General features: G+C 43.1%; 47 protein-coding genes and 2 riboswitches (1 of these 49 cut by a window edge). Of the genes, 25 read left to right on the forward strand and 22 right to left on the reverse strand.

What is annotated here, in order from left to right; translation table 11 throughout:
• A protein-coding gene (locus FW759_RS05355; protein ID WP_446442390.1) for a hypothetical protein crosses the window boundary here: on the reverse strand, window positions 1–366 show its start. It extends 609 nt beyond the left edge of the window; only the first 366 of its 975 coding nucleotides appear in the window; its start codon is at window positions 364–366; the stop codon falls past the left edge of the window.
• A gap of 452 nt (window positions 367–818) precedes the next feature.
• Here FW759_RS05355 and FW759_RS05360 point away from each other — a divergent pair, with 452 nt between their 5' ends.
• The 3 genes from FW759_RS05360 to FW759_RS05370 all read left to right on the forward strand — a co-directional run bounded on the left by FW759_RS05360 (window position 819) and on the right by FW759_RS05370 (window position 3,283).
• Window positions 819–2,054 carry a lipoprotein-releasing ABC transporter permease subunit gene (locus tag FW759_RS05360; RefSeq protein ID WP_062844982.1) on the forward strand — a complete coding sequence of 412 codons (1,236 nt, stop codon included), beginning with the start codon at window positions 819–821 and terminating at the stop codon, window positions 2,052–2,054.
• 137 nt (window positions 2,055–2,191) lie between these two features.
• On the forward strand, window positions 2,192–2,872 hold the full coding sequence (gene lolD / locus FW759_RS05365; RefSeq protein WP_062844981.1) for a lipoprotein-releasing ABC transporter ATP-binding protein LolD: 681 nt from the start codon (window positions 2,192–2,194) through the stop codon (window positions 2,870–2,872).
• A 102-nt stretch (window positions 2,873–2,974) separates the two neighbouring features.
• On the forward strand, window positions 2,975–3,283 hold the full coding sequence (locus FW759_RS05370) for a hypothetical protein (RefSeq protein WP_095570249.1): 309 nt from the start codon (window positions 2,975–2,977) through the stop codon (window positions 3,281–3,283).
• A gap of 132 nt (window positions 3,284–3,415) precedes the next feature.
• Here the strand turns inward: FW759_RS05370 and FW759_RS05375 are convergent, their stop codons facing one another.
• Window positions 3,416–3,991: a DUF2062 domain-containing protein gene (locus tag FW759_RS05375; protein ID WP_228139850.1), complete on the reverse strand. Its 576-nt coding sequence runs from the start codon at window positions 3,989–3,991 to the stop codon at window positions 3,416–3,418.
• A gap of 286 nt (window positions 3,992–4,277) precedes the next feature.
• Here FW759_RS05375 and FW759_RS05380 point away from each other — a divergent pair, with 286 nt between their 5' ends.
• The 4 genes from FW759_RS05380 to FW759_RS05395 all read left to right on the forward strand — a co-directional run bounded on the left by FW759_RS05380 (window position 4,278) and on the right by FW759_RS05395 (window position 10,391).
• Entirely contained in the window at window positions 4,278–7,193 is a 2,916-nt protein-coding gene (locus tag FW759_RS05380) for a ComEC/Rec2 family competence protein (protein ID WP_446442391.1), read from the forward strand.
• Between the two features lie 205 nt (window positions 7,194–7,398).
• Window positions 7,399–8,454, forward strand: coding sequence for a signal peptide peptidase SppA (sppA, locus tag FW759_RS05385; RefSeq protein ID WP_062844947.1), 1,056 nt, complete (start codon window positions 7,399–7,401; stop codon window positions 8,452–8,454).
• A gap of 187 nt (window positions 8,455–8,641) precedes the next feature.
• On the forward strand, window positions 8,642–9,532 hold the full coding sequence (locus tag FW759_RS05390) for an alpha/beta hydrolase (RefSeq protein WP_446442392.1): 891 nt from the start codon (window positions 8,642–8,644) through the stop codon (window positions 9,530–9,532).
• A 73-nt stretch (window positions 9,533–9,605) separates the two neighbouring features.
• Window positions 9,606–10,391 (forward strand): CPBP family intramembrane glutamic endopeptidase, encoded by a 786-nt coding sequence (locus FW759_RS05395; protein ID WP_446442393.1) that lies wholly within the window; start codon window positions 9,606–9,608, stop codon window positions 10,389–10,391.
• A gap of 53 nt (window positions 10,392–10,444) precedes the next feature.
• Here the strand turns inward: FW759_RS05395 and dusA are convergent, their stop codons facing one another.
• The 3 genes from dusA to FW759_RS05410 all read right to left on the reverse strand — a co-directional run bounded on the left by dusA (window position 10,445) and on the right by FW759_RS05410 (window position 14,761).
• Window positions 10,445–11,416 (reverse strand): tRNA dihydrouridine(20/20a) synthase DusA, encoded by a 972-nt coding sequence (dusA, locus tag FW759_RS05400; protein ID WP_062844944.1) that lies wholly within the window; start codon window positions 11,414–11,416, stop codon window positions 10,445–10,447.
• Between the two features lie 159 nt (window positions 11,417–11,575).
• Window positions 11,576–12,877, reverse strand: coding sequence for an MFS transporter (locus FW759_RS05405; RefSeq protein WP_062844943.1), 1,302 nt, complete (start codon window positions 12,875–12,877; stop codon window positions 11,576–11,578).
• Between the two features lie 249 nt (window positions 12,878–13,126).
• Complete coding sequence (locus FW759_RS05410) at window positions 13,127–14,761, reverse strand: phospholipase D family protein (RefSeq protein ID WP_062844942.1); 1,635 nt, start codon at window positions 14,759–14,761, stop codon at window positions 13,127–13,129.
• 338 nt (window positions 14,762–15,099) lie between these two features.
• On the opposite strand from FW759_RS05410, the gene FW759_RS05415 reads away from it, so the two are divergent.
• The 4 genes from FW759_RS05415 to FW759_RS05430 all read left to right on the forward strand — a co-directional run bounded on the left by FW759_RS05415 (window position 15,100) and on the right by FW759_RS05430 (window position 19,065).
• Window positions 15,100–16,374, forward strand: a complete 1,275-nt coding sequence (locus FW759_RS05415) for an O-succinylhomoserine sulfhydrylase (protein ID WP_062844941.1) — start codon at window positions 15,100–15,102, stop codon at window positions 16,372–16,374.
• A 233-nt stretch (window positions 16,375–16,607) separates the two neighbouring features.
• A complete protein-coding gene (locus FW759_RS05420; RefSeq protein ID WP_025651278.1) occupies window positions 16,608–16,937 on the forward strand; it encodes a YbaB/EbfC family nucleoid-associated protein in 330 nt (109 codons plus the stop codon).
• A 96-nt stretch (window positions 16,938–17,033) separates the two neighbouring features.
• Entirely contained in the window at window positions 17,034–17,627 is a 594-nt protein-coding gene (gene recR, locus FW759_RS05425; RefSeq protein ID WP_062844940.1) for a recombination mediator RecR, read from the forward strand.
• Window positions 17,628–17,766: 139 nt separating this feature from the next.
• Entirely contained in the window at window positions 17,767–19,065 is a 1,299-nt protein-coding gene (locus FW759_RS05430) for a ribonuclease D (RefSeq protein ID WP_084387318.1), read from the forward strand.
• Between the two features lie 15 nt (window positions 19,066–19,080).
• Here FW759_RS05430 and FW759_RS05435 read toward each other — a convergent pair whose 3' ends face one another.
• From FW759_RS05435 to gcvT, 5 genes are all read right to left on the reverse strand, one after another.
• Window positions 19,081–19,770 (reverse strand): lipase family alpha/beta hydrolase, encoded by a 690-nt coding sequence (locus FW759_RS05435; protein ID WP_062844939.1) that lies wholly within the window; start codon window positions 19,768–19,770, stop codon window positions 19,081–19,083.
• A gap of 179 nt (window positions 19,771–19,949) precedes the next feature.
• Entirely contained in the window at window positions 19,950–22,847 is a 2,898-nt protein-coding gene (gene gcvP, locus FW759_RS05440) for an aminomethyl-transferring glycine dehydrogenase (protein ID WP_062844938.1), read from the reverse strand.
• A 58-nt stretch (window positions 22,848–22,905) separates the two neighbouring features.
• Window positions 22,906–23,664: a nitroreductase family protein gene (locus tag FW759_RS05445; RefSeq protein WP_208855344.1), complete on the reverse strand. Its 759-nt coding sequence runs from the start codon at window positions 23,662–23,664 to the stop codon at window positions 22,906–22,908.
• A gap of 288 nt (window positions 23,665–23,952) precedes the next feature.
• A complete protein-coding gene (gcvH, locus tag FW759_RS05450; protein ID WP_062844936.1) occupies window positions 23,953–24,333 on the reverse strand; it encodes a glycine cleavage system protein GcvH in 381 nt (126 codons plus the stop codon).
• A gap of 83 nt (window positions 24,334–24,416) precedes the next feature.
• Window positions 24,417–25,604, reverse strand: a complete 1,188-nt coding sequence (gene gcvT / locus FW759_RS05455; RefSeq protein WP_062844935.1) for a glycine cleavage system aminomethyltransferase GcvT — start codon at window positions 25,602–25,604, stop codon at window positions 24,417–24,419.
• Between the two features lie 172 nt (window positions 25,605–25,776).
• Window positions 25,777–25,934, reverse strand: a riboswitch (glycine riboswitch).
• 56 nt (window positions 25,935–25,990) lie between these two features.
• A riboswitch (glycine riboswitch) is annotated at window positions 25,991–26,128 on the reverse strand.
• Window positions 26,129–26,378: 250 nt separating this feature from the next.
• Here gcvT and FW759_RS05460 point away from each other — a divergent pair.
• From FW759_RS05460 to FW759_RS05475, 4 genes are all read left to right on the forward strand, one after another.
• Window positions 26,379–26,699 (forward strand): YcgL domain-containing protein, encoded by a 321-nt coding sequence (locus FW759_RS05460; protein WP_062844934.1) that lies wholly within the window; start codon window positions 26,379–26,381, stop codon window positions 26,697–26,699.
• 259 nt (window positions 26,700–26,958) lie between these two features.
• Window positions 26,959–27,591, forward strand: a complete 633-nt coding sequence (locus tag FW759_RS05465) for a hypothetical protein (protein ID WP_228139848.1) — start codon at window positions 26,959–26,961, stop codon at window positions 27,589–27,591.
• 289 nt (window positions 27,592–27,880) lie between these two features.
• A complete protein-coding gene (locus tag FW759_RS05470; RefSeq protein ID WP_084387317.1) occupies window positions 27,881–28,729 on the forward strand; it encodes an AAA family ATPase in 849 nt (282 codons plus the stop codon).
• 57 nt (window positions 28,730–28,786) lie between these two features.
• On the forward strand, window positions 28,787–30,010 hold the full coding sequence (locus tag FW759_RS05475; protein WP_062844932.1) for a vWA domain-containing protein: 1,224 nt from the start codon (window positions 28,787–28,789) through the stop codon (window positions 30,008–30,010).
• A gap of 83 nt (window positions 30,011–30,093) precedes the next feature.
• Here FW759_RS05475 and FW759_RS05480 read toward each other — a convergent pair whose 3' ends face one another.
• From FW759_RS05480 to FW759_RS05505, 6 genes are all read right to left on the reverse strand, one after another.
• Window positions 30,094–30,924 carry a phosphodiester glycosidase family protein gene (locus FW759_RS05480; protein WP_446442394.1) on the reverse strand — a complete coding sequence of 277 codons (831 nt, stop codon included), beginning with the start codon at window positions 30,922–30,924 and terminating at the stop codon, window positions 30,094–30,096.
• A gap of 103 nt (window positions 30,925–31,027) precedes the next feature.
• Window positions 31,028–32,836, reverse strand: coding sequence for an FMN-binding glutamate synthase family protein (locus FW759_RS05485; protein ID WP_062845962.1), 1,809 nt, complete (start codon window positions 32,834–32,836; stop codon window positions 31,028–31,030).
• 209 nt (window positions 32,837–33,045) lie between these two features.
• On the reverse strand, window positions 33,046–34,146 hold the full coding sequence (rtcA, locus tag FW759_RS05490; RefSeq protein WP_443530767.1) for an RNA 3'-terminal phosphate cyclase: 1,101 nt from the start codon (window positions 34,144–34,146) through the stop codon (window positions 33,046–33,048).
• Between the two features lie 343 nt (window positions 34,147–34,489).
• A complete protein-coding gene (locus FW759_RS05495; RefSeq protein ID WP_062844929.1) occupies window positions 34,490–34,948 on the reverse strand; it encodes a DIP1984 family protein in 459 nt (152 codons plus the stop codon).
• A gap of 57 nt (window positions 34,949–35,005) precedes the next feature.
• Window positions 35,006–35,713 (reverse strand): DUF4145 domain-containing protein, encoded by a 708-nt coding sequence (locus FW759_RS05500; RefSeq protein WP_446442395.1) that lies wholly within the window; start codon window positions 35,711–35,713, stop codon window positions 35,006–35,008.
• Window positions 35,714–35,921: 208 nt separating this feature from the next.
• Window positions 35,922–37,154 carry an RtcB family protein gene (locus FW759_RS05505; protein WP_062844927.1) on the reverse strand — a complete coding sequence of 411 codons (1,233 nt, stop codon included), beginning with the start codon at window positions 37,152–37,154 and terminating at the stop codon, window positions 35,922–35,924.
• 244 nt (window positions 37,155–37,398) lie between these two features.
• On the opposite strand from FW759_RS05505, the gene FW759_RS05510 reads away from it, so the two are divergent.
• The 4 genes from FW759_RS05510 to FW759_RS05525 all read left to right on the forward strand — a co-directional run bounded on the left by FW759_RS05510 (window position 37,399) and on the right by FW759_RS05525 (window position 42,179).
• Entirely contained in the window at window positions 37,399–38,400 is a 1,002-nt protein-coding gene (locus tag FW759_RS05510; protein ID WP_062844926.1) for a DUF4062 domain-containing protein, read from the forward strand.
• The gene (gene rtcR, locus FW759_RS05515) at window positions 38,390–40,054 is read left to right on the forward strand and encodes an RNA repair transcriptional activator RtcR (protein ID WP_062845961.1); all 1,665 of its coding nucleotides are present in this window, start codon (window positions 38,390–38,392) and stop codon (window positions 40,052–40,054) included. The genes FW759_RS05510 and rtcR overlap by 11 nt, the downstream gene beginning before the upstream one ends.
• Window positions 40,055–40,405: 351 nt before the next feature.
• On the forward strand, window positions 40,406–41,170 hold the full coding sequence (locus tag FW759_RS05520; protein ID WP_446442396.1) for a hypothetical protein: 765 nt from the start codon (window positions 40,406–40,408) through the stop codon (window positions 41,168–41,170).
• 139 nt (window positions 41,171–41,309) lie between these two features.
• Complete coding sequence (locus FW759_RS05525) at window positions 41,310–42,179, forward strand: hypothetical protein (RefSeq protein WP_446442397.1); 870 nt, start codon at window positions 41,310–41,312, stop codon at window positions 42,177–42,179.
• A gap of 182 nt (window positions 42,180–42,361) precedes the next feature.
• On the opposite strand, the gene FW759_RS05530 is transcribed toward FW759_RS05525, so the two are convergent.
• Entirely contained in the window at window positions 42,362–43,189 is an 828-nt protein-coding gene (locus tag FW759_RS05530) for an IclR family transcriptional regulator (protein WP_062844923.1), read from the reverse strand.
• A 176-nt stretch (window positions 43,190–43,365) separates the two neighbouring features.
• Between FW759_RS05530 and FW759_RS05535 the strand changes: the two genes are divergently transcribed.
• Both FW759_RS05535 and FW759_RS05540 read left to right on the forward strand, forming a co-directional pair.
• Window positions 43,366–44,550: an acyl-CoA dehydrogenase gene (locus FW759_RS05535; RefSeq protein WP_062844922.1), complete on the forward strand. Its 1,185-nt coding sequence runs from the start codon at window positions 43,366–43,368 to the stop codon at window positions 44,548–44,550.
• A 175-nt stretch (window positions 44,551–44,725) separates the two neighbouring features.
• Window positions 44,726–46,015, forward strand: a complete 1,290-nt coding sequence (locus FW759_RS05540) for a CaiB/BaiF CoA transferase family protein (RefSeq protein WP_062845960.1) — start codon at window positions 44,726–44,728, stop codon at window positions 46,013–46,015.
• 79 nt (window positions 46,016–46,094) lie between these two features.
• On the opposite strand, the gene FW759_RS05545 is transcribed toward FW759_RS05540, so the two are convergent.
• Complete coding sequence (locus FW759_RS05545) at window positions 46,095–46,865, reverse strand: IclR family transcriptional regulator (protein ID WP_062844921.1); 771 nt, start codon at window positions 46,863–46,865, stop codon at window positions 46,095–46,097.
• Between the two features lie 248 nt (window positions 46,866–47,113).
• Here FW759_RS05545 and FW759_RS05550 point away from each other — a divergent pair, with 248 nt between their 5' ends.
• The 4 genes from FW759_RS05550 (at window position 47,114) to FW759_RS05565 (ending at window position 52,294) form a co-directional block, all read left to right on the forward strand.
• Window positions 47,114–48,580, forward strand: coding sequence for an NAD-dependent succinate-semialdehyde dehydrogenase (locus tag FW759_RS05550; RefSeq protein WP_062844920.1), 1,467 nt, complete (start codon window positions 47,114–47,116; stop codon window positions 48,578–48,580).
• Between the two features lie 111 nt (window positions 48,581–48,691).
• The gene (gene gabT / locus FW759_RS05555; protein WP_062844919.1) at window positions 48,692–49,954 is read left to right on the forward strand and encodes a 4-aminobutyrate--2-oxoglutarate transaminase; all 1,263 of its coding nucleotides are present in this window, start codon (window positions 48,692–48,694) and stop codon (window positions 49,952–49,954) included.
• Window positions 49,955–50,281: 327 nt separating this feature from the next.
• A complete protein-coding gene (locus FW759_RS05560) occupies window positions 50,282–51,724 on the forward strand; it encodes an APC family permease (protein WP_062844918.1) in 1,443 nt (480 codons plus the stop codon).
• 348 nt (window positions 51,725–52,072) lie between these two features.
• Window positions 52,073–52,294, forward strand: a complete 222-nt coding sequence (locus FW759_RS05565; protein WP_062844917.1) for a hypothetical protein — start codon at window positions 52,073–52,075, stop codon at window positions 52,292–52,294.
• A gap of 236 nt (window positions 52,295–52,530) precedes the next feature.
• Here the strand turns inward: FW759_RS05565 and FW759_RS05570 are convergent, their stop codons facing one another.
• The 4 genes from FW759_RS05570 to FW759_RS05585 all read right to left on the reverse strand — a co-directional run bounded on the left by FW759_RS05570 (window position 52,531) and on the right by FW759_RS05585 (window position 57,544).
• A complete protein-coding gene (locus FW759_RS05570) occupies window positions 52,531–53,892 on the reverse strand; it encodes a glycosyltransferase (protein ID WP_062844916.1) in 1,362 nt (453 codons plus the stop codon).
• 144 nt (window positions 53,893–54,036) lie between these two features.
• On the reverse strand, window positions 54,037–54,909 hold the full coding sequence (locus FW759_RS05575; RefSeq protein ID WP_062844915.1) for a TIGR03915 family putative DNA repair protein: 873 nt from the start codon (window positions 54,907–54,909) through the stop codon (window positions 54,037–54,039).
• 202 nt (window positions 54,910–55,111) lie between these two features.
• The gene (locus FW759_RS05580; protein ID WP_062844914.1) at window positions 55,112–56,380 is read right to left on the reverse strand and encodes a putative DNA modification/repair radical SAM protein; all 1,269 of its coding nucleotides are present in this window, start codon (window positions 56,378–56,380) and stop codon (window positions 55,112–55,114) included.
• Between the two features lie 306 nt (window positions 56,381–56,686).
• Complete coding sequence (locus FW759_RS05585) at window positions 56,687–57,544, reverse strand: hypothetical protein (RefSeq protein WP_062844913.1); 858 nt, start codon at window positions 57,542–57,544, stop codon at window positions 56,687–56,689.
• Window positions 57,545–57,671: the final 127 nt, after the last annotated feature.

Genomic DNA, 57,671 nt, shown 5'->3' on the forward strand with positions numbered 1-57,671 from the left:
GGCATCGTGCGAGCTGTCATTGGCAATGACGCGCTCAATTTTACAGTTCAGCCCATAAGGGCTGTCGACACAAGGGTAGGCATTGATAAAGCATTCAGGCTTACCATTTTTCATGGCCAGTACCTGGTTGATATGGCAAGGTTGGTTTTCAGATAGCAGCAAGCAGCTGTCTTGAGCGCTCACATTGCTATTGAGACCTTTAGGCATTGCCGCTTTTTCAATCATCTTTTGTAGCCATTCTGGCACGTCATGACTCATGTCATCGGTTAAGATACGCCAATGATCAGCGTGACCTGCAGATTGCTCATCGGTTAAGGTGATTTTGGTAGGGGTTTGGATATTTTTATATTGGTAATTAATAGTCATGAAAATACTCAAAATTAAGTCAGCGTGAAGTTTGAACCCAAAACTGCTGTTGCGTATGTACCATACAATACTTAACGATATTGGTTTATGATAGTCAGCAATGTGATCATCAGCATAGAGTCAACAAACAGCAATAAATGGTTAATGACAATTGTCCTTAGCATACAATATATAGGTATTGACGCAAGTAATAGCAAGTCCTTCATTAAAAATAGTAACAAAACCCAAATTTTTATCAGAAAATATACTCAATTTTCTCTAATGAGTGGCACATATCCGACAAATTGTGTCAAACTAGCTCCCTTTTGACAGCTGTCCTTGAGCTGCCTTAAACCCTGTTTTTGTGTTCGATTTGTATGTGAGTATGACAAATGCAAGCGCATGGTGCATTTGATATAGCTCATTTTATAACATATATAAAGTCGCACGTAGATAAGATAAAGAGTTTGAATATGTTTCGTCCTTTAGCGTTATTTATCGGCTTACGATACACCCGAGCAGAACGCAGTAACCGTTTTATCTCCTTTATATCACTCATCTCGATGATTGGTTTGACGCTGGGAGTGGCTGTATTAATAACGGTGCTGTCGGTCATGAATGGTTTTGATCGTGAACTCAAAACCCGTATCTTGGGTATGGTGCCGCAAGCAACTGTCGTCTCAACCGAAATCATCGGTGATTGGCAGCAATTGGCTGATAAAATCAAAGAAGATCCAGAAGTGGCAGCCGTAGCTCCCTTTATTCAGTTGCAAGGCATGCTGACCTCAAATGGGCAGGTTGCCGGAATCATGGTCACAGGTGTCGATCCTGAGTATGAAAAAAAGGTTTCAATCATCAATGATCATATGATTGAAGGCAGTATCGATACCCTACAAAGTGGCGATTTTAGCATTGTGCTGGGTGAAGAGATGGTACAGTCATTAGGGCTACGTCTTGGTGATAAAGTCACACTGGTACTGCCAGAAGCTTCGCCTTCGCCTGCAGGCGTTATACCGCGCTTCAAACGGTTTACCTTAACAGGTATTTATACGATCAGTCCTGAAGTTGATAGTTTGATGGCGTTCATTCCAATGAATGATGCTGCAAAACTACTGCGCCTTCCTGATGGAGCACAAGGTGTGCGTATGAAGCTCAATGATATCTTCAATGCGCCAATGGCATCAGAAAAAGCAGCAGCGATCGCGCCTGAACGTTTATATCCTAATAATTGGACGCAAACTCACGGCAATCTATTTGGCGCTATTCAAATGGAAAAAGCCATGGTAGGCCTGCTGTTATTCTTAATTATTTTGGTTGCAGCCTTCAATATCGTGTCAAGTCTAGTCATGCTCGTCACTGATAAAAAAGCAGACATTGCGATTTTAAAAACTTTTGGCGCATCTCCTCGTTTGATTACGCAGGTCTTTATGGTGCAAGGGGTTGTTATTGGTGTTATTGGTACGATTGCTGGCACGATATTGGGCGTAATATTTGCGCTCACTGTTAGCGATATTTTAGGCTTCATTAATCAGACTTTTGGTCTGAATTTATTTGATGCTTATTTCGTTAACTATTTGCCATCGCAGTTACGTTTGTTAGATGTTGTATTGATCACAGGCGCTTCGTTCATCTTAAGCTTCTTAGCAACCATCTATCCAGCACGCCGAGCAGCTAGAATCCAGCCAGCACAAACCCTACGTTATGAATAATTAGAAACATTAGTAGCCCAAGATATGAATAATGTCCCTTAAAGTATAAGCATGTTTTAAGGGAGGCTTGGGTTTCTAGAGGCTAATTAAACTTGATGAGGCATCAACCTCAGTATGAATAGAATAAAGGAAGCGTCATGTCTGCCATTTTAGAGGCAAAAGATATCAACAAGATATACGATGAAGGGGCAGTTAGTACGCAAGTATTGACTGGTCTTGATTTGACTGTTCACCCTGGCGAACGCATTGCTATCGTTGGTACCAGTGGTTCGGGTAAAAGTACTTTACTACACTTACTTGGTGGTCTTGATACACCAACCAGCGGCGAAGTCTGGCTTCATGGTCAATTGCTAAATAGTATGAATGAAACTGAACGTGGTGCCATGCGTAACAAGTATTTAGGATTCATCTATCAGTTTCACCATCTACTGGCGGAATTTACAGCCGTTGAAAACGTTGCTATGCCTTTACTGATGCGTCCAAAAGTATCGATAAATGAAGCGCGTCAACAGGCAATTGATATCCTAGAGAGTGTTGGCCTTGAGCATCGACTGGCACATCGACCAGGTGAGCTGTCGGGGGGCGAACGTCAGCGTGTTGCCATTGCCCGTGCGCTTGTGACCAAGCCCTCGCTTATTTTGGCAGATGAGCCGACAGGTAACTTAGATTATGATAACGCACAGAGTGTTTTTGGGCTGTTATCAGAATTGCAAAATACCATGCAAACGGCATTACTCATGGTGACCCATGACCGTAATCTGGCGGCATTGGCAGATCGCCAGCTTTTGCTACGTAATGGTCATTGGGAACAATATTAAACCTGCCACGCAGCAATGTGAAATCAGCAAGACAAGAAAAAGACATCATAAAAGAATGATAAGTCACTCGCCATTTCTGATAACGAGATAAGGATGAATACAATGAACGCAAACGACGATCCAATTGAAGCTTTCGGCAGCGCTGAAGAAGGCAACGAGCCATTAAAGCCTTATATGGATGTAACGCTATTTGATACGTTTGATAGACACGCACAGGTAGAGATTTTAACGCCTGTGTTTGATGCCATTACTCTGGCTGGTGCTGATTTTGATCTAAAAGCGCAAGACAGTGCAACGGGCAAACGCTACACACTACTCAAGAATGACGAGGTGATTGACGTTTTTGTTATGAATGCAAATCTTGCCGATGAGATTCAAGTGGCAATGGAAAACAGCAAAGACGAAGAGTGATTGAAACAAAAAGCGGCTCTACTGTTTAGAGTGAGTGATACTTGATCACATATCAGTATCGCTCACAACAGATAGGCTTTAATTATCATTAGTTGTGTGGGCTTCTACTAATTTGATATTAATGAGATGCCATCAATCTTTGGGTGACTTATCCGTTGGTTCCTGCTGCCGTTTTTGCCAGCTAATAACAGTTTTGTAACGCCAAATTGCTTTAAATGCCAATCCGCAAATAAGACTTGTGATAATCGCTAAAACGATGACCCCGATACAAAAAGCCGCAAGTGAGACGGTGCCACGATAGGTCACAAAAGGATTGTCACCATTCGATAGTATCCATAAGCTAAAATCAGCAATCATCCGCCCGATCAGTCGTAGACTAATCATCGGCACATCAAGAATCTTGGCCCCCACATAGTAACTTGCATAAAAAACGGGTAGGGTCGTGAGCGGATTGGTAATCCAAGTCAAGCCTAGCGCCATAGGTACATTGGCACGGAAAATCAATGAGCCAATCAGTGCCAATAGCATCTGTCCTGGCAATGGAAAAAAGGCACTGAGTACACCAATATAGACGGCCTTATTCAAACTATGGCGATTAAATTGCCACAATCTTGGGTCTGCCAAATGGGGTGCGAATAATTTTAGAGTGCGACTTTCTAGGATTTTCTCCGGTGTAGGCAGCAAGTCTTTTAGACGTTTTTGGGGCACGGGATCGCCTTTAATCATTAAAGACAGTCCGATCAATCTTATCGATGGACTGATATAAAGTAATGTCATTAGTAAAAAGTGAGGACAAGAACATATTGGATGATAGTGTCAGATGGGTATTATCGCAATATGTATAATCAGTATAGGGCAATATAAATAGAAATGCTATTACATGAGGTAGCAGTTGTGGCTGTTTGAGTCTATATCGTATTGACGCATTTTTTTTGATAACACATCTCTATATGTGATTGCATCGTTTACCCTTATTATCAAGCAAGGAGCACGGGTGTATTGGTTAATTGTTGGTCTGATTCTTGTGGCGATGATAGGTGTGTTGGCAGTCGCAGACAGTATACCAATGTCGCTCGATTCATTTTTGTCAGGTCTTACTAGTCCTTCTAGCTTATTTTTATTATTAACGATGTTATCCATCATTTTGGTGGCTGTTCTTCAATTTACGACACCGTCAGCAAGTAATCTAGCATCTTCTCAGACGCCTTCCAATATTCTACCTCATCGCTTTTTCCGTATTATTACTTACATTTTAGTCGCTGTTTTGGCAACCGGGCTGATAGTTGGCAGTGCCTTGCAAGCGATAAATAGCTATCAGCAGGCAAGAACCACAGAAGTTATTGAACCTATGCGTGTGCAAGCATTGGTAACGATTGAGGGGATAAGTGATAGTGTTTATGATGACTCTATGGAGAGCGGCTATCGACAAGTTGCCATCGTTAGTCAAATCTCACCATTGGTTTCTGATTTAAGCACTCAAGATTTAAATAAAATAACAGACAAGTATGCAGTTAATAATAGCCTAAGCGGTGATAATTCACTTAAAAGTTTTGCTCACAAATTTGATAGTGAAGGCGCTACATATCGAATATTGCTCAATGCGTATCCAAAGAACCCATCCAAATCCTCACTTGGCAAACCCTCTAATGACAGTCAACTAAGAAGGTTGAACCATTTAAAGCCAGGTGATCAGATATTTATGAGTCTGGCACTAGCACCAATTGCGACTTCCGAGCAAACCATCAATAATCCCTCTGGCTTCGATAGTTATCGCTGGCTAAAAGCTCGACATGTTGATGGAGTAGCGAACGTATTAGCGACTAGCACTGTGACTGTGCCTGACGCTAACTCAACATCAGTATTTTCTGATCATTCCTATATCCACAACTTTCGCACTCGAATTGACCAAGGACGGTGGCAATTACGCCAGCATTTTTATGAGGATTGGTTAGAACTGACGGCGATTGATCAGCAAGCGAGAGCGGTTACTTTGAGTTTGTTAACTGGTGATCGTAGTTTAATCAGTCGAGATACCAAAGATTTGTATCAGCTGGCTGGTATCTCGCATTTGCTGGCCATATCTGGCACACATATTTTGTTTTTGGCCATTATGTTGTCAGCAGGAGTGGTCTTTATCTTTGATCGACTATACCCGACGGTATATCGCTCTGTCCCGCGCTGGCAATTGCGCTGGGGAGTGATGGTGGGTGCAGCTTTTGTGTATGCGTTATTTACAGGTTTTGATGTGCCAGCTGCGCGTACTGCTTGGATGCTATTGGCATTGGGGTTGATACGTTTGACATTGCTACCTATCAGTACGATACGTGTCTTATTTGCGTTGGCCGTGCTGATAGCATGGCATGACCCTTATGTATTATGGCAAGCAGGCTATTGGTTGTCTTTTATTGCTGTGGCACTACTACTCAAATACGATGATACCTCAAACAGAGATGCACAATCTGATACAGTCCATAACGTCGGTTTAGTGAATGGTTTTTCTAAGCGTATTTGGGAGACAAGTAAACGTCTATTTAAACTACAGTTTTGGTTATTTATTACTTTATTACCCATCACTTTGCTCTTATTTGGTAAAGCGTCGCTGTGGGGGCTTATCATAAATTTATTTGCAATTGGACTGTTTGGATGGGTGATTGTACCGCTCAATTTATTAGCAGGGCTTTGCTATCTATTATCACCTGCTATAGCAGACAGTATTTGGACGCTCGTCAGTACCATCGTGGCTCATTTGCATGAGCTTATTATTTGGCTAACGTCACTACCATCGTTGTCAAAAGCGTGGTTATACACACCTATAAATACAGCGATAATGCTCATGGTGATATTAAGTATGGTGCCTTGGCTATTACCACGAGGGTTTGTTAGTCGCTGGCTGGCGCTTCCGCCTTTGACATTATTAATGATGACAGTATATGCCAATCAGCAATCATTAAAAACGATACCGACGTTATATATTTTGCCAACGGGCGACCGTTATGTAAGCGCTGTCTTGTTGCAGTATCCTAATGGGAATAATGAGCACACAAGTAAGAATAAAAATATAAATTGGCTATTTTTAGCAGATCATAGACCTACCACCATACGAACAATGCCAAGCAGATTAACGTCTGATAAGCTATTTACGGCATTGGAGCAACAATTAGGTAGTCTATCTGTCGATGCGCTAGAAGGCATTATAGTGCAGAGTGGCTATGCTGGATTAACGACCACACTCAATAATAATGACACGTTTGCTACGCCTGATATCAGGCAATCTGAGATATTGCCCATGACAGTCGCCCAGTTGGCTGCGCGTATTCCTATTGGTCAATATTGGCAAGCCGGTCGCTCTGATCGCTGGGGCAATTTGCAGCAAGCGTATCAGACCATTAATCATTCTGAAGGTAGGTTAGGTGTGAGTACTCAACCCTGCGAACAAGGTACGACATGGCAACTACCGAATGGAGCGTTAACCATTCAAGCACTAACGGGTTGGAGTAAGGTAGGGGATGCCAGTGTTTGGGATTGTACGATAGCGCTTGATACCAGCTTGCCCATCCAAATATTAAAGTATGATGCAGCTCATCCCCTCAAATCATTGCCTTCTACTATTCAAACGCGCATATCGAGCGATCACTCAACTGTTCAGCAAGTAAATGACCCATTATCGCGCCTTATCTTAAATACTGATACTCACCAGCGGGTCTGGCAAATGTGGTCGTTACTGTGTTCCGCTGATGCTTTTAACAATCAAACCTCATCCCATACCACTTGGCTTGGACATAGCGAATCACAGATCACGACCGAGGTACTGAGGTATCAAAAAATAGATGCAATCATGACTTATGATGATAAAGGGTTAGAGGTGGCATTATCGCTAGGTGAAATTGGCAACGTGTCACCTCAAAAATAGTACTTATAAGACGGGCGTTACAATATCGTGATATTTCACAGTTATACTATTGAACCATAAATGAAATACCACCATACTTAGCAGCTTGTTAATACAGATGACTGTGACAAGTTAAAAGTATAGAGTGTGAGAATTCACTCTCGTTCTAGATTTTTCTACGTTATCTTTTTTATTGTTTTAGATTGTTTCTGACTTAGGAAGTTATATGCCCAACTGGCCACCAGACCCTAACAAACGTCCTGATAATTCGGCAAACCAGCCCGTATCAATGCAGCAGCAAAGCCCGCCGAGTGGTCAAGAGTGGCGAGTGCTAGAAAACACCTTATTGGCTAGCGTGGTTGAGCAACGCCGTGCTCGTCGCTGGAGTATCTTTTTTAAACTATTGACCTTTGGTTATCTATTGCTGATATTTTTAATGCTGGGTCGTAGTTGTAGCACACCGACTACGGGTATAGATGGGGTCGATACGAGTCAGCCGCATTTAGCGGTGGTTGAGCTTCAAGGTGTGATCAGTAATGATGACGTGGCCAATGCCTACGATGTCAATGAGGCATTGAGAGACGCTTTTGAAAACAGTAACTCTAAAGCGGTGGCGTTAGACATTAACTCACCGGGCGGTTCACCAGTACAGTCTGATGAGATTTGGCAGACCATGATGGATCTGCGTAAAGAGTACCCAGACAAAAAGCTTTATGCCGTTATCGGTGATATTGGTGCGTCAGGTGCTTATTATATTGCCTCTGCCGCAGATGAGATCTATGTCAATCCATCGAGCTTGGTTGGTTCTATCGGTGTCATTATGCCAAGCTACAATGTCAAAGGTTTAATGGATAAGGTTGGCGTAGAAGATCGTACCATCACAGCTGGTGAGTACAAAGACATCTTAAGTCTGTCGCGTCCATTGACTGACTACGAAGAAAAACATGTCGAAGGTGTGCTTGCCAATACGCACAAGCATTTTATCAATGCCGTTAAAGAAGGCCGCGGCGATCGTCTAAAAAATCCTGAACAAAACAAACTGTTTTCAGGGTTGTTCTGGACAGGTGAGCAGTCTATAGAGCTAGGTTTGGCAGACAAAACAGGTAGTATCACAAGTCTTAGCAAAAAATTGGATCTTGATACTATCATTAATTACAGTCCAACCGATCCGTTCCAAATGTTTATGGATCGTTTTGCCGTACAACTGGGCGCAGGTATTGGTTCTAGCATGAGTTTGGATGGTTTTTTGCCGCAAGAAGAAGGTAATGCGAAGATGCGTTAAGCATTTAATATTTCAGATTTACTGTGTATGATTGTTAAGGCTGAGCATAGAACTATGCTCAGCCTTAATTGTAGGTAAAAACAAACACAAAAATTGATAACCTTGTCAGATCTTGGGCAAAGAATGAAAGAGGTCAATCATGATAAAAACGTTTAACCTGTTCATAATGATCTAATGAGTGCCTATTATGAGTGATAAAATTGATGTAAATGCCTTTGAGGCGTTACCTGTATCTAAAATAACGAACAAGCCAGTTATCCATTTTGCTCACGCCAATGGCATGCCAAGTGCTGTCTACGCACCGTTTTTTGAACCATTGACTGAGTTTTTTACGATTGAGTATATTGCGATGTTGGGCGCTACCCCTGATTATCCAGTCGATGACCATTGGCGTAGTCTGACGCAGCAGATTATCGATAGTGTGAAAAATACCTGTGAGAAGCATGGCGTTACGCAAGTCGTTGGGGTGGGTCACTCACTTGGTGCTATGTGTACTTTACAAGCATTATATAAATCGCCTGCGCGCTTTAGCCAAGCGGTACTTATGGATCCGCCTTGGATTTATGGCAAAGTCAGTTTGCTATGGCATTTGGCAAAGACGGCTGATAGATTGCCACTCATGAATAACCGTTTGATGGATAAACTGTCGCCAGCAGGCGTGTCCAAGCATCGCCGCGATGTGTGGGATAGTCGGCAAGACGCTTATGAAAAAATGCGCCACAAAGGATTTTTTAAAGATTTTGATGAGCGTAGTTTTCAAGGATACATCGATCACGGTTTGCATGAGCGCGCCGATGGCAAAGTGACCTTGGCCATCCCGAAAGCCAGTGAAGTAGCTGTATTTCGCACCAATCCCTCTTGGTATTGGCTTGCACCAAATCGTGCTCCCAAACCGCCGGTTATCTTAATCATTGGTGAGGACAGTCTTTTTTTAAAACGTCGCTTTCCACAGCAAGTCAAATCACGATTGGGCATTCCTTATGAAACCCATGCGGGTGGTCACATGTTCCCGCTTGAGCATCCAAGATCAGTAGCATTGCAGGTACTAGTGTTGATTCAGAAACAGCTGGCAGAGTAAAGATTAATTACCGACTACTATTCACTTCATTATAGATTTGGACTGATAGACTGTCCTTTTGAGTAACGACTTTATGCCAAAAAATGCTATTGATTCAGACAATCCTACACCCCTATCTAAGCAGTCTCCTTTATTTTCTCGCTTAGGAGCTTGTCTGTTGACCATAGGTATGGTGCTCGCTTTTTTTATAAGCCAATTGCTGGGGGTGTACTTTGCAGGCAAGTTGGTATTGCCTTCTACTAAAAATACAACCGTCGCTGATATATTCTTTTTTGGTGGTAACGATGGCACAGTGATCAGTTATTCAATCATCATTGGCTGTGTATTATTAGTAGCGATTAGCGTCTTAATTATTCGCTTGCGGGGCGGTAACAGCCGCCAGTATTTGGCATTGAAGCCATTTGCTTTTTCGACAGGCATGAAGATGCTTGGGTTGTTGATACTCTTTATGATTGGTAGTCAAGTATTGACGTATTTTTTGGATGAAACACCATTGGTATTTGTCGACCCTTTATACCAATCAGTCAGCTCGGTCTGGTTATTGGTCTTTGCCATGGTGATCGTTGCGCCATTATATGAGGAATTGGTATTTCGCGGCATACTATGGTCTGCTATCTCAGAGCAATTCGTGACATCTCAATGGAGACATCATGGAGCAATTGTGGCAAGTTTAGTGACCAGCTTGATATTTGCGGTGATTCACGTGCAGTATGGTATCTACGAAATCAGTACCATCGTGGTGCTAGCACTTCTCTTTTGCTATGCTCGTGTCAAATCAGGCTCATTGCTGTTGCCTATGTTAATGCACATGATCAACAACGGCGTGGCAATGGGACAGTATATTGCTCAAACAGCATGAACAATATAGGTATTACAATCACTAGAAACGTAACTATTGAGCCATTCTTTTAATTAGGCGTCAGGATTCAACAGTAAAACCTCATCAGCTGCTCGTTTAACCTCATCAAGCGTTAGTTGCGGTTTACCACTTAGGGATTGTCGCCATTTACGAGCACCTGTTAACCCTTGAAACAGTCCCAGATAGTGCCGAGTCATCGTTGGTAGAGCCTCACCTTTGGCAATCTGTTGTTCTAAATAGGGGTAGAGCTGCTCTAAAATCTGTGAGCGTTTAGGAACAGCATGTCCCCACAAGCTATTGGCTTCTGCCAGTAAGTAAGGGTTATGATAAAAAGCGCGTCCAATCATAACGCCGTCTAGATGCTGTAAATGCATGTCAATATCGCTGATTGTCTCGATACCACCGTTGATTTCGATATCCAATTCAGCAAAATCTTGTTTGAGGCGATAGACGTCATCGTAACGCAGTGGCGGTATCTCGCGATTTTGTTTTGGGCTAAGACCTTGTAACCAAGCGGTTCTCGCATGCACGATAAAACGTGTACAGCCAGCATCAGCGACTTTTTGGACAAAATTTGCCATAAACTCATAACTATCAAAATCATCAATACCAATGCGATGCTTCACGGTCACAGGGATATCAACAGCGGCCTGCATGTGTTTGACCAAGTCTGCGACAGTATGAGGCTCCGCCATAAGACATGCCCCAATTTTGTTGTACTGTACACGGTCAGAGGGGCAACCAACGTTGATATTGACTTCATCATAACCATATTGCTGAGCAAACACTGCGCACTGAGTCATCTCAGTCGTATCTGCTCCACCAAGTTGTAGCACTAAAGGATGCTCAAGCGCATCAAAACGTAGGTGCCGCGCCCGATTGCCATGTATCAATGCACCTGTACTGATCATCTCGGTATACAGATACGTATGAGGGTTAAAAAGTCGTGCAAAGTACCGATAATCTGTCGTTGTCCAATCGATCATGGGTGCAACGGAGAGTCGCTTGTTGGTCATATCAACCATGGTTGTACAGCCTTTAATAATGAAATGTTTGAGTCTTACGGTTTACGTTTTTATCGCTAATAAATGAATAAGAGGTATGTAATAAACAACCCCTTATACTAAATCGATATATAAAATACTGTACGTTCACGAGCTAAGAGTATGTAACTCAGCTATTTATCAGATAACTTCATCGATTTTTTTGAATTCAGGTAAGTTATAAAAATAAATACCCATAATAATGCCAATAAAACCGACGAACGCAATATAAAGCGCTGGTGAGAAGCTCACATATAACGTTGCGTAGCCAAGTCCGAACGGAACCAGTACACCGACAATACCGTAAGCCATATTATAACAAAAAGCCATTCCAGTTAGTCGTACGTTGGTTGGAAACAAACGCACAAGAATTGCTGGAACCATACCGACAATACCAGCAGAAAAACCTAAGAGAGAATACATAATGAGAATGTAGTCACCACTTGCTTGCAAATGATAAAAGAATAAAAGCATCTGAATGATCAATAAAGTAGAACCAATGGCCAAAACTTTACCAAAGTTTTGTTGGTTCGATATCAGACCATAAAAGATACAACCAAGAACCATAAAGACAATTCCCAGGCTGTGTGAGAATCCAAACAAATCACTGTCTAAAGCAAAGCGTAATTCAATCAAATCAGGCAGTAAGAGTACAATGACCGTGGTTATACTAGAAAGAATAATCGTAAGAACCATGCCAATAAATATGGAGTGTTTACAATGTTTAAAAAGAAGACGGAATGGTTTAGCAATATAGTTATCAGGCTTTGATTTTTTCATTTCGACAAAGAATGGCGATTCATCTATCCAGCGCCATGCCAGCAGAGGTACAAGACTTAAAATAGCGCCAGTTAAGAAAGGCAAACGCCAACCGTAATCGGCCAATTGGTCAGGTGTCATACTATTGGTTAGCCAAAGAAAAAAAGCATTGGAAAATAAAACCCCCACATAAAAACTGGCGGTGACATAGCTACAGGCTACTGATGAGTACTGGCGAGGTACATGTTCTGCCACAAAAACCCAAGCAAGAGGGACATAAAGCCCAAAAGCAATACCTTGTATCAGTCGTAATATAATGAATAAGGCTGGTGCCACTAATCCCCATTGGGCGTAAGTTGGCAGCATTGCCATTGCAGCCAGACTGATTACCGTTACTAACATACTGATCAGTAGTACGGGCTTTCGACCCTTGATGTCACCATAACGCCCAAAAATAAGACCGCCAATAGGTCGAGCCAAATAACCAATGGCAAAGAGTCCAAGCCCTTGAATTTTTGTAATAGTAGGGTTGACACTGACAGGGAAAAAATTTGTCGCTACAACATCAGCGATATACAAATAAATCAAAAAATCGAAAAACGCGACTGCGCTGCTAAAACATACTAATAGGACAATGTTTTTGTCTTTAGCAGACATAAGGGCATATTGAGAACGAGAAGGCATAGTAAGTCGCGTATCCACATATAAAAGTGCTCATCAAGCCAGTTACTGTCAAAATAACTGACCATAATAAAAAACGGCAAATCAGTATAAAAAATAATGATTGGTCGAAAAGATGAAGTGTTGAGCAAAAAATAATTGAAAAGTAAGTAATCTGATTACACGTGTATGAGTCAAAAATGCCCAATTCCATGAGCTATTTCATTACTAAGAAGTAGGTTTTCCGATTACTTTTACTTTTTAGTATGACAGCTATAGCAGCCAATCAATAGGCAACCATGACATAATGGTCAGCCAAACATGGTCACTCACATCGACGCGTGGTTCTGAGTCGTAAACCACTTTTTTGTCATCTTCCATCGTATGCCATTGCAGTTTGCCGTTATCGAGTAATTTAACCTCATAAGCCTGGTTCAACAAATCATCACTTAGCGCACCATGCAATTGTTTTGCCAGTTGGTCGTCATTGATGATTACGCCCATTTCGGTATTGATATTGGCAGAGCGCGGATCAACATTGTAAGAACCAATGAAAACTTGGTAGTCGTCAACCGCAAACGTTTTTGCATGTAAGCTGGTTGAGGACTGGCTGCGCGCTTTCCACAATTTGTTTTCGCGCTTTTCTTCAGAAGCGGTTGATTTTAGCTCATAAATTCTAACGCCTGCCTTTAAAAGAACAGGGCGCCATTGTATGTAACCAGAATGAACCGCAGTCACATCAGTAGCATCAAATGAGTTGGTCAAAATTTTAATATCAATCCCAGACTCAGCCAGTTTTACCAATGTATTGACCCCATCTTTGGTTGGAACAAAGTAGGAAGAAATAATGGTTAATTGTTTAGTAGGGCTACCAAGCAAAGTGCGCAATTGATGCACCAAGTTGGTTTCAGATGAGACGGTTTTTGATAGTTTGCCTACATCATCACTCAAAAACTGCATGTCTGTCCAACGAAAGGGCACACGCTTATTAAGCAAGTCTTCATCGATGGTAGATTCTTCGATGGCCGTCTTATAGACAGTCACATCACTACGATTATCATCCTTATCTTCTGGCCCAAGCTTGTCTAGTGCTTCTAAGAAACCAGATGGGACATCATTATCAGGCGTGACTAACGTTTCGATATCGAACGACAGCGGTGAAGACCAGTAACTGGCAAAGCTATTGTCAATATCGCCAACTACCTTGCCAATCAGCAATACATCTAAGTCTGCAAACTGACTGTTTTGATCATTACTCAGATATTCATTGCCGATATTGCGTCCCCCAATAATAGTAATTTGCTTATCAAAGGTCATACTTTTATTATGCATGCGGCGATTGATACGTGGTAAACCCGTGACATAATTCAATGTCTGAAGCTTACGATGCACCAAAGGATTAATGATACGTACCGCAATATTGGGATGACTGGCAAAACGCAAAAGATGCTGATCAAATTCTGCATTGTTATTAAAATCATCCAATAGCAAGCGTACAATTACCCCACGCTCGGCAGCTCTCCACAGATCTTTTAACAATAACTGACCCGATTGATCGTTATGCCAAATATAATACTGTGCATCGATATTACGTGTGGCCATTTCAGTTAAGATACTGCGAGATGCAAAAGCGTTCGCACCTGTTACGATGGGATGATAGCCTGACAGCTCAGGATGGATATTGTTCTGCTCACTAATAGCCGCAACCAAATTGGTATTGTCAGCGGTATCTTGTGCACTAACTTGATCGCCTTCCTGCTGATATAAAGCGTCAACACGTGCTGATAGTGCAACGCTTTCGGGCAAATGCGGTTGCTTTGGCAAAACTTGGCATCCACTAAGGCTTAAGCTAAGTCCAAGTGTGAGACTCAGAGCTAGGTTGTTAGGTTCTATACTAAACATGGACATAAATGAATTACCTTAGTGAACCTTTATATAGTGAAGCATTTTTTAAGGAAATGGGCTTGCATTTGCTATGTGTTTTTATAGATGATAGCACTGAATATGAGGCGTATGATAATATCACCCAAGGCAAAATTCAAATCGCTGCTAAGCTTACCAGCTGTCGTTATCTCTGCCTATTATAAATACGTTATTTTTATAAGATTCATCCACTCATTTACGAGCTTGCTATTTAGAATAAGTCAACATGATATGATAATGCTGGTACGTTGGCCAATAATCAAAAAATAAACAGTCTTTTTAATATTAATCAAATCAATACCAATCAAAGCAATGGAATATTTATGAGTCAGTCGCAAACCTATGATGAGAGCAATGTGAACCCATTAGATCCAAACTGGCGCAATGATGCCTTAGATTTAGGGCTTGATTATGGCATGCAAACCATTGCTGTACGAGCAGGGCAACATCGCACGGATGAAGGCGAACACTCAGAACCTATTTTTACCACCAGCTCTTATGTCTATCAATCCGCGGCTGATGCAGCAGCACACTTTGATGGTACCAAAACGGGCAACGTCTATTCACGCCACACCAATCCAAGCGTTCGTACCTTTGAGCGGCGTTTGGCTGCGCTCGAAAATGGTGAGCGAGCCGTAGCGACCGCATCGGGCATGGGTGCAATTTTGACCATGTGCTTAGCCTACCTAAAAGCGGGCGATCATTTGTTGGCCGCCAATCAGCTCTTTGGCTCATCTATCGGGCTGTTTAACAACTATATGGTCAAATACGGGGTTGAGGTCAGCTATGTCGATTGTTTCGATAATGACGCGTGGGCAAAAGCACTCCAGCCAAATACCAAAGTGATCTATTGTGAAAGCCCAAGTAATCCGCTGGCGCAAATTTGTGATCTTGGTTATTTGAGCGAGCTATGCAAAGCCAATGACATATTATTGGTCGTGGATAACTGCTTTGCCACACCAGCATTGCAGCGTCCTCTAGATTTGGGTGCTGATGTGGTCATTCACTCTGCAACTAAATACTTAGATGGTCAGGGTCGAGTATTGGGTGGTGCTTTGGTCGGTAGCGACAAGCTAATGCAAGAAGCCTTTACAGTGGTACGCTCAGGCGGTATTAGCATGAGTCCATTTAATGCTTGGGTCTTTACCAAAGGTCTTGAGACACTAAAATTGCGTATGCAGGCACATTGTCACAATGCCAATCAAGTAGCAGCGTTTTTGGTCGATCATCCCAATGTCAGTAAAGTGCATTTTTCTGGCCTTAGCGATCATCCAGCACATGAGCTGGCAACCCATCAACATCATATGAAAGATGGCTATGGGGCTATCATGGGCTTTGAAGTTAAAGCGTCAGATGACCGCGATGCGAAAGCCGCTGCTTGGCATGTGATTGATTCCACACAAATGGTTTCTATCACCAATAACTTGGGCGATGCCAAAACTACAATCACACATCCGGCGACGACCACGCATTTTCGTCTCACGGCGCAAGAGCGTGCAGAGGCTGGCGTCAACGATGGCTTGATTCGTCTGTCAGTCGGTTTAGAAGATGTAGAAGATATTATCAAAGATTTGGCGCGCGGTTTAGACAGTTTATAAAGATAACGGTATAATCACTGTCAGCGCATGCACGTTACGTTATAGTCAATATTAAACAGAATACATACTAAGCATTATAGTGCGTGACTGCGACAATTTTTTGCTTGCTGTGTTTTTACTGACAGAGACGACAAATAAAGGCTACAAAAAATTTGCGCTAGTCTCACTGTATGTTTTTATATTGAATCGACTATATTAATCATTACTTATTACTATAAAAGAAAGAGGCAACTATGAATATTCAAGCATTAATGCAACAAGCGCAAACCATGCAAAAGAAAGTGGAAGCAAACGTTGAGAATGCCAAAAAAGAGCTGGCCAACAAAGAAGTACAAGCAGAAGCAGGCAGTGGTCTGGTAAAAGTGACCATGACCGGTCGTCATGTGGTCAAGCGCTTGACCATTGATCCAAGCTTGCTAGAAGATGAGCCAGACATGATCGAAGATTTGATCGCGGCTGCTATCAATGACGCAGTTCGTCAAGCGGATGAGCTATACGAAGAAACCATGGCAGGCGCGACCTCAGGTATGGGTCTACCACCAGGGATGCAAGGCATGTTTTAAGCGTTAAATACTTCATGCTAAAGACAAAATGGGGTTGTTATCGATACGATACGACCCCATTTTTATAGCTATGGTTTACAAATAAAGGAAGTAACTTTGCTGACAGCCAAATTTGATTTGCTGGTCAAACAGCTACGTGTGTTGCCGGGTGTGGGCCAAAAGAGTGCCCAACGTATGGCGCTGCATTTGCTCACCAAAAAACGCCCCCAAGGCATGGCACTGGCTCAGGCCTTAGACGAAGCAATGCGTGATATCGTTGAATGCCAGCGTTGTCATAGTTTTAGCGATGAAGCGGTGTGTCCACTCTGCCAAGACCCTAGGCGTGATGATGGTCTGCTGTGCGTGGTCGAAACGGCAGCCGATGTCATGGCAATTGAGCAAACCGCAGGCTATCGTGGTCGCTATTTTGTGTTGGGCGGTCATTTATCACCCATCGACGGTATCAGTGCGGATGACTTAAATATTGATCAACTGGTTTGGCGGGTTAAGCAAGAGCCAGTTGAAGAGCTGATTTTGGCCACAGGCACCACTGTTGAAGGACAAACCACGGCGCATTTCATCAGTGAAGCGGTCGGACGCCACGTCAATAAAATTACCCGCTTAGCACAAGGTGTACCGATGGGCGGGGAGCTTGAGTATCTTGATAGTATGACGCTTGGTCAAGCCATGCAGAACCGCTCCTTTTTATAAAATCTAAGTTTGCTATAAAATAAATCTGGCTTATTTTATAGCAAACTACAGTTATAATGACGTTATCCTTTATTCTATTTTCTTAAAATGCTATTAAGTTAAGTGTTTTATTTTCTTCTATTTATGCAGGTATCTGCCCGTGTCCAATCATGCTGTGAACGTTTCAAACCCTCAACAAAATGCTACCGATGATCTCGTGACTGAGGATGTCTTAGCGAACCATTCAGTATCTTCATCCTCAGGCATAGACATCGATGCATTGTTAGAGACTGCTAACGATGCTGCCGTAACTTGGGTACGTGAGCAGCATCAACTTGATGAGGTTATTAAAGCATTGGCGATTTGTGGTCGCGTAGCATTAGATACAGAGTTTATTAAGCGCGATACCTATTATCCACGTTTGGCACTGGTGCAATTAAATACGGGCGATCATATCTACTTATTGGATGCGCCGCAGCTGCAATTGGCTGAGCTTTGGCAAGCACTAAGTGACGTTGACGTTGCCATTTGGCATGCGTGCGGGGAAGACTTGGGTATTTTTTATCTCTTGTCTGGTTGTCCGCCATTGACCAACATTTTTGATACGCAGATTGCACTGTCTTATTTGACGGGTCAATTGCAAATGGGCTATCAGCAAGCGTTGGCGGATCAGTTAGAGATACACATTGATAAAGAACAAAGTCAATCGGATTGGTTGCAGCGTCCGTTATCCGATGAGCAAGAAAAGTATGCGATTGATGATGTGCGGTTTTTACCAGCCTTGTACTTGCAGATCGAGGACAAGCTAAAAGCGCAAGGTCTTTATGACTATGTGTGGGCTGACTGTCAGCTTTATGCCAGTGACCTATATGAGGCTCAGCATGTCGAAGATGATGCCATGTATCTATCGATGGCAGACTATCGCTATACCTCAGAGCAAATGGCCATCCTAAAAGCGATTGCCACTTGGCGAGAGGGGTTGGCACGTTCGACCAATCAGCCACGTACTTTTGTCATAAAAAAACAAGCAGTACGTGAGATCGTCACGGAAAAGCCGAATAGTATGCGAGAGCTTGCGCATAAAACCACGATGCACCGCAGTATGCTGCGACTATATGGCGAAGAGTTGCTCAAGATAGTAAGAGAGGCGAGAAGTCTACCACCTGCTGAGCATCCAGCTTGTTTATTGCCACCTTATCGCTCAAAGAACAAAGCCCTTTCAAAAGCCGTGCAACACGCCATTGATGAACATGCCAAATCCCTTAAAATTCCTGCGAATGTATTGATGCGTAAAAAGTGGCTCAGTCAGTTGTATGAAGTGATTGCTTTTGACCAAGACATAAGCGAGTTGCCGCAAGGGTTAAAGGGCTGGCGTCATGATTGGGTAGTGAATACGTTGATTCCGGTTATTGAAAAGCATAAGACTGAGTTGCAGCAAGGCATGGGTATTCGAGTTTAAAGAGTTGTATGATATTTATACATTAAGCAATTCATGGTTGAATTGGCCATGCTCTAAAAAACAGCAGGTCTGTTCAGCCACTTGCTGGTTAACCAGCATACCAGTATGTGACACTGGTAAGACGATATGATCGCTTGCGCCTTCAACTTTGGTTTCAGAGACATAGACGGTGCCGTCATGAGCGCAAGCATCAGATAGCAAGGATGTGCCTTGTTTACGTAGTTTACGATTGTGATAGTGTAAAAACACTTGCCCTAAACCGTAAGGGTGGTTGCCAGCAATCACACCAAGCGTGATATGATCAGGTAAAGGCGCTACAGTACCATCTAACGCGTCAGTGTATGAGCGTCCTACCATGAAAGGTGTTAATCGCCAAATATAATCGGCACAAACGCTACCCACATGCGGTGTCCCTAGCGTGACGCAATGTCCAATTTGCCACTTAGAGTAGTGTGCGACAAAATCCCTAATAATCAAACCGCCCAAACTATGCCCAACCAAATCTATCGCCTCGTCAGGATGATGATTTTGCTCTAACCATTCATTAAGTTGTGCACTGTTTACCTTGATACCATCACGCAGACTTCGGTAGCCGTATTGATAAGTATCAAACCCTTCAGACTGCAAACGTCTAGCAAGTTTTTTCATAATCCAAGGTGTTTGATGCAGTCCATGTATTAGAATAACGCGGTTTTTTTGTGGCATGGTGTTTTCCAGATTAACTGAAGGCGTATCGCTATTATATTGGACTCTGATACTATATTTAAATACTAAAGATATGGTTTCTTTAATAAATAGAAAAGACCTGCAAAACAAAACCGCCAAATCAGTAACTGACTTGGCGGTTTTTTAGACAAAAAATGTGCAAATAATGAAAACGATGATTACATATAGTTTTCGATACTTGGGCAAGAACACATAAGGTTTTTATCGCCATACGCATCATCAACACGTGCCACACTCGGCCAGAACTTGTTGGCACGGATGTAAGGCAGTGGGAAGGCAGCAGTCTCACGGCTGTACGGGTGCGTCCACTCTTCGCTAGTAATCATAGCGGCAGTATGCGGTGCATTGACCAATGGATTGTCTTCGAGCGTCCAATTGTCTTCGCCAGCTTTAGCTTTCATGGCTTCCGCTTTGATAGACTTTAGCGCGCTGATAAAGCGATCCAACTCTTCTTTAGACTCAGACTCGGTTGGCTCAATCATCAATGTGCCTGCGACTGGGAAACTCATCGTTGGTGAGTGGAAACCATAATCCATCAAGCGCTTGGCGATATCGCTTTCGGTAATGCCAGTTTCTTCTTTTAACGGACGAATATCGATGATACATTCGTGAGCCACGCGGCCGTTTTTACCGGTATATAGGACAGGGTAGTGACCTTTTAACTCAGCCGCCACGTAGTTGGCATTTAGCAAGGCAAGCTCAGTGGCTTTAAGTAAGCCATCACGTCCCATCATGGCAATATACATCCATGAGATAGGCAAAATGCTTGCTGAGCCATAAGGAGCAGCCGATACCGCTGAGCAGTCTTTTTGCGCGTTATGCACAGGGCTTAGCGTATGGTTGGCCATAAATGGCGCTAAGTGTGCTTTCATACCAATAGGTCCCATACCTGGACCACCGCCACCATGCGGGATACAGAAGGTTTTGTGCAAGTTCATGTGTAGGACGTCTGCACCGACATCCGCAGGTTGCATCATACCGACTTGAGCATTCATGTTGGCACCATCCATATAGACTTGGCCACCATGTTTATGAATAAGGTCGCAAATATGACGGATGCCTTCTTCAAATACGCCGTGCGTCGATGGATAAGTGATCATTAATGCACCCAAACGCTCGCTGTGCTCTTCACATTTGGCGGTTAAGTCTTCGATGTCAACGTTGCCATTATCATCGGTTTTGACCACGACCACTTGCATGCCCATCATCATCGCAGTAGCAGGGTTAGTGCCGTGCGCTGACATAGGAATCAAGCAAACATCACGGTTGATTTCGCCCAATGACTCATGATAACGGCGAATCGCGAGTAGACCGGCATACTCACCAGAGGCACCAGAGTTAGGTTGCATTGATACATCGTCAAACCCAGTAATGGCTTTTAGCTGGTCTTGTAAGCTATCAATCATTGCGATATAACCAGTCACTTGATCGCGCGGTGCAAAAGGATGCACATTGGCAAATTCAGGCCACGTGATCGGTAGCATCTCACTGGTCGCATTGAGCTTCATAGTACAGCTACCGAGTGAAATCATACTGCGATTCATCGCCAAATCTTTGTCTTCAAGCGATTTTAAGTAGCGCAGCATTTCATGCTCAGTATGATGCGAGTTAAAGACTGGATGAGTCAAGATATCGTCAGTGCGTAGGTGTTCGCTATCAAGAGACACGTTAGCTGTTTCAGGTAAATCGTGGGCTTTACTGACAAATAACTGCGTTAACACTGTAAAGTCTTGCTGATCACTGGTTTCACTGAAAGCGACAGCCAATTTTTGCTCGCCCAAACGCCATAAGTTGTAACCAAGGTTGTCCGCATTTTCAAAAATTTGTGTGGCTAGCTTTTCTGAACCGCAATCCACAACAACCGTGTCAAAGAACTGATCATGTACCACATTGAGGCCGCTATCATTCGTTTCTTTGATAACTGCCGCAAAAGCAGTGGCAAACGCATGAATACGAGTCGCAATACGCTTAACGCCTTCTGGGCCATGATACACAGCATACATGCCTGCTAAATTGGCAAGTAATACTTGCGAGGTACAGATGTTTGAGTTGGCTTTTTCGCGGCGGATGTGCTGCTCACGGGTTTGCAGTGCCATGCGTAGCGCCGTATTACCTTGCGCGTCTTTTGAGACACCAATGATACGACCAGGAGCAGAGCGCTTGGCTTTATCAGAGAAGGCAAAATAAGCGGCATGTGGACCACCAAAGCCCATTGGAATACCAAAACGCTGTGTGCTACCAAGTGCCACATCTGCGCCCATGTCTGCTGGCGATTTTAATAATACCAAGCTCATGATGTCACTGACCACACTGACATACGTCTTGTTTTCTTTTACCGCTGCGATGACCTCTGTTAGGTCTTTTACATCGCCTTCAGCGCCCACATACTGGAATAGCGCACCAAAATAATCACCTGATTTGGCAGTCTCAAAGTCACCAACGACCACGTCCCAACCGAAGTACTTGGCGCGAGTATTGATAACATCTAGCGTTTGCGGATACACACGCTCATCAACGAAAAACTGTGTTGATTTGCTTTTGCTCACACGCTTTGACATTGCCATGGCTTCTGCCGCTGCCGTGGCTTCGTCCAATAATGATGCACCAGCCATCTCAAGACCCGTCAAATCAATACATACTTGCTGGAAGTTGAGCAGCGCTTCTAAGCGACCTTGCGCGATTTCAGCTTGATAAGGGGTATAAGCGGTATACCAGCCTGGATTTTCAAGTACGTTGCGCTGAATGACCGCAGGCATACGTACAGGTGAGTAGCCTTGACCGATATAGCTCTTATTAACGGTAATGTCGTCCGCCATCGTCCGCAGTTTGGCAAGCGCTGCATGTTCACTCATTGCCACTGGCAAATCCAACGCTTTATGCAAACGCACTGGCTCAGGGACGGTATCGTTGATGAAGCTTTCCATATCCTTGTAGCCAACCGCGCTTAGCAAATCAGCTTGTTTGGTGTCATTTGAGCCTAAGTGGCGATAGACAAATTCAGCTTCGTTAAATAATCCTTGAAAGGTATCAAACGTAGGGTTTTGAGAGATAGTCATGACAGTCCTTGGTTAAGGGAGTAATAAATAAAGTAACTAAAAATCACGGTCTCATACACTATACATAGTGCACGAATTGGTCTTGATCAAAACGAAATTGGGTATTGTAGACACCATTGTCGGCACGCTCGCCGGCACCAATCATCATAATAATATGTTGATCGTCATTTAGACCCAATAGCTGCTTCATAGCTGGCTCATCAAAGCCGCCCATGGCACAGCTGTCAAATCCATATGCGCGCAGTGCTAACATAAGGTTTTGAGCCGCCAGTGCTGTATTGTTGGTTGCCCAGTTTTTGGTGTCTTCAAATGTATAATAAGGCGATTTGATGGGGCCTTTTACGCGTCTGACGACCTGAGTTGCACCCCATTTTGCGGCGGATACGACATTGGCTGGACCTCGTAAAAAATCCATCGCTACCACTTTGGTATAGTAGTCTTTTACCTTTTTTGGCACAGGTTTATCGGGATATTCACGCAATATTTGCTTGGCATGGTCGTGCCAAATATCGGTACGAGCCACGACAGCGATGAGGCGAGCTGAGGTTTTTGCCGCATTTTGATTCATGCAGTTTTTCACGGCCTGCTTACGGCTATCAGCACTATCAATAACATAGAATTCCCATGGCTGTAGGTTGCTAGAGTTTGGCGCTAACATAGCCAGACGTAGACAGTCTGCTAATACGTCATCCGGTATTGGCGTGCCCGTAAAACGACGTACTGAACGGCGCGACTCAACCACTTCACGAAACGCTTGTAATTGCGGCGTGTGGCTAGGGGTAGCAATACTGTCTTTATGGTCAGTGTTGGGGTTCATATTAGGATCCATGCTGGGGATTGGGTACTCAACTTGAGTCATCATCGATTGCAGCTATTTAATAATTTTGCAAATCTGCAATCATATAGTGTGGCAAGTGATTAATACGAATAAACGGGGTAGTTATTGAAAGTAATACGTTGAGCAATCATTTTTTAAATAAAACAGTACAGATACCAGCTGATGCTAGTACCCATAATTTTAAGAGATAGTGATAAAATCTATTTTTTGCTCGATAAAAGCGATACTTGATCAGTACCGCTTTTAGATGAGCGAACCAAGCGAATATTACAGCTCGTTTTCGTACTCATCTGCTGTCATTAGTGCTTCATAATCAGCGATGTTGTCAGGCTTGATTCTGAAGAACCAACCAGCACCATATGGATCAGAGTTGATGATTTCTGGATCATCTTCCAAGGCTTCGTTGATCTCAACCACTTCACCTGAAATGGGTGCATAAACGTCAGAAGCTGCTTTTACAGATTCGACCACTGAGATTTCATCATCAACAGCGATGATGTCACCCACGTCTGGTAATTCAACAAACACCACGTCACCTAACAAGTCTTGAGCATGGTCAGTGATACCAACGGTGATGGTGCCGTCGTCTTCTAAGCGTAGCCATTCGTGGCTGGCGATATACTTTAATTCTGCTGGGATATTGCTCATGGTCTCTCTCCTAAATGATAGAGGTTAATTAACAAAAATAGTGAACACTAGCTAATGCAGGCTAATAATAGAGTTTATGATGCTTATGAGTCAAATTGCTGTTTGCCATTACGAACAAATGGCAGCTTAAGAACGCGTACATCAACGAATTTGCCTTTGCCGCGTAGATCGACTTGCACGCTATCGTCATCTGATATGCTGGCAGGTACACGGGCAATAGCAATGGAGTTTTTTAGACTAGGAGAGAATGTACCGCTGGTGATGATACCGGTCTGTTCATTGTCTGTGCCTTGATTGATAGTCACTGTCATGCCTTCACGCAATACACCACGAGTCGTCAATAACAAGCCAACTTGTTTCATCGCCGTGTTGTCGTCTTTTGCTTGCTTGCGTTTGCTGACTAAGGCTGCGCGGCCGATAAAATCACGATCATCTTTTAGCGCAAGCGTCCAACCCATGTTGCATTCATAAGGACTGATGGTTTCGTCCATGTCATGACCATATAGGTTCATGCCCGCTTCCATACGTAGCGTGTCACGCGCACCAAGGCCAGCAGGTTTGATGCCATTGGTTTTTAATTGCTCAAAAAACGCTGGTGCATCATCGCCATGCATAATGACTTCGACGCCATCTTCGCCTGTATAGCCCGTACGTGCGACGAACCAATCAGTGCCTTCGATGTCTGTCAAGTCAGCACCAACAAAGGGTTTCAGTCCTGCCAAGGTATCTGCCCAGCTCGGTTTGGCTTGTGACAGCTTTTCAATAGCATTTGGTCCTTGCACAGCGAGCATGGCAAGCTCTGGACGCTCAGTAATGGTAATCTCAAAGCCTTCAGCGACTTTATGGAACTGCGCCATGTCTTTGTCACGTGTTGCCGCATTTGAGACAATACGATATTCAGTTGCATCATCATTCATCAGATAGACGATCAAATCATCGATGACACCGCCTTCTTCATTGAGCATGCCAGAATAAAGCGCTTTCCCCGTCGTTTTTAATTTATCGACGTCATTAGCCAGTAGTTTTTGTAACCATGCTTTGGTGTTCGCGCCTTTGATATCGGTGACAACCATATGGGAGACATCAAACATACCAGCATCGGTACGGACAGCGTCGTGCTCTTCAATCTGTGAACCGTAATGAATGGGCAATTCCCAACCAGAAAAATCCACCATCTTGCCTTCACTATTGACGTGAGACTGATAAAGAGGAGTGCGTTGTGGTGCTTGAGCTTGAACGTTTTGAGAATTGTCGTTTTGAATATCGGTCATAACAAATCCTTATGTGTACATCAGTCATACTCGATTATAAGTACAATGACTGATGCGCATTATCATAGTAGTGAGAGGCAATAGTGCAGGGTGCAAATATCACATCAAAGGGTGGTACAGAAAATATAGATGAAGCCGTGAGCCAAACAGACGCTGAACGTCGGTTTAAGCAAAAGCCCTATCTGTCCTGTGACCTGAGATTTTCAACACGAACCATCATCGCCGGTTTTGAAGCATGAGCTTCTTAAACCCAAATAAGCGGATGTCGCGTTTTCTCCCCTTCGGTGGGTAAGGCGTCGTCGGCTCTTACCACTCTCCAGATTTGTTATGTCTTTTGTTTGCAAGTGTGATGCGCGGTTGGCGACATTTCACAAAACAATAATGACATGTGTTTTTCAGTCCTTTTACCTGAGCGATTGGCAGGGTAGATGCGCCTTCGGTGGTTATACGGTAGTCGTCAGTTTGTATCACCAATAGGGTTTGATACAAAATCTGAGCCTATAACGCTCTCCTGAAAAACGCTTTTATTATGAAAGGTTCACAGCGCTTTTACAAGCCATCTGTAGCATTAAAATAGATAATTTTAAAAAATGCTGATGTTTATGCTGATTGTTTTTTAAAATGCATCCCTCAAGAAAAATATTTTTACCGTTGCAAGTTGTCAATTTTAAAGGGGTTTTGCGTGATGTATCGCTGCGCAAATACCGAAAGCAACTACTGATAACTGCCTAAAATATGCTAACCTATGACGATAGTTTCTGATAGGTCATTTTTATGCATTGCGATATTTATAAATTCTCTAAACACGATGACATGTACGTCTACATTGCGCGTCCTGATTATCCAGACGATACCGAAGAGCTAAAAGATTGGCTCGGTGTGTTGCCAAAAGATTTCCGTGCAAGCCTAGGGCGCAGCCAGTTTGTGATGCATTTGGATTTGGCGACTACGCCATCCCTTGCTCGTGTGAATAAAGAAGAAGTATTAGCAAAATTACAATCGCAAGGGTATTTTGTGCAGATGCCACCACAAGACGTGATGCGTCGCCAAGCAGAACTGCGGGCGCGTGAAGCACAAGATAATATTTACGATTAATGGCGTTTTCAGACGTTTACCGCGATAGCGTTTTGAACCTGGGCTTAAACTGATTATTCAAAAGCAGACTATCCAAAAGTAGATGCGAAAACGTCTATGAAACATACGGTCACATGCATTTGGGTCAAAAGTCGTGATAAACTAGCGCTCTATTAAGGGTGCAGGCTGGGGATATATTCGATCTTACTGATGGTATTTACTAATAGTATTTATCGATAGTACGGCAGAAGGTATCATAGACGGCTAAACGCAAAAACGTGTGGCACCATTTATAAATGCAGGTAATAAAACGCGCATGGACTGGTTAAAAAATATCGTACACAGCTTACCATTAGAAGCCATCAGTGATATTCTCGGCGAAATTACTATTTGGTGGGGACAGCTGGTAAAAGACGTACCGCCCGCTGATTTACCCATGTATGCGTATCTTGGCGGTGTCATTATCGTGTTGGTACTGTGGTTGTTAGTTGCTCGTATGCTGCCACGACCATTGGGTGGCATGAGTTGGATGATGCTGTTTGCGGTATTGTTAGCGCCCGGTACGGCGATCGGTGATCCTAGTGTGATTGCGCCAGCCAGTATTGGCGTGGTTTATGCCATTATGATGAAAGACACCACGGGCGCGATCACCAGTATGCTGCCGATATTGGTGGTGTTGGTGGTGGGCTTGTTTGTTGGTTTTATTTGGCAATTGATTCGCGGAGCATTTGAATCAAGCTTGGACAAAGCTCGTAGTCGTACGGCAGAAGACACGCAAGCGACGATGCAATTGACCACAGGTAATTATTTAACAGAAGGCGCTATCGTAACCGAACAGTCCGATACTAACGTAAACCTAGAAAAAGACAGTACATTAAATAAGAAGACTGATAGCGATATGTCTGATAAATAATAAAAGTAGACTAAGTATTAATATAAGATTATCGTCCTAAAAAGCTACTGAATACCTGAATTAAAAGACACCAATGCGTGTCTTTTTTTATGCCAGAATGGTTACCAATCATATAAGTAGTTAGAGGTATATAATCATTGTTCATAAAGGCGAACGCACGAGTATTTTGGCAATACGTCAGGCTGTGCTAATCTAATTTATCTTTTATTCATTATTAAATTTTTAGTTCTATTTATTGATAACCATACATTTATAATAATTCATCTATAACAACAATCGAGATCTGATTATGAGCAAGCAAACCTTTACTGGCACCCAAAATTATATTGCAACAGACGACTTACAATTGGCAGTCAATGCGGCCATGACGTTACAAAAACCTCTCCTCATCAAAGGTGAGCCGGGTACGGGCAAGACATTATTAGCAGAAGAGGTGGCTGAGAGCTTAGGTATGCCCCTGATTACTTGGCACATCAAGTCGACGACCAAAGCGGAGCAGGGTTTATACGAGTATGATGCAGTATCGCGCTTGCGTGATTCTCAGTTGGGTGATGATAAGGTTTATGAGATTGGCAATTATATCAAGCCCGGCAAGCTGTGGGATGCCTTCACTAGCACCGAGCGCAGTGTGCTACTCATTGATGAGATTGACAAAGCCGATATCGAGTTTCCAAATGACTTACTACATGAGCTTGATAAGATGTCATTTTATGTTTATGAGACGGGCGAAACCATTACTGCCGAGCAGCGCCCAGTGGTGATTATCACATCAAACAACGAAAAAGAGCTGCCCGATGCGTTTTTGCGCCGCTGTTTTTTCCATTATATTGATTTTCCAGAAGAGCAAACCATGCGCCAAATCGTTGAGGTGCATTTCCCCAATATACAAGAAAAACTGGTGAATGACGCATTGGATGTCTTTTATAAACTGCGTAATATTCAAGGTCTTAAAAAGCCGCCTTCAACCTCAGAATTGGTCGATTGGTTAACGTTATTACTGGCTGATGATATGGCACAAGAAGAGCTAGAAGAAAACCTACGCGGTGAAAAGTCCATTCCACCGCTGTATGGTGCGCTGCTCAAAAATGAAGCCGATGTGAGCTTGTTACAGCGTTTTGCCAATATGATGCGTCGTTAAGCGCGTCTAAGTGTTCAATGCTTTTTCTGTTTTACGTCAATCAGTGGTGCGTCGCTTATGTTCATAAAGTTATTTTATACCCTACGTACTTACGGCGTGCCTGTCAGTACGCGTGAGCTGCTAGATCTCAATGCCGCGCTCGATCAAGGGCTAATGATGCAGCCACATCCTGAAAATCCAGCATTGTCTACCTTTGCCAGCCGTGAGGACATGTATCGTTTGATTCGGCTGTGTATGGTCAAAGACGAGCGTCATTTTGATAAATTTGATCGGGCAATGGCGGATTATTTTGAAGGAGTGGATAGCCTTGATATGGATGCGCTGCTGGCCAAGCTGACGGACGTGCCAAAAGAGTGGCTGGATCTAAAGCTAGACCCAAAAAACCTAACCGAAGAGCAGCGCAGACTGCTGAAAAAATACGGCTCGCTTGAAGAATTGATGAAAGCCCTTGAGGAGCGTTTAAAAGAACAAAAAGCGCGGCATCAAGGTGGCAGTAAATGGGTGGGGACAGGCGGTACGTCACCATTTGGCGCTTATGGGGATCATCCAGAAGGTATACGGGTTGGCGGTGAATCTCGTAAACGCAGTGCAGCAAAGGTGTGGGAGCAGCGCAAATATCGTAATCTTGATGATGACAATCAGCTTGGTACGCGCCAGATTCAAATGGCACTGCGCAACCTGCGGCAATTTGCGCGGACAGGCAGCGCGGATGAATTGGATATTCATGAGACTATTAAGCGCACTGCCAAGAAAGGTGTGCTGGATATCCACATGCAGGCCGAGCGTCGTAATCGCGTTAAAGTGCTGATGTTGTTTGATGTGGGTGGTAGTATGGATATTCATGTTGAGGCGCTTGAGAAGCTGTTTTCTGCGGCAAAAAACGAATTTAAAACCCTAGAGTTTTTTTACTTTCACAACTGTCTGTATGATTATGTGTGGAAGGATAATAATCGTCGCCACAGCGCACCAATGCCGACCTTTGAGCTACTCAACAAATACGGCCGAGAGTATCGTGTTATTTTCGTTGGTGATGCTTCGATGTCACCCTATGAGCTGATGACGGTAGGCGGTAGCGTTGAGTATATGAATCGTGAAGCAGGTATCGTCTGGCTAAAGCGCGTACTTAATCATTTTGATAAAGTGGCATGGCTCAATCCTGAAACCCCGAGCTACTGGCAATATACCCAAACCATCGTTCAGATTAAAAAACTGTTCGATAATAAGATGTATCCCATGACATTACATGGCGTGGAAGAGATGACCAACTATTTGGCACGCTAACACCACTCAAACGTTTGCACCAGTCAACAAAAAGCACTTAACAGAAATCATGTTAAGTGCTTTTTTCTTGAATTTAAACGATATTAGTCTTTAGGCGCTACCACGCCGATCATTACACCCATCTCTTTTTTGTCCTCTTCATCAATACTAGGCGCGTACAATGCTGAGGCAATACCGCCATCCAAAAACAGGGCATTGGGGCAATGCAGCTCGTCTTTGAATAGCGTTGCAAACTGATAAAACGTGACAGGCGCTTTTGTATTAACGAATTGGATACTGCCATCGCTGCAAATGCCTACACCATTACGAATTTTAAGTGAGGTGCTATTAGGATCAAATTGTGGGTGTATTTTATCATTGATGACCAGCATTGGGCCAGATTGCGTTGCATACCACGGCTTTGCTTCGTCGTTTTTAAGCTGCTTATCAAAGGCTTGGCTTTCCGTAATGTGTACTTCACCAGACTGGTTCCACCACAGCACACCATTCGGCAATAAATGAAAATTGCCGCCGCCTTCTTTGAGGTTTAAGGCACGCTTTTCTTCGCCTTCGATGACAGTATAGCCAATTGGTGCAAATTTTTCGTTATACATACCCGCATTGGCAGCAAAGCTAAGCGTTTGATCGGCGGATAACGTCGTCAGTAATGTATCAAAAGTAAGCAAAGGCTCGTTACTATTTGGCTGCTGCCAAAACAACTGCAATGAGTAATCGCCGTTGGTCAAAGCATCAGCTTGGATATGACAGGCGTCATAGGCGAAAGGAGTATCTTGTAACTCACATGCCCAGTTTTTTGTATCACTGTTTGGGGCATCAGTACTTGTCTGCTGGCAAGCACTAATACTAAATGAGAGTAGAGCAATGACAGCTAAAGACAAAGTAGGACGAGATGAGGTAAGGGTGAAACTTGGCATCAATAAAAAATCTTTTGTAATAGGTAGAATAGAATGAACGATCAGTAATCACGTTTTATCATCGTTGAGTCATTACTTCTCGATCACTGTTTCGTCATCATTTTTAATCATTGTTAGGTGGAAACTCTCGAAAAGTATTGTTGACATTACCGATCAGTCTGCCACCATCGACGATATTTTCGAAGTTACCAGTAGCAATGCTTCGCTCTGTCGGTGCACTGGTTTCTTTTCCCTTGTCTCGTGAGTCTTTATTGTAAGCAATAAGCGCATCGTTATTGGCTAGGAAACTATCAGGACTTGCCATGACCCACATCTGGTTGAATACATCTGCACGCGCGCTATGATCGAGTAGGGCATCTTTGTCTGTAAAATAAAAATACTTTGATAATAGCTTGATCTGTCCATCATCCAAACGGCGGGCAATATGATAAGGCTGCAACTGACTTGGGTGCTGTAGACCGACTGCGCCGACGATACTGGCAAGCGATTTTAGCGTGTTTTTATGAAAACTTGCAACACGTTCGGCTTTACTTGGTACATCCAGCGCCTTTTGGCGATAGGGGTCTTGAGTGGCAACGCCTGTTGGACAGGTATTGGTGTGACAAGAGCGCGACTGAATACAGCCTACTGCGAACATAAAGCCGCGCGCTGAGTTACACCAGTCCGCACCCAGTGCAATCATACGAGCGATATCAAAGCCAGAGACGATTTTACCACTCACGCCAAGTTTGATTTTGTCACGAATGCCGGCACCAACTAACGTATTGTGTACCAACAAAAACCCTTCAACCATTGGCATGCCGACGTTATCCATAAACTCAACGGGGGCGGCGCCAGTACCGCCTTCTGCACCATCAATGACAATAAAGTCAGGGTAGTTGTCCGTCTCTATCATGGCTTTGACAATTGCCATAAACTGCCAAGGTTGACCCACGCACAGCTTAAAACCAACAGGCTTACCACCAGACAAGTCACGTAGCTGCTGCCAAAAGGCGACGAGCTCACGTGGGGTGCTAAAAGCGGTGTGCGAGGAGGGTGAGATACAATCTTGACCAGTCGGCACTTGACGAGTATCTGCAATCTCTTGAGTGATTTTTTCTGCAGGTAGTACGCCACCTTTGCCAGGTTTGGCACCTTGTGACATTTTGATTTCGATCATCTTGACTTGCGGATCAGCCGCTTTTTCAGCAAAGGATTTTGGATCAAAGTTACCATTGTCGTCACGGCAACCAAAATATCCTGTGCCTAGCTCCCAAATCAAATCACCGCCAAACTTGCGATGGTAAGGGCTAATGGCACCTTCACCAGTATCATGGGTAAATCCACCAATTTTTGCGCCTTGATTGAGCGCCATAATGGCGTTGGCTGATAAGCTCCCAAAACTCATCGCTGAGATATTAAAGACCGACATATCATGTGGCTGCTGACAACGCTCACCGCCAACCATGATACGAAAATCCTTATTTTCTAAAGGCTGACTGACGGTTGACTGTAAAAACCATTCTTTACCATGCGTGTATAAATTGTCTAGCGTACCAAAGGCATTGGTGTCGCTGACATTCTTAGCGCGTTGATAGACAAGTGCGCGTTGCTGGCGCGAAAACGGTACTTGTTCTTTATCGTCTTCTAGCAAATATTGGCGAATCTCAGGACGAAAATCCTCCAAAACGTAACGAATATGACCAGCGACAGGATAGTTGGTTAAAACAGAATGCTTGGATTGAACCAAGTCATAAATACCCAGTGCCACTCCAAACCCGCCAATCACAATTAGCCACCAATTGGTCAGTAAAAGACCAGCTAATAGAAGAAAAATTGCCGCACCAAAAGTGCTATAGCGCAGCAATAAACCAACCCAATAAGGAGAGCTGGTTTTGGGTTTAGGGTTCAGATTGGTACGAGACTCAGGCATGACAATACTCAACAGCAATACGTAAATGGTAAAAAACGGAGACAATATAAAGATAGACGTAAAGAAGCCCTATTTTTATCACTGAGCATACATAGGACACTTAAATATAGGGCACTTAAATTTATCGCTTATATCATACACACATGATATCACCGCATCGCAGTAATTGAGTAACAGTGTGCTAATGCCGACTTTAAGCCTTACATAGTTTAAGCGATGACTTTGACCAATGTCTTATCGTCGTTTAATACGTCAAACTGAATCTCAACAGGCAAAAATTGCTCAATCAGCCATGCTTGTGTCTCCGTATGGCCGCTAATCATACGCGAGCTAAACGCACCACCGCCTGATAACGTTAAAGGTAGGAGCAACTGATCGGTTAGATATTCATCAACCAGTGCATCGGTATTAAACAAATAGCGCTTAACCAATCCTGCCAAGCGATTGCCCATGTTTTCTGCTGAGCTGCGTTTTTCTCCGAGCAAGGTAAACATTTCTTGATGATACTGCTGAGTGGATGTCTTACCAAATTGATGAGTGACCTGCGCATAGCACGTATTGCCTTCGCCAATGCCCTGTAATTTACGACTATGAGTGGTTATCAGCGTCTTATCAATGCCTGATTCGACCAATGATGCTTGCGCGCTGGCAAGCTCACGTTTGCAAATGTCGTAATCCAAATTGAGCACGCTTGCGACCAAGGCGATGTTAACCAACTCGCCACGTTCAGTAAGTGTAAAGGGCAAGGTATTAGCACGACGCAAAAAAGGCGTAATGGTTGCTTTAACAGTTCCACCACCGATGGGTGCAAACCCTACTTGTTGTAATTCAAGATCAACGTGCATGCCGAGCTTAGCAAGGGCCGGAACAAATGCTCCGGTTAAGAAATCTGTGGTCGGTGCGAGGGGATTGTGCGTACCACCTTTAATAGTCACGGTGGATTGTGCAGCTAAACCTGTATTGGCAAAAAGTAGGGCAGGTAATAGCGTTTGTAGCACGAGACTGGTACTGCCAGCCGAACCAATATCAAAAGTATAATCGCCCGATTGAATAGCATTAGGCTTGAAACTAAACGTCGTACTACCCAACTGTGCGCCTGTCACCGCCGCATTTGATAGTTCTTGTGAGGCTTGTACACAAACTAAATGCTGTCGCATCAATCCGGGTTTGGCGCGTCCAGCACGAATATTGATTATTTCAATTGGCGTACCAGTGAGCATCGATAACGACAGCGCCGTACGGATAATTTGTCCACCGCCTTCGCCTGTGCTGCCGTCAATTTTTAGAGCTTTTTTTGTTGATGCTGGCATGATAAATGTCTTTATGTTTTGGGGCTATTGTGCCGTGATGTTCTTAATAAGGAGACAACAAAATGCGACCCGAAAAGTATCAAGTCGCATGAATAATAAAATTGAAACCGACTGTCAGTGTCTGGTGGTAAGGTCTAAATGGTGCATTGTGCCAAGTGACGTGTACGGGGCATGAGTTGTAAAAAATGCGTTTGCCCGCAACGCGTAGCAGCCACTACAGTATGTTTTCAACCCCCTGCTGTGGCGGTTTGGGGTCTGACACTCGCCCAGTCGGTTCCAAAAGGGTAGTCTGCCAGCCTAATGTAAACTGGTAGAAAATTCTAAAATTGTGATTTAAAAATAGTTATTCAACAAGGTCAATCTGCCAGTTATTGGCTTGAATGACAAGGTTAATCTTGCGCAGTTTCATCGCGATATCATCGGCTTGTTTTTGTAATCCTGCAACTGAAACCATAACATGCCATTTAATCTCGCGAGGACTATACCGATCAACCTCGGTGTCGGTGGCTTCAATCGCCTCAATTAATAGCTTGTGACGCATCTCTAACGTATCACGTTCGATCAATAGCGTCAGCATCGACTGACCTTCATTAGTCTTGGCAATGGCATTGGTACGGTGGATACGCTCAATCAACACGCTCAGTTCGCTAATGATTTGGCTGGCATCGATCATTAAGGCATTTGGGTCTTCGTTTGGCGTATCGCCTTCTTGGACTTTGATATTGCTGCGAATACGTCCTTTGATTTGCGCCAGCTTTTTTTGCATGTCGCTACGGATAAGTAGGGCTTCTGCGAGTTTCATTTTTGTTCTCCTTCAAACATCAAATTTTTAATACCATTAATTTTTCTAAGTTATTTATCATTCCAAGGTCACGGGTTTAACTTTCATTCTTCGCTGGATATCTTTATCTTGCCCAAGTTGCTTCATGTTTTCTAAGCGTTGCTGACGGTTGTAACGACTGATGTACCATTCCTCAATAAGCATTTCTATCAAACCTATAAGTAAACCTGCTTCATTTTCGTCTACCTCAATAATCTGGTCGATATCCCTTTCCATGTGAGCACCAATATTACCTATTTTTCTAACTACGTCTATAGCTTCCCAAGTATCCGGTTCTACTTCATCTTTGATAGATTCAATTTCTTTAGCCAAGTTTTGAGGCTTAACTTCCCAAAAATCTCTAACCATTCCTTGCAAGCAGCGGCGAGCAAGTGTTGCGGAAGCCTTAGGACTTAAATTTAAAATTAAGCAGGCTTCTTCGTAATCTTCCTTTATAGCTGTAGGAATATAGCTAGGTAAAGGTTTAGCTGAAGATTGTGGGCGTAATTTCCAGCTACTTAATGTATTTCCAAAAACATAAGAAGGGTGAGTTTTTTTCAACTCACGTAATTCGGATTCTATAGTAAACTCTCTACAGTTTGGATTTGGACAAGTAATGGTTTCTAACCTTAGGCATAACTTACCGTACTTATTACCGTCATCGAAACTTAGATTACCTGAGCTAATATTTCCTGTACCTATTATTGCGTGGTGACTGCAAAAAGGATACTGCCAAGATTTACTCATCTTATTTCCCTCAATTTTTTAGCTTGAAAAAGTATATATTATTTGTTTTGTTAGATTAATCTGTCTTCTAAATTATGTTTCTATCGTCAAATTTATTCATTTTTTATCTCAGTACTATACATACATTACTTCTAACAAGTAAATCAGCCAAGCACAGCCTGGCTCTTGCGAAGCTAAAAAGGTCTCCCAGACCTTCTATTAACGCTTCTCAACCCTTAACACAAACCACCTGCCGCAAGGTATGTACCACTTCCACCAAGTCACTCTGCGCGTTCATCACATCATCAATATTCTTATAAGCCGCTGGAATCTCATCAATCACATCGCTATCTTTACGGCATTCCACACCTTCGGTTTGCGCGATTTGATCGGCTACCGTAAATTCCTGTTTTGCCTGAGTACGTGACATCACGCGACCTGCACCATGAGAGCAAGAGCAAAAGGATTCTTCGTTGCCTTTACCGCGCACGATAAAGGATTTTGCGCCCATTGATCCTGGGATGATACCGTATTCACCAACGCGAGCACGTACCGCGCCTTTACGAGTGATAAATATTTCCTCACCGTAGTGCTCTTCCTTATCGACGTAATTATGATGACAGTTCACCGCTTTAACTGCCGCATCAAACGGTTTCGTCACAATTTGACGCAAAGCTTTGATTGCTTTTTCCATCATGATTTCACGGTTTTTGAAAGCGAAACGCTGCGCCCAGCCTACGGCAAACCAGTAGTCATCGAAGTGCTCAGTCCCTTCGGCGAAATAAGCCAAATCCTTATCGGGCAAGTTGATAAACCACTTACGCATGTCCTCACGCGCCAACTCAATAAAGTAGCGACCGATGGCATTGCCCACGCCGCGCGAACCTGAATGCAGCATGATCCACACCTGATTGGTCTCATCCAAGCACACTTCTACAAAATGGTTGCCCGTACCCAGCGTTCCCAAATGAGTCAGGTTATTGGTGTTTTTAAGCTTAGGGTGCTTTTGGGTCAGATAATTAAAATCATCGACCAATGTACCCCAGCTATCTTTGACGCTATTATCAGGATTTGTCCATGCACCGACATCACGACGAGAACCGCGTCCACGAGTTTTGCTACGGCCGTGTGGAATGGCTTTTTCAAGCTCAGTGCGCAGACCGCGCAAATTATCAGGCAAGTCATCAGCGGTCAGCGTCGTTTGTACTGCCATCATACCGCAGCCAATATCGACACCGACAGCCGCAGGGATAATCGCTTCTTTGGTTGGCAATACCGTACCGATAGTTGCGCCAATCCCGACATGCACGTCAGGCATCACCGCGAGCCACTTATAGACAAACGGCATTTGTGATGCTTTGATAAGCTGGTCATGTGCTTTTGGATCGACAGGAACGCCCTTTGTCCAAAGTCTGATTGGCGTTCCACCGTCCTGAATAACATTATGATTTATTGGTTGCATAAATAGGTTCCTTATTTAGAATATCGGCTTATAAAAATAATTTATTTTCTTATACTTTATATAGTGCGAAGAGTGTGCCAATAATTATCCACATAAGATATTTTTTATATAAGTGTCTGATATTATTGTAATAAATAAATTTAAAATATTTTTTGAATATCATATATAATTTAGAGATTTTATTATTAATAGAATAAAAAATATTTTTATAGAAAATATTATATTTTCTAAGGGAGAAGTGCAGATGGATAAGAGATATCAGGTATTTGTGAGTTCTACATTTGCAGACCTAAAAGATGAAAGAAGTAACGTTATTCAGACGCTCATGGAAATGGATTGTATTCCTGCTGGAATGGAACTTTTTCCCGCACTGGATGAAGAGCAATTTAAATTCATCAAAAAGGTAATTGATGACAGTGATTATTACTTACTAATCATAGGTGGTAGATACGGCAGTTTATCTGATGAGGGTATTAGTTATACAGAAATGGAGTACGATTACGCTATTAGTAAAGATATTAAGGTTATCGCATTGGTACATGGTAGTCCTGAAAAATTAGCTGTTGAAAAAGTAGAGATGGACTCTGAAGCTCAACAAAAACTACAAGTATTCAGGCAAAAAGTTACTACTAACCGTTTAGTTAAGTTTTGGGACGATGCAAAAGAGTTGTCAGGTCTAGTTGCGCTTAGCCTTCCTAAGACGATAAAAACTTATCCCGCAGTAGGATGGGTTAGAGGCAATCAAGCAACTGATAATACTGAACTATTAAAGCAACTGAATGACCTTAGACAAGAAAATAATAAGCTTGAAAAACAAATTCAGGGATTGCAAAAGAACAAAAGTGAGATGTTAGATTTAGCACAGGGTGATGATGAAATTTTAATATCTCTGAAGTGTGATGTGATAAACAATGGACAGATAGAAAAAAAGTCGTGGCAACAAAAGGTAACTTGGAATAATTTATTCAAATGTATTGCTCCAAAAATTCTTAATGAAAAGAACGAGGATTTTATTTTTAATATTTTAAGTGAATATATAGCTTCTGGAAAATATAGAAATTTCATTTATCCAGAAATAGCCCTTGCTGACTTTGAGCAAATAAAAGTTCAGTTTTTGTCTTTAGGTTATATTAGTTTTGATAGCATAGGCACTACTAGCTATTGGGAGATCACATCTAAAGGTGAAAAGTATCTATTAGAAACCATGTCAATCAAACGTGAAACTGATGACAAAGATGCTGAATAAAACCGCCGTAATCGGCTTCCTCGGCACGACCTTAGACAATGGTTTTAGTGAAAACCGTTGGCAACGCTGGCGTCCAACTGTCAGTCTGGGGTTGCACGATGAATTACTCGTCGATGAGCTGCATATCTTATACAGCAAACGCGATAAGCGCTTATTTAAGATCATCGTCGATGACGTGGCGCAAGTCAGTCCGCATACTAAAGTCATTGGTCATCACGTGGCGCTATCGAGTCCGTGGGATTTTGCCGAGGTTTATGCTGAGTTGTATGACTTTGTAACGGCGTTTGATTTTCAAGATAGTACGGACTATTTGCTGCATCTGACCACGGGCACGCACGTGGCGCAGATTTGTTGGTTCTTATTGGTAGAGGCAGGTTTTATTCCAGCAGATTTGATTCAGACGTCACCTTGTCCAAGACCCGACCAAACTGACCCACAAGGTCGTTATCAAGTGATTGACTTGGATGTGTCACGCTATGATGGTTTGCGTGAACGTTTTGAAGCAGAAAAACAGCAGCATTGGCAAACGTTGCAAGCGAATTTGGTCACGCAAAATGACGCTTATCAAAAATTAATATCTGATATCGAAAAAGTCGCCACGCGCTCGACTGCTCCAATATTGCTGATGGGTGCAACAGGAGCAGGCAAGTCGCAACTGGCAGGTCAAATCTACGCGCTCAAAAAAGCCAAAGCGAGTAGTACCACACAAAGCAAGTACACACTTGATAAATTTATCGAAGTCAACTGTGCGACCTTGCGTGGTGATACGGCCATGAGTGTGCTATTTGGTCATGTGAAGGGCGCTTTCACGGGCGCAGCATCGAATCGTGAGGGTCTGCTAAAATCTGCTGATGGCGGTTTATTATTTTTGGATGAAATCGGTGAGCTAGGACTCGATGAACAAGCCATGCTACTCACCGCGTTAGAAGAGCAGCGATTTTATCCGCTCGGTAGTGATATACCGATTAACGTATCGTTTCAATTGATGGCGGGGACGAATAAGGACTTGCGGCAAGCAGTCGTTGACGGGACATTTCGAGCAGACTTGTTTGCGCGGCTCAACACGTGGACATTCTTTTTGCCGTCATTAAAAGATCGCCTTGAGGATTTACCTGCCAATATCGACTATGAGCTGGCGCGTTTGGGCAGTGAGCAACAGCAGCAATATCGCTTTGAGCCTGAGGCGCGGGCGTATTTTGAAGCCTTTGCCATGAGTCACGCGGCGACGTGGCAGGGCAACTTTCGTGATTTAAGCGCCAGCATGACGCGCTTAACGACATTGTGCGAGGGCAAAGTGATTCGTATGCCCGATGTTAAGGCAGAAATCACCCGCCTTAAACATCTGTGGGTATTACCTAATAGCGCCCACCATCAGGCGGATAAGGCGTATGCGCCCAGCCTAACCGAGCAACAAGCGCACGCGGATACGGTGCTGAGCCGCCATCTATCAAGCTACGACAAAGACGCGCTCGACCCCTTTGATGCGGTGCAGCTGGCGTATGTGATTGAGGTCTGCTATCAGCACAGCAGCCAAGCGGCAGCAGGGCGTTATCTGTATGCCAACTCACGCGATAAGCTAAAAAGCCCGAATGATAGCGACAGATTGCGTAAGTATTTGATGAAATTTGGGCTGAGGTTTGATGGGTTGGATTAATAATCAAGTATTGATTAAAGCGTATTAAGAAAAAATCCCTGTCAATTTAGCAACTGAAACGATTAATCTTAAAGACCATAAACATCAAAAAATAGCTGGCATCACTACGACAAAAATTGGTAAAGATACAGGCTCTAAACCAAGTAATGTTGGTTTTCACTTGATTGGTAATCAGGTTAATGGATTTATCAATCTATTTTTGAAATTGAACTTTATGTAAGCTTTAGGACAAAGCTATCAACATCTAAAATTGGTGTGACAAATAATACAATGGGTATGTCAATTAAGCGAATTATAGAGCTACCAGAGATTTTGCCCTAAATTTAAATATATGACTAAAAAGGAAAAAGTATGTTTAGTTTTTTAAATAAAGTCGGGGTGAAGAAATTCTCTCATGACAATAGATTTAACGAATGGAAAAAAGAGTTAAAAGCTAGAGTAGTTCCCGAATCTGATTTTTACTATAAAAAGAGTAAAGATTTTAATAAAACATTTGTAGTTGAAGAGACATCATTAACGACTATGCCAAGCTTCTCTGTCAGGCATTATCTTGAAGAAGCTATATACTTGATATTTACTAAATTTGATGAACAAGTATCTACTGCTTATCTGCAAGTTTCTTTAGATATCGTCAATGCTATATTGGCTTTACCCCAAAGTGAGACTGAACGCTGGAATGGTGAGGATCTATACATAAAAGAAGATAGACCGAGTATATTAATTTATAAATTATTTATTGAGGCTTTATTAGCTGATGAAAATATCAATATGACTGAGTTGGCCTGTGTCAGCGATTCATTACTAAACCATTTAAAAGTATATAAAGGTAGCCTTTGGGAAGATGTGACTCAAAGTCAGTATTTATCTAGTATTTGGCATCTTATGATAGCAGGGCAATTAAAAGACGCAAAAGCGCACCTTAGCGTTAGAAAGTCATTTCGATATACTGAAAACTTATATAATTGGACAAAGCAGCTCAATAAACTATTGATTGAGCAGCAGTCTAGCGCAGAGGTAGGTGCTGAGATTAATGCAATGTTTGACGAGGTATTTGATGTTATTCGCTCTCCATATTGGAAAACTGATCGCCAGAAAGAAGAAATAAATTTCCTATAACGATGAATCCAAATTATGTACGCTTGCAACTGGCGATTATCAGATGGTTATATGTTGAAAAACAGCCGTTAAAAGGGAATTGGAATGAGGTTTTGGCGCAAGTTTCGAGATAATACTTTATAATTTTTTTGAGATTAAAATGAGCGATGACCCTATTGAAATAGTTGCTAAGCTTGATGATGATAAAGAATACAGCTTAGCCCCATTTATTGAATACTTTATTGATCGAGGGTTTAACATCCGTGCCAGTCAAATTGACAAAGAATCGTTGCCGAAATCTTTACAAGATAAACTTGTTATAGATGAGAATTTTACTTATATATCGGGGACGCTTAGGATGTTCTGTGAGGCATTTTTTTTGGGCAACAGCGGTCCAAGTTACCCATTCAATGAGTATAACTATCATAATATCTACTTACCCAATAAAGAGGACATTGAGCTTGATGTTTTTCCTGACGAATGTGATATTTATGCCTATCAAGCGATAACCATCACTGATCCTAAAGATGAAGGCGTAGATAACGTTTTTAAGATTGGACTGTTAAACTCTTTTTTACAGGGTAGGCTGTTGGTTATCAGCGTCATGTATGAAAGCTCTAAAAGAATTATGAATGCTTTAGACTATGACGAAGAAGAAACAAGCGATATAGGTTTCCCGCTATACCCTATAATCTTTAGGCATTTTGATCCATTAAAAATACTCTATGTTAATCTTACCAGTCATAGAAAGGATTTTTATAGCTTTTTCAGTGAAGAAGATAAGGATGCGTACCGAGACAAATTTGCCAATCGAATGACTGAAGACCCAGTGTTTATGACGGACTATTACAATAAAGGATGGTGTTATCAAGACTATATAGACACAGGTATTTTATACCGATTTTTTGATTTTTCATATTATCAAATCCTACTTTATCAGAAATATGCCGACAACTTTAACTGTCCAAAAGAATTACTAGAACAATCTTGGCAATGGTATCGAGAGAATGACCAGCGCTTTTTGGAATGACAATAAACTATCAAACTACCGATATGCGCTGACTTTATTTTTACGATCAAGACTCAAGATCAAAACGGATTATTATTTTTTCTAGTGAAAACTTCTTCATTTAAGCTTATGTCAACAAAATATTAATCTGATCATAGGCTGAAACGTACATACTTTGACGTGTCAATCGACTTAGCCAACCGCTAAACCCCACTCCCAATCCGCTCCGCCAACGTTTGCAACTTGGGCACAATCATCGACGCATACTCGTCCATATCCCAGTTGGCACTTGGGACACTGGCATTAAGCGAGTACGTATACTGCCCAGTTGCGACATCATACACACCGACAGCGACGGCCAATATATCAGTAGAAAACTCACCATCAGAGACCGTATACCCATACTTACTATAGTGTTCTACAGCTTGATCCAAAGCGGCTTGTGCAGGGGCGTACTCTGTTGCAGACACGTTATCTCGTATATTTTTTAGAATAATGTCTTGTCTGACTGGTGAGCTTGCTGCATAAAAAGCGCGGCCAATCGCGGTGTACGCCACGGGTACTGCTGAGCCAACTTGTAAGTTGACTGAGAGGCGCGCCGGGCTACGACAGCATGCGTGATAGCGCATTTCTCCTCCAATCTCTGTGGCCAAATTCACGGATACTTCGTTTTCGCGCGCAAACTGCCGTAGCAATGGTTCTGCTGCGGCAACCATGTCATGACGACTCCATGCGGTAGCGCTGAGCCTCATCGCACTACTACCCAGCTGATAGTGTCCGTGCTCTGTGATGCTTAAAAACCCAAGTATGGTAAGGGTATGGATAAGTCGCGTGATGGTCGCTTTTGGCAGTTTGGTCATTTGACATAATTGTTGATGACTGAGTACCTCTTGATGCTCAAAAGCCGTTAATAGCATCAACCCACGACCCAGCGCTGTCACAAATTGTCGGTCATTGTCTTCTTTATTTTGATGAAGAGCGCTATCCATTCGATCGAGTAATGGTGGGATATTCGATAAAGAGTTTGTCATTTTATACTCATATTTCTTTGATAAAGGTTTACAGCACACTGAAACTTTGCTTAAATAGAATTATATTGTGAAACTAAGTTTCGCATAGCGGAATAGCGAAGTCAATGACTTGTTAAATCAAACGGCTTATTAATCATTACTCTTCAGTCAGGAAGACTGATATCAAGGAGAAACACATGGCAACATCGACCAGCCCACGTTTTGATTGGGAAGACCCTTTTTTATTGCGTGATCAGTTGACAGAAGAGGAGCGTATGGTCACTGACAGCGCTCATCAGTTTTTTCAAAAAGAGCTGATGCCAAATATCGTGGAGGCCAACCGTAACGAACACTTTGATCGCAACATCATGCGTCAAATGGGTGAAATGGGTCTACTTGGCGTGACGATTGAGGGCTATGGTTGTGCTGGACTGTCGAGCGTGGCTTATGGGTTGATTGCCAAAGAGGTGGAAGCGGTGGATTCAGGTTACCGCTCAGCGATGAGCGTACAGTCCAGCCTAGTGATGCATCCTATTTGGGCGTACGGCACAGAAGAGCAAAAAGAAAAATATCTACCCAAACTTGCTACGGGTGAATATGTCGGTTGCTTTGGTTTGACAGAGCCAGATTCAGGCTCAGACCCATCATCGATGTCGACACGCGCGCGTGCGGTTGATGGCGGCTATGAGCTGACAGGTAATAAAATGTGGATCACCAACAGCCCTATCGCGGATGTGTTTGTCGTGTGGGCAAAAGACGATGCAGGCGAGATTCGTGGTTTTGTCTTAGAAAAAGACATGAAAGGACTGTCCGCCCCAAAAATCGAAGGCAAATTTTCATTGCGTGCGTCCGTCACGGGTGAGATTGTCATGGACAAAGTATTCGTCCCTGAAGCCAATGCTTTCCCAGATATCCGTGGTCTAAAAGGACCGTTTGGCTGCTTGAATAAAGCCCGTTATGGTATCGCTTGGGGCAGTATGGGTGCGGCAGAATTCTGCTGGAAGGCTGCCCGTCAGTACACGCTAGACCGCAAGCAATTTGGTCGTCCGCTCGCCGCAACGCAGCTGGTACAGTTGAAGCTTGCCAATATGCAGACTGAGATTGCTTTGGGTCTACAAGCGGCGCTGCGTGTTGGTCGCTTGATGGATGAGCACAATGCGGCACCTGAGATGATTTCTATGATCAAACGCAACAACTGCGGTAAGGCATTAGAGATTGCTCGTGTGGCTCGTGATATGCATGGTGGCAATGGTATCTCTGATGAATTCCATATTATTCGCCATGTGATGAATCTAGAAGCCGTCAACACTTATGAAGGCACGCATGATATTCATGCACTTATCTTAGGCCGTGCACAGACAGGCATTCAAGCATTTTATTAATCTTGTCTAGGTAATAACTGTTAGTATAGTTTTATCTTATAGCGTACGTCACTGTCTGATTCACCAAATAGTATTTATGGACAGTAACGTACGTTTTTTAGTGGTTATCCATAATCACTGCATGTTAAAGCAACAAAGAATACGTTAAAAATAAGGGATTATTATGACTGTCGCCATGTCCACGCCATCCTCGTCTAAAAGCACTGATCATATTGTTAAACCCGATGGCAATATCAATGAAGATACTAATGACAGTATCAGTGAAAGCGGTGACGTACCCAAAGGCGCATTGCATGGTATCAAAGTGCTCGATTTATCAAGAGTGCTGGCAGGTCCTTCTTGTACCCAAATACTTGCTGATCTAGGCGCAGACGTCATCAAAGTTGAGCGTCCCAAGATAGGGGACGAAACACGGCACTGGGCACCACCAACATTCAGCGATAACACATCAGCTTATTACGCCACCATCAACCGCAATAAAAAATCACTGACCGTAGACATCACTGCGCCAGCAGGGCAAACCATCATCAAACAGCTCATTGCTGGCAGCGACATTGTGGTAGAGAATTTTAAGGTGGGTGGTCTTAAAAAATACGGCTTGGATTACGACAGTCTCAAGCAAGCCAACCCGCGCCTGATCTATGCTTCTTTAACAGGGTTTGGGCAGACAGGGCCAGATGCAGCGCGACCCGGCTATGATTATATTATTCAAGGTTTGTCAGGACTGATGAGTATCACAGGTCCTAGTGATGGCGAACCGCACAAAGTTGGTGTGGCAGTCGTTGATTTGTTTGCAGGCTTGCAGCTGACGATTGGTATTCAAGCGGCATTATTGGCGCGTCAAAACACTGGGCTTGGGCAGCAGGTAGATGTGGCGTTATTAGACAGTGCGTTGGCAATGCTAGCCAATGTGGGTATGAATCATCTTGCCTCGGACAAGATACCACCAAGACTTGGCAATCAGCATCCGAGTATCGTTCCTTATCAAGTTTTTGCAGCTGAAAACGAAACGCACTTTATCTTGGCTTGCGGCAATGACAGTCAGTTTACCAAGCTTTGCGAGGTGCTGGCAGTTGACTGGCACACGGATAGCCGTTTTATGACCAACCCTGATCGCGTTGCGCATCGAGATATATTATGCGACGCACTTGCTGAGCGGTTTGCCAAGCAACCAAGAGCACACTGGCTGGCAGTTTTGGATCAAGCAGGTGTTCCATGCGGTGCGATACACAATGTCGCTGAAGCGTTGGCGATGCCGCAAGCAAAAGCACGTGAGATGATTGTTGATTTTGCCGCATTTGACAGCCCGATAAAAGCGCTCGGTAGCCCCATTAAATTGTCCGCATCGCCAGTCTCTTATCGTATACCGCCGCCACGTCTCAGTGAGCATACTGATAGTACACTTGCAGATTTGGGTTATGATAGCGAGATGATAGCCAAGCTAAAAGCAGATGGCATTGTCTGATGGGTTCTTAAAACCGATTTACCTCTGATTTTATTATATGGGTCATGAACGACACGACCCATATAGCGACGCTATCACATCACTTCGCCTCATTAGAGCAAAATCCTAAACGCTGCTCCATTTGTTTCGCTAACTCAATCAATACCGCGCTGACTTCTGCCCGTTTGACCTCATATTCTCCTTGCAAAAAACTGACCGCCATACCGGCAATGACATTACCCGAAGCATTACGAATATACGTGCCTAAACAATACATTCCCTCGCGCAGCTGCCCATCATCAAGAGATATTCGGCTGTTTTGAATATCAGCTAACTCCGCTTCCAAATCAGTAAAGTTTTTCACACCGCGCGGTGTCATAGGCGCGGGAAAGCCTGTCGCATACATGGATTTTATGTTTTCCATAGACAGTGTTGAAAGCATCGCCTTACCTGTTGAAGAAAATACCGCAGGTACACGGACACCAGCGCGAAAGGTAAATCCAAGTGGAGCGGGCGCTTCATGGCACGCCAAAAATACCACTTCGCCCAAATCCAGCTTAGACAACGTAACTGTATGCTGTAGCAGAATAGGGTACTGCACGATAAGCTCTTTGAATAATTGTATGACGCCTTGCTGCTGTTCGTACTTGCCCGCCCAATACATCAAATAAGACCCTAAATGAAAACGGTTCTCCGCATCTTTATAGATCACATGCTTTGCCAGTAAGCTCTGCAGAATATTATGCGTTGAGCTACGGGGCAGATCCAATTCTTTAGAGATATGAGCAGCCGTTAAAGGTTGGAGGCTATCAGTAATCAAATCTAAAATTTGGAAAGTCTTGTCTAATGCAGGAACGGAAGTGACGCTCATAAATAACCCATAAAAGTGAGTAAAATTAATAAGATAGAAAAATAATGAAAGAAATATTCATAGAAATGATTTTAGGGGTTGCAAATAACCGACTATCATTCCTATAATAATGTCTCGTATATAGAATTAATGTTCAGTATATTGAACATACAAAGTGTTATCAACCCGTATTTTATACCTAAACATTTATTTATCGTTATGCTTTTATTTTGATAAATCTGCAATTCCCAATTACAAGGAGCGTTTATATGTCACAGCATACGCTACAGCTATCAAACCCAGAACTGCTGAAACAGCAGTGTTTCATTAAAGACAGTTGGCATGGCGCGAGCGACCAAGCCACCATCGACGTAACCAACCCCTTTAATGGTGAAGTCATTGGTACTGTGCCAAGCCTGACGACTGAAGACATTAATGAGTCGGTTGCCTATGCTCATGACGTGCAGAGTGTTTGGGCAGCCAAAACGGCGCAAGAGCGTGCAGAGCTACTCTTAAAATGGGCAGACCTTATTGATGCCAATAAAGAAGATCTGGCAATCATCATGACTGCCGAACAAGGCAAGCCTTTAACCGAATCACGTGGCGAAGTTGGCTATGCTAACAGCTTTATCCGCTGGTTTGCAGAAGAAGGTAAGCGCATTTATGGCGATGTCATTCCTGCCAATAAATCACAACTGCGCCATGTTATTTTAAAGCAGCCTATTGGTGTTTGCGCAGCGATTACGCCTTGGAACTTTCCAGCCGCGATGATCACTCGTAAAGTGGCGCCTGCATTAGCAGCAGGTTGTACCATTATAGTCAAACCTGCAACAGAAACGCCATTTTCTGCTTTAGCATTAGGTGCGTTGGCCGAGCAAGCAGGTATTCCAGCAGGCGTTATTCAAGTTGTGACTGGTAAATCTTCTACTATTGGCGATATCTTAACAGGTGACGCGCGCATTCATAAGCTGTCGTTTACAGGGTCTACTGAAGTCGGTCGTACGTTGATGGCTCAGTGCGCACCAACCATCAAAAAACTTTCATTAGAGCTTGGCGGTAATGCCCCATTTATCGTTTTTGATGATGCTGATCTCGAAAAAGCGGCTGAAGGTTTGATCGCTTCTAAATATCGCAATGCTGGTCAAACCTGTGTTTGTGCCAATCGTGTTTATGTACAAGACAGTATCAAAGACGCTTTCTTAGACATATTTGTCAAAAAAGTAACCGAGCTTAATGTTGGCAATGGCATGGAAGAAGGCGTAGATATTGGTCCACTAATCAGTAAAAAAGCGTTGGATAAGGTGCAGGCGTTGCTTAAAGACGCGCTAGATAAAGGCGCGACGTTGGTCACAGGCGGTAGCGTAAACGAAGCGTCAGAGCTGACTTACAATCCTACAGTCATCACTGACATTAAGAGCGAGATGGACATTGCGCACGAAGAAATCTTTGGCCCTATTGCCACTATCTTTACTTTTAAAGATGAAGAAGAAGTCATTCGTCAAGCCAATGACACTATCTATGGCTTGGCCGCTTACTTCTATAGCAACGGCTATGCTCGTGCATGGCGTGTGACTGAAGGTCTTGAGTATGGCATTGTTGGTCATAACACAGGTCTTATCTCTACAGAAGTTGCGCCGTTTGGTGGCGTGAAGCAGTCAGGCTTTGGACGTGAAGGTTCAAAGTATGGCATTGAAGACTATGTGGTTATCAAATACTGGTGTTCTGACGTCAGCTAATGATTTGCCCAAACGTTTTACCACTCATTTTATTATGCAATCTTGAATCCTCAGGTTTTAGTTTATCTAACTGAGATTGTTTATATCAAAGATAAAGAAAAGGATATTTTTATGACAACCACCAATCAATCATTACTTGAGCGTCGCAAAGCAGTTTTACCAACAGGACTTGGCGTTGCTTTTCCTATTTTTGCAGAAAAAGCAAAAAATTCAGAAATCTGGGATGTAGAAGGTAAGCGTTACATCGACTTCGTCGGTGGTATATCCGTTCTTAATACGGGTCACAGCCATCCAAAAATTACTCAGCGTGTGCATGAGCAATTGGATAAGTTCACTCACACTGCGGCACAAATGATCAACTATGAGTGCTATGTGGATTTGGCTGAAAAATTGTGCGAAAAAGCGCCGATTAGTGGCGATACTAAGGCATTCTTTTTGACGACGGGTGCAGAAGCCGTTGAAAACTGTATCAAGATTGCACGTGCAAAAACAGGTCGTCCAGGTGTCATCTCTTTTGTTGGTGGTTGGCATGGTCGTACGCTCATGTGCATGAGCCTAACAGGCAAAGTACTGCCATACAAAAAGAACTTTGGTCCGATGCCAGGACCTGTATTCCATGCGCTATTCCCTGCTGAAGAGTTAAATGTCACAGAGGCACAAGCATTACATAGCCTTGAGATGATTTTCCAAGCAGACATCGATCCTAGTGAAGTGGCAGCAATGATCGTTGAGCCAGTTCAAGGCGAAGGTGGTTTCCATCAAGTAACCCCATCATTTGCTAAGGCATTGCGCGCTATCTGTGATGAGCATGGCATCGTACTTATTTTTGATGAAGTGCAGTGTGGTTTTGCCAGAACCGGTACATTGTTTGCTAGCGAGCAATTGGGCGTTGAGCCTGATCTTATGACTTGTGCCAAGAGTTTGGCAGGTGGTTATCCTATCTCTGCCGTCATTGGTCGTGCAGATATTATGGATGCGCCTCAAGTAGGCGGCCTAGGTGGCACTTACTCTGGTAATCCACTTGCTTGTGTGGCAGCACTTGCCGTTATAGAAGTGATCGAAGAAGAGAACTTACTGGCGCGCAGTATTGAGATTGGCGACAAAATTGAGTCGTTCTTAAAAGGTCTCAATCTGAGCAGCATTGGTAATATTCGTCACAAAGGCGCTATGTTAGCGTTTGACTTAGTAGATAGTGAAGGCAAACCTGATACTGAGGCAACTGCCAACCTAAAAGCAAAATCATTTGAACAAGGTTTGCTATTGGCATCTTGTGGTATGTATGGCAACGCGATTCGTGTGATGGTTCCGTTAACTGTTGAAGATGACGTCCTACAAGAAGGTTTGGATATCATCAAAGGCATCTTAACGGCGTAATTAAGTACCTACTTTATAGGTATAGAGCATTTATAGTTATTTACTGTTTGATGGATCTCTTTTAGCCAACGATGAACAGGCGTTCAAGGCTATTGTTAATACAACAGCAAGGTTGCTCTCATGTCACTCATTTAGAGTGTGTTTTTGAACGGCGCCTTGCAAGTCAAGACGCCGTTTTTGCTGTCTGTTTAAAAATTAAATAAATAGCAAACGACGGTTTTTAGGCAAACGATCTATATGGTAAATAGGGTGGGTACTGTCCCACTAAACAGAAATAGTGTAACTGTAATAGGTTCACACGGATGACACACAGACAAGGAGTAGGTTATGTCTGAATTAAAGAAAACGTTGGGTGTGTTCGATATCATCGCATTGGCGTTCGGTGCCATGGTCGGTTGGGGCTGGGTTGTACTGGCGGGTGGTTGGATTATCTCGGCAGGTATATGGGGTGCGGTCAGTGCCTTTTTGATCGGTGGTCTTGTGGTTATCTTGATCGGCGTGGCGTATGCAGAACTGGCAGCATCTATGCCCATCACAGGGGGTGAGCACACATATACACATCGGGCACTGGGGGTGAATGTCTCCTTTATCTGTTCGTGGAGTATTTTGTTTGGTTATTTTTCCGTGGTGGCCTTTGAAGCGGTAGCACTGCCTACTGTTGTCGAATATATCGTTCCCAATTATAGTCAAGGTTATCTTTGGAATGTCGCTGGCTGGGATGTTTATGCCACGTGGGTCGCTGTCGGGATGATCGGTTCAGTGATTGTCACATGGCTCAACATACGCGGTATGGAAGTCAGTGCTTGGTTCCAAAAATTAGCAGTCGTAGGTATTTTCCTCGTGGGTATATTGCTGTTCATTGGTGCCCTGTTGTTCAATCCCGAAACATCCAACTCAGTACAAGCCCCAGCCTTTATTGGTGGTATGGGCGGCATCATGACCGTCATGGTAATGGTACCGTTTTTATTCGTTGGTTTTGACGTGATTCCGCAAGCGGCAGAAGAAATCAATCTGACCCGTCCAAATATCGGTAAATTTTTGATTGTGTCTATCATTATCGCTGTACTTTGGTACGTGGCGGTTGCTTGGAGTGTGGGTAAGACTTTACCATTATTACAAGCGCAAGACTCAACGTTGGCTACAGCTGATGCAATGACCAATGCTTGGAATGGTAAATGGGCAGGTACGTTGCTTGTTATCGGCGGTGTACTAGGTATTTTATCAAGCTGGAATGCATTCCTTATCGGTGGTAGTCGCTTATTGTACGCCATGGGTAAAACGCACATGTTGCCGCAGTTTTTATGCAAGCTACATCCTAAGTACAACACCCCAGTCAATGCGATTTTATTGATTGGTGGTTTGGCGACATTAGCACCATTGTTTGGTCGCAAAATGCTTGTGTGGATTGTTGATGCTGGCGGGTTTGGTATTGTTATCGCTTATACTTGCGTAGCATTATCGTTTTTGGTATTGCGCTACCGTGAGCCTAATATGGTACGTCCGTTTAGAGTACCAGCAGGTAAATTGGTTGGTATTATTACCATTCTGCTCAGTCTTGGTATGTTGGCGCTTTATCTACCAGGTATGCCATCCGCTCTTGTCGCTATTGAATGGTGGATTTTCCTTGGCTGGACAGTTCTAGGTGTTGCATTATATGGTTATGCTTCAATGAAAAACCCAGGTAAGAGCAAAGAAATTATGGATCATGAGTTACATGAGCTCAAAATTGCTAATCAGCAATGGTTAAAAGAAAATCCATATAAAAAATAGTTTTATTTGTCTGAATAAACTGGTTCAATCGTAAAAAAAGCCTAACGTCAAGCGTTAGGCTTTTTTGTTGCTTTTAAAAAGTATGTAAATAGATTGATAGCAGAAGAGCGTAAATCAGAGTCATGACATGAATTTTTAAAGGGTAGCGTTTTTTGTCCTAACTAAAAAACATGAAGTCACAACTCATTGAGCGATACATATCCTTTTCTGTCATCGCCAAAACAGTTTGTCAAAGTGCAAACCTATAAGAAATTACATAATTCAATTTTTTATTTATTGACATTTGTAAACTATAAAGTCAAATTATTCATCTTTATCTACTTTCTTATTGTCATGGAGGACAAATATATGATTAAAAGTGGAGATCAATTGAAATGTACCAGTGGTAACGATTTTTTTTCGGAAGGATCTATCTATACCGTAGGTAACATTATAAATGAGAAATTTTTCCAGATAAATATTGGTCTAGGTGATGAGCATTGGTACGCAACAAAAGACAGCGAAGGGATATATGTCCGCTTCGATTTAGAAAATCATCTAGTCAATGACGCTTGGTTTGCGCTACTGTAGCACCATTATCTACTGATCTATAAAGGTCGCTTAATGTTCGATTTCATCTGTTAAAAATATATCGAGGGAACGATGAGTTTTTGTAGATCGAAATTGTTTTTACCACACGTATTATGATAGATGACAAACGATGAATGCTATTTAAGCAGTCACTGGGTTTTTTGCTTTCTATCACTAAAGGGATGAGCAAGGTTTTTCAGCCTAAAGTGTATGTTTATTGACGATATGATACGGATTTACAAATTCTTATCCTCTTGTACGGTTTCTGCATCCGTAATCGCCTTTGTGGTCTCTGCTACCTTAGGCGTTTCTTGCAGCGGTTTCACATTGGCATTTTTGCGATTGAGATTCAGTGCTCGTTGATCGAACGAAACATCGCTAACCGTAGATTCTCGGGTAGCCTGAGAGGATTTTTTTAAACGTCTTTTGAGCTTTCGGTCGGCAGCAGCATCGATTTCGGCCTGTTCTTTGGCTATTGCTGCATCATGAAGCCCTTGATAGACGGCGAGCGTCTCTTCAATCATCTCACGCATGGTAAATTTATTTGTCATTTCAGGACGCGTCACGCTTTCTAGCTGGTTTCTCACCGCTTTACAAAGCGCATTGGCATTGTATTTTTTTACCAAGCCTTGCGGATACAGCGGTTGTAATATTTCACTGAAGGCTGCTTGATCCCAACCAATGACTGGCGTACCTAAATGAATGGCTTGTAGAGCATTGATGCCAATTGATTCAGGCTCATTGGCAAGTGCCATTACAATATTGGCGGCTGACAGCCATTCGCGCATGTCATTGCGTTTTCTACCCACGTATGTGATGCGCTCGGCCAAACCTAACGTATTGGTACGTTGACGAAAGTCTTGGTGGGAGACATCATTTTCTCTATAGTCATCATCCATGATAATAGCGTGGATGTTGGGAAATTGTTCTTGTAAATTACCTAAGATATCAATCAGCCACTCTTGACCGTATTCATGACCAATAATAGTAGGAAACACCAGCCATTTTTTATGCTCAAGTTCAGGATATTCAGCAAAGGTATGTCGGAGCCAGTATACAGAAGGATTGTGCCGATAAGGGTAGCGGCGCGTGTCGACGCCGCGGTAAATCCGCTTGATGGTTTTAGGGTCAGCGTCTTCAAGACGCAAACCTTTCTTTAAGTAATTGGTCACACTATCAGAGACCGTGATAATCGTGTCAACATTCAACAACGCTTGTGAATATTTATTGATAGGATAGAAGCCATACATGGTCGATACCAATTTTGGCATGCGCTTGACGCGAGCACGGCGCAGAGCCAAGTGCAATATCCATGCGGGGGTACGCGAATGTACATGAATGACATCAGGATTGTACTTTTCAATCAATCGTCGTAGCGGGGCAACTTGTAGTAATGATAACCAAGATTTTTTATTCATATGCAACTGATGGTAGAGGTTGCCATCACGTTTGAGACGTCTGACCAAATCATTGTCTTCCTCTGCGCTTGAGACAATGATGGAGGTGTGCCCATTTTTTACCAATGCGCGCCCAAGATGAAAGATACCGCGCTCGGATTCATCATGTTTGAGAGACGACAGTAAGCGCATAATCTTCATAATAGCGTGGGTCACTGGTTAATGATATGAAGCTGCTATTGTCAGTTAAAAATAGTCAAAACTCAACCATCAAGATAAAAGATAAGGTCAAATGGTGAATGGCTAAAAACGACTACAAAAATATAGTCAAAATCCTCAAAGCCCCTAACGGCGTTTTGTCAGATGCTCAGCGTTGGGTACGACCTGTTTTTCACTTAAGTATTTCCAATAGCGCTGCGGTAAATATTGCTTATGCAACCGTGGGTTCTTACGCTCCTTAATATTGACATTGGTAAAGTAGCCTTGCCAAAATTTTTGATAACGCTGCTCATCATCACTATGAATGCTAGCAGGATTGCGCAGCACCGCATCATCAAGGTCAGTGATGGTTTGCAGTTCTGCAGGCTGGGAGGGTGTGCTGTTACTTTTGTCATAATAAATGCCATAACCGCGTGTCAGATCGTAAATGGCCCAGTGCTGATCTTGGTAACGCTGACGAAAATGCTCACCAATCAGAGGCAAGACATTAAAATCAGGTGCGACACGCGCAAAGTAAATGTCATCAGTGGTGTGCTCAAACCGCACGAATGCTTCCATACGATGCTTTTCACGCCCTACAGATTTTACGGTCTGTACCAATTCAAGCACTTCTAAATTGCCTACATCTTGCATAATCTGACGAGTAGGGTAGTCAATCGCATATTTAATCACATGAAACAAAGTTGTACCGATATTGTTTTTTTCGGACAAAAACCCCCATAAGACATTGCGCATACCTGAGCGGCCCAAAAGCTTATTCAGCTTTATTAATACGCGCTCCGCTTTGTCTTCATCTTTGTGAACGCTCACTGCTTGAGCAATCAAGGAAGGCGCATAGTCATCTTGAGCGAACAGTTGCAATGCTGGCTCGTGCTGTAATCTGTGTTCGTAGACATAAAAAACAGCACTAAGCCACCCTTCAAAACTTGGCTCATAGAGCACGATACTGGGCGTTAACTGACCGATGGGATAAGAGGTATCGAGAGTAAGTTGCGACATTTTTTATCCTAAAATGACGGTAGGGATATTGTGGCTTATCTTAAAAGCGACATTTTGATAGCGTATTTAAAATACAGAGTATGGTCTCAGGTGCTACTGCAATATTTTTCTTGCTTGCTGTTCGCATAGCGTGACAGAGGCTACAAAAAATATTACCAGTAGCGCTGGCTATATATAGGGTTTTAGAGTGATCTTGTGATATTTAAAATAACACCAACTGACCGCTACGCTGATCTTTAAACTTGGTTTGCGTTTGCGCCAATACGTATTGACGAAAGTTATCTCGCGTCAAATGTGCTAAATGCTCGTTTTTACCTGTGGTGGCAATAAAGTATTTGGCACGATTGACCGCGGCGCCCATCTTTTTTAGATGATATAAAGTCAGTTGATTAAACTTACGTGCCTTGATGATTTTTTTGGCCGTTTTAGTACCAATACCGGGTATCCGCACGATCATCTCATAAGTCGCGGTTTGAATATTGACTGGGAAATGCTCACGATGGCGTATTGCCCAAGCCAGTTTTGGATCACAGTCCAAATCTAAGAATGGCGACTCGGGTTCTAGAATCTCATGCGCACCAAACCCATAGAAACGCATCAACCAATCTGCCTGATAGAGACGGTTCTCGCGTACCATTGGCACGGGCGTACCAATCGCTGGCAGACGATTATCAGACAGCATGGGTACGTAACCAGAATAGTAGACACGCTTTAGATCATACGTTTTGTAAAAGTGACTGGATAGTTGAATCACCTGCAAGTCTGTCTCATTACTTGCCCCAACGATCATCTGGCTGGTTTGACCTGCTGGCGTGAATTTCGGTGCTTTTTTATGCGTTTTACGGCTCTCACGAATAGTAATAATCTCTTCTTTTACTGTCTCCATCGGTGCTTTCAATTGCTCATGTGATTTTTCTGGTGCGAGCAGAGCCAGCCCTGACTTGGTTGGGATTTCAATATTCACGCTTAGACGATCGGCGTATAGTCCTGCCTCTAGCAACAACTCTTTTGACGCACCCGGAATGGTTTTTAAGTGAATATAACCGTTAAAACGCTCGCGGGTACGCAATATCTTGGCAACTTCAACCAATCGCTCCATCGTATAATCGCCGCTTTTAAAAATACCTGAGCTTAAAAATAACCCTTCGATGTAATTACGACGATAAAATTGCATGGTCAAATCAACCACTTCTTCCACACTAAAAGCGGCACGTGGCGTGTCATTGCTTTTTCTGGAAGTACAGTAAGCACAATCATAAATACAATGATTGGTCAAAAGAATCTTTAGCAAACTGACGCAGCGACCATCTTCGGTATAGCTGTGACAAATGCCAGTTGCTGAGGCATCACCAAGTCCGCCACCTTGGTTTTTTCGCGTACCAGCCGAGGAAGAGCAAGAAACATCATATTTAGCCGCGTCTGCTAAAATATTGAGCTTGCCCTGTAGTCTTTCATAATTGATAGCTGCCATAAGTGGGTATTTACCAATGTATTAATGAAAGACTATTTTAGCAAGATTGACGTTAAGTTATTGTATTTATAGGAAAAGATTAAAAACAACACGACATTTAGTGTCGTTTTTTAAAGTACAGTTTATAAACAGTAAAAGCAGCGCTTTACCAAATGATAAACAGTCGTTATTAAACATTGAAACTTATTGTCAGAGAACAAAAAAAGGCGTTGCCCGCTATTAGTTAATTTAGCGGACAAAGCCTTTTATACCGAGTATTACTGAGTCATTGCTTAATATTTCAAAGCTGGATTTATCTATTAGATCTTACTGAACTTTGGCGCGTATCACCACAGTTTGAGCAGCATTGGGATTCAGGTTCACTAAGTTCCACTTAAGACCTGAGTAATTTTCTTGAATAACGGTCGTGTTACCGACTTGTTGAATGGTTTGATAGCTACCGCCGCCTGTGGTTGCAAGCGTTGGTATCGAACTATTCAATGATACCAGTTGCACGCCGCTTGGTAGAGATACCATCGCATTGATATCGTTGACTGGTTGGGCTGTGGTATTGGTATAAGTGGTGTGGTATTCGATAATGTCGCCGGGCGCTATGTGATTGGCAGGGACTGCGACGTCACGTCCAGCACTGTTTTTTAGGATCTTCATGACTTTGGTTTGGGCATTGACGATATCAGGCGTACTAAATGTCGGGGTAAGTCGTAGAGCATCTAATGACGTTGTGGTTATCTGGCTGGTCACGGGTAGCTGCGTCGCTGTTGTGACAGGCGTTACTTGTGTCACGGTACTGACGGGCGTAGTGATAACGTCCACGTTGGAGACAGTATTGGTCACTTGGTTGCTGACAGGCACGCTGGTAACCGTGGTGCTACCTTGAGTCACAACCGTACTGTTATTGCCAGCTTGACGGACAACATATCGCGGAACCGTTGTCACTTGAGTGACGGCATAAGGCATACCATCCTGCATGGTAATACCATTTGGTGTCGCAGTGATGGTTGCCGTCTTACCGTCTGAGTATTGTTCAACGACAGTCGTACTACCACCAGCAGGCGAGCTAATGGCGATTTCAGGCGCAGCATGTGCCACTGATACCGTCAGTACGGCACCCGCCATAATGGCCGAGACCACTGTGGTTAATGATGTATCAAAATTTATGCTCATAAAAGGCTCCTTTAAAATAACGGTAAATGAAACAGCAATAAATAATGTATAGACAAGAAAAACCCTTGTTAAATGACACAACAGAGTATGCCAAATAACAAGGGTTTCGGTACTGACGACAGTCAAT

Source organism: Psychrobacter sp. 1176_08, from assembly GCF_052850615.1.

Coding starts and splice junctions, on each gene's coding strand:
- FW759_RS05360 (WP_062844982.1), top strand. CDS start 819: ATGTTTCGTCCTTTAGCGTTATTTATCGGCTTACGATACACCCGAGCA.
- lolD (WP_062844981.1), top strand. CDS start 2,192: ATGTCTGCCATTTTAGAGGCAAAAGATATCAACAAGATATACGATGAA.
- FW759_RS05370 (WP_095570249.1), top strand. CDS start 2,975: ATGAACGCAAACGACGATCCAATTGAAGCTTTCGGCAGCGCTGAAGAA.
- sppA (WP_062844947.1), top strand. CDS start 7,399: ATGCCCAACTGGCCACCAGACCCTAACAAACGTCCTGATAATTCGGCA.
- FW759_RS05390 (WP_446442392.1), top strand. CDS start 8,642: ATGAGTGATAAAATTGATGTAAATGCCTTTGAGGCGTTACCTGTATCT.
- FW759_RS05395 (WP_446442393.1), top strand. CDS start 9,606: ATGCCAAAAAATGCTATTGATTCAGACAATCCTACACCCCTATCTAAG.
- dusA (WP_062844944.1), bottom strand. CDS start 11,416: ATGGTTGATATGACCAACAAGCGACTCTCCGTTGCACCCATGATCGAT.
- FW759_RS05405 (WP_062844943.1), bottom strand. CDS start 12,877: ATGCCTTCTCGTTCTCAATATGCCCTTATGTCTGCTAAAGACAAAAAC.
- FW759_RS05410 (WP_062844942.1), bottom strand. CDS start 14,761: ATGTCCATGTTTAGTATAGAACCTAACAACCTAGCTCTGAGTCTCACA.
- FW759_RS05415 (WP_062844941.1), top strand. CDS start 15,100: ATGAGTCAGTCGCAAACCTATGATGAGAGCAATGTGAACCCATTAGAT.
- FW759_RS05420 (WP_025651278.1), top strand. CDS start 16,608: ATGAATATTCAAGCATTAATGCAACAAGCGCAAACCATGCAAAAGAAA.
- FW759_RS05435 (WP_062844939.1), bottom strand. CDS start 19,770: ATGCCACAAAAAAACCGCGTTATTCTAATACATGGACTGCATCAAACA.
- gcvP (WP_062844938.1), bottom strand. CDS start 22,847: ATGACTATCTCTCAAAACCCTACGTTTGATACCTTTCAAGGATTATTT.
- FW759_RS05445 (WP_208855344.1), bottom strand. CDS start 23,664: ATGAACCCCAACACTGACCATAAAGACAGTATTGCTACCCCTAGCCAC.
- gcvH (WP_062844936.1), bottom strand. CDS start 24,333: ATGAGCAATATCCCAGCAGAATTAAAGTATATCGCCAGCCACGAATGG.
- gcvT (WP_062844935.1), bottom strand. CDS start 25,604: ATGACCGATATTCAAAACGACAATTCTCAAAACGTTCAAGCTCAAGCA.
- FW759_RS05460 (WP_062844934.1), top strand. CDS start 26,379: ATGCATTGCGATATTTATAAATTCTCTAAACACGATGACATGTACGTC.
- FW759_RS05470 (WP_084387317.1), top strand. CDS start 27,881: ATGAGCAAGCAAACCTTTACTGGCACCCAAAATTATATTGCAACAGAC.
- FW759_RS05475 (WP_062844932.1), top strand. CDS start 28,787: ATGTTCATAAAGTTATTTTATACCCTACGTACTTACGGCGTGCCTGTC.
- FW759_RS05480 (WP_446442394.1), bottom strand. CDS start 30,924: ATGCCAAGTTTCACCCTTACCTCATCTCGTCCTACTTTGTCTTTAGCT.
- FW759_RS05485 (WP_062845962.1), bottom strand. CDS start 32,836: ATGCCTGAGTCTCGTACCAATCTGAACCCTAAACCCAAAACCAGCTCT.
- rtcA (WP_443530767.1), bottom strand. CDS start 34,146: ATGCCAGCATCAACAAAAAAAGCTCTAAAAATTGACGGCAGCACAGGC.
- FW759_RS05495 (WP_062844929.1), bottom strand. CDS start 34,948: ATGAAACTCGCAGAAGCCCTACTTATCCGTAGCGACATGCAAAAAAAG.
- FW759_RS05500 (WP_446442395.1), bottom strand. CDS start 35,713: ATGAGTAAATCTTGGCAGTATCCTTTTTGCAGTCACCACGCAATAATA.
- FW759_RS05505 (WP_062844927.1), bottom strand. CDS start 37,154: ATGCAACCAATAAATCATAATGTTATTCAGGACGGTGGAACGCCAATC.
- FW759_RS05510 (WP_062844926.1), top strand. CDS start 37,399: ATGGATAAGAGATATCAGGTATTTGTGAGTTCTACATTTGCAGACCTA.
- rtcR (WP_062845961.1), top strand. CDS start 38,390: ATGCTGAATAAAACCGCCGTAATCGGCTTCCTCGGCACGACCTTAGAC.
- FW759_RS05520 (WP_446442396.1), top strand. CDS start 40,406: ATGTTTAGTTTTTTAAATAAAGTCGGGGTGAAGAAATTCTCTCATGAC.
- FW759_RS05525 (WP_446442397.1), top strand. CDS start 41,310: ATGAGCGATGACCCTATTGAAATAGTTGCTAAGCTTGATGATGATAAA.
- FW759_RS05530 (WP_062844923.1), bottom strand. CDS start 43,189: ATGACAAACTCTTTATCGAATATCCCACCATTACTCGATCGAATGGAT.
- FW759_RS05535 (WP_062844922.1), top strand. CDS start 43,366: ATGGCAACATCGACCAGCCCACGTTTTGATTGGGAAGACCCTTTTTTA.
- FW759_RS05540 (WP_062845960.1), top strand. CDS start 44,726: ATGTCCACGCCATCCTCGTCTAAAAGCACTGATCATATTGTTAAACCC.
- FW759_RS05545 (WP_062844921.1), bottom strand. CDS start 46,865: ATGAGCGTCACTTCCGTTCCTGCATTAGACAAGACTTTCCAAATTTTA.
- FW759_RS05550 (WP_062844920.1), top strand. CDS start 47,114: ATGTCACAGCATACGCTACAGCTATCAAACCCAGAACTGCTGAAACAG.
- gabT (WP_062844919.1), top strand. CDS start 48,692: ATGACAACCACCAATCAATCATTACTTGAGCGTCGCAAAGCAGTTTTA.
- FW759_RS05560 (WP_062844918.1), top strand. CDS start 50,282: ATGTCTGAATTAAAGAAAACGTTGGGTGTGTTCGATATCATCGCATTG.
- FW759_RS05565 (WP_062844917.1), top strand. CDS start 52,073: ATGATTAAAAGTGGAGATCAATTGAAATGTACCAGTGGTAACGATTTT.
- FW759_RS05570 (WP_062844916.1), bottom strand. CDS start 53,892: ATGAAGATTATGCGCTTACTGTCGTCTCTCAAACATGATGAATCCGAG.
- FW759_RS05575 (WP_062844915.1), bottom strand. CDS start 54,909: ATGTCGCAACTTACTCTCGATACCTCTTATCCCATCGGTCAGTTAACG.
- FW759_RS05580 (WP_062844914.1), bottom strand. CDS start 56,380: ATGGCAGCTATCAATTATGAAAGACTACAGGGCAAGCTCAATATTTTA.
- FW759_RS05585 (WP_062844913.1), bottom strand. CDS start 57,544: ATGAGCATAAATTTTGATACATCATTAACCACAGTGGTCTCGGCCATT.